At 72.2% G+C, this 57,671-nt stretch carries 41 protein-coding genes and 1 pseudogene (2 of these 42 cut by a window edge); 11 read left to right on the top strand and 31 right to left on the bottom strand.

Annotated elements, in window-relative coordinates; all coding sequences use genetic code 11:
* Positions 1-536 carry the 5' portion of an acyl-CoA dehydrogenase family protein gene (locus AB0950_RS20770; RefSeq protein ID WP_360572631.1) on the bottom strand. The gene continues 1,402 nt to the left of window position 1, outside the view, so only the first 536 of its 1,938 coding nucleotides appear in the window; it begins with the start codon at positions 534-536; its stop codon lies off the left edge, out of view.
* A gap of 318 nt (positions 537-854) precedes the next feature.
* Between AB0950_RS20770 and AB0950_RS20765 the strand changes: the two genes are divergently transcribed.
* Both AB0950_RS20765 and AB0950_RS20760 read left to right on the top strand, forming a co-directional pair.
* Positions 855-1,901, top strand: coding sequence for a LacI family DNA-binding transcriptional regulator (locus tag AB0950_RS20765; RefSeq protein WP_360152768.1), 1,047 nt, complete (start codon positions 855-857; stop codon positions 1,899-1,901).
* 114 nt (positions 1,902-2,015) lie between these two features.
* Positions 2,016-4,055 (top strand): glycoside hydrolase family 31 protein, encoded by a 2,040-nt coding sequence (locus AB0950_RS20760; RefSeq protein WP_360572633.1) that lies wholly within the window; start codon positions 2,016-2,018, stop codon positions 4,053-4,055.
* A gap of 59 nt (positions 4,056-4,114) precedes the next feature.
* Here AB0950_RS20760 and AB0950_RS20755 read toward each other — a convergent pair whose 3' ends face one another.
* The 7 genes from AB0950_RS20755 to AB0950_RS20725 all read right to left on the bottom strand — a co-directional run bounded on the left by AB0950_RS20755 (position 4,115) and on the right by AB0950_RS20725 (position 15,081).
* Positions 4,115-4,828: a hypothetical protein gene (locus AB0950_RS20755; protein ID WP_360152759.1), complete on the bottom strand. Its 714-nt coding sequence runs from the start codon at positions 4,826-4,828 to the stop codon at positions 4,115-4,117.
* Between the two features lie 37 nt (positions 4,829-4,865).
* Positions 4,866-7,070 (bottom strand): glycoside hydrolase N-terminal domain-containing protein, encoded by a 2,205-nt coding sequence (locus tag AB0950_RS20750; protein WP_366779149.1) that lies wholly within the window; start codon positions 7,068-7,070, stop codon positions 4,866-4,868.
* Complete coding sequence (locus AB0950_RS20745; protein WP_360152753.1) at positions 7,067-9,037, bottom strand: beta-galactosidase; 1,971 nt, start codon at positions 9,035-9,037, stop codon at positions 7,067-7,069. The genes AB0950_RS20750 and AB0950_RS20745 overlap by 4 nt, the downstream gene beginning before the upstream one ends.
* On the bottom strand, positions 9,034-11,211 hold the full coding sequence (locus AB0950_RS20740) for a 1,4-beta-glucanase (protein WP_366779148.1): 2,178 nt from the start codon (positions 11,209-11,211) through the stop codon (positions 9,034-9,036). Before AB0950_RS20740 ends, AB0950_RS20745 begins: the two co-directional genes overlap by 4 nt.
* 153 nt (positions 11,212-11,364) lie before the next feature.
* Positions 11,365-12,300 carry a carbohydrate ABC transporter permease gene (locus AB0950_RS20735; RefSeq protein ID WP_360152747.1) on the bottom strand — a complete coding sequence of 312 codons (936 nt, stop codon included), beginning with the start codon at positions 12,298-12,300 and terminating at the stop codon, positions 11,365-11,367.
* Positions 12,297-13,343 (bottom strand): ABC transporter permease subunit, encoded by a 1,047-nt coding sequence (locus AB0950_RS20730; RefSeq protein ID WP_360572640.1) that lies wholly within the window; start codon positions 13,341-13,343, stop codon positions 12,297-12,299. The genes AB0950_RS20735 and AB0950_RS20730 overlap by 4 nt, the downstream gene beginning before the upstream one ends.
* A gap of 28 nt (positions 13,344-13,371) precedes the next feature.
* Positions 13,372-15,081, bottom strand: coding sequence for an extracellular solute-binding protein (locus tag AB0950_RS20725; RefSeq protein WP_366779147.1), 1,710 nt, complete (start codon positions 15,079-15,081; stop codon positions 13,372-13,374).
* A gap of 356 nt (positions 15,082-15,437) precedes the next feature.
* Here AB0950_RS20725 and AB0950_RS20720 point away from each other — a divergent pair, with 356 nt between their 5' ends.
* Entirely contained in the window at positions 15,438-18,281 is a 2,844-nt protein-coding gene (locus tag AB0950_RS20720) for a glycoside hydrolase family 3 C-terminal domain-containing protein (protein WP_366779146.1), read from the top strand.
* Between the two features lie 104 nt (positions 18,282-18,385).
* Here the strand turns inward: AB0950_RS20720 and AB0950_RS20715 are convergent, their stop codons facing one another.
* From AB0950_RS20715 to AB0950_RS20700, 4 genes are all read right to left on the bottom strand, one after another.
* Complete coding sequence (locus AB0950_RS20715; protein ID WP_366779145.1) at positions 18,386-19,753, bottom strand: S53 family peptidase; 1,368 nt, start codon at positions 19,751-19,753, stop codon at positions 18,386-18,388.
* A gap of 222 nt (positions 19,754-19,975) precedes the next feature.
* Positions 19,976-21,421 (bottom strand): aldehyde dehydrogenase family protein, encoded by a 1,446-nt coding sequence (locus AB0950_RS20710; protein ID WP_366779144.1) that lies wholly within the window; start codon positions 21,419-21,421, stop codon positions 19,976-19,978.
* A gap of 141 nt (positions 21,422-21,562) precedes the next feature.
* Positions 21,563-23,215: a PucR family transcriptional regulator gene (locus AB0950_RS20705; RefSeq protein ID WP_360152729.1), complete on the bottom strand. Its 1,653-nt coding sequence runs from the start codon at positions 23,213-23,215 to the stop codon at positions 21,563-21,565.
* 131 nt (positions 23,216-23,346) lie between these two features.
* Positions 23,347-25,473: an ATP-binding protein gene (locus tag AB0950_RS20700; RefSeq protein WP_360572648.1), complete on the bottom strand. Its 2,127-nt coding sequence runs from the start codon at positions 25,471-25,473 to the stop codon at positions 23,347-23,349.
* 288 nt (positions 25,474-25,761) lie between these two features.
* On the opposite strand from AB0950_RS20700, the gene gabT reads away from it, so the two are divergent.
* Positions 25,762-27,096 carry a 4-aminobutyrate--2-oxoglutarate transaminase gene (gene gabT, locus AB0950_RS20695; RefSeq protein ID WP_366779143.1) on the top strand — a complete coding sequence of 445 codons (1,335 nt, stop codon included), beginning with the start codon at positions 25,762-25,764 and terminating at the stop codon, positions 27,094-27,096.
* 428 nt (positions 27,097-27,524) lie between these two features.
* Positions 27,525-28,103: pseudogene (locus tag AB0950_RS20690) on the top strand (phosphatase PAP2 family protein); the annotation flags it as partial.
* A 70-nt stretch (positions 28,104-28,173) separates the two neighbouring features.
* Here the strand turns inward: AB0950_RS20690 and AB0950_RS20685 are convergent.
* From AB0950_RS20685 to AB0950_RS20650, 8 genes are all read right to left on the bottom strand, one after another.
* On the bottom strand, positions 28,174-30,006 hold the full coding sequence (locus AB0950_RS20685; RefSeq protein ID WP_360572650.1) for a glycosyl hydrolase family 18 protein: 1,833 nt from the start codon (positions 30,004-30,006) through the stop codon (positions 28,174-28,176).
* A gap of 84 nt (positions 30,007-30,090) precedes the next feature.
* A complete protein-coding gene (locus tag AB0950_RS20680) occupies positions 30,091-30,543 on the bottom strand; it encodes a hypothetical protein (protein WP_360152717.1) in 453 nt (150 codons plus the stop codon).
* A 127-nt stretch (positions 30,544-30,670) separates the two neighbouring features.
* Positions 30,671-32,101 carry an FAD-dependent oxidoreductase gene (locus tag AB0950_RS20675; protein ID WP_360152714.1) on the bottom strand — a complete coding sequence of 477 codons (1,431 nt, stop codon included), beginning with the start codon at positions 32,099-32,101 and terminating at the stop codon, positions 30,671-30,673.
* Positions 32,102-32,136: 35 nt separating this feature from the next.
* On the bottom strand, positions 32,137-32,937 hold the full coding sequence (locus AB0950_RS20670; protein ID WP_360152711.1) for an ABC transporter permease: 801 nt from the start codon (positions 32,935-32,937) through the stop codon (positions 32,137-32,139).
* Positions 32,938-33,873 carry an ABC transporter permease gene (locus AB0950_RS20665; RefSeq protein WP_360152708.1) on the bottom strand — a complete coding sequence of 312 codons (936 nt, stop codon included), beginning with the start codon at positions 33,871-33,873 and terminating at the stop codon, positions 32,938-32,940. It abuts the gene before it with no gap.
* The gene (locus AB0950_RS20660; RefSeq protein ID WP_360152704.1) at positions 33,873-35,033 is read right to left on the bottom strand and encodes an ABC transporter ATP-binding protein; all 1,161 of its coding nucleotides are present in this window, start codon (positions 35,031-35,033) and stop codon (positions 33,873-33,875) included. The genes AB0950_RS20665 and AB0950_RS20660 overlap by 1 nt, the downstream gene beginning before the upstream one ends.
* On the bottom strand, positions 35,030-36,277 hold the full coding sequence (locus tag AB0950_RS20655; protein WP_366779142.1) for a spermidine/putrescine ABC transporter substrate-binding protein: 1,248 nt from the start codon (positions 36,275-36,277) through the stop codon (positions 35,030-35,032). Before AB0950_RS20655 ends, AB0950_RS20660 begins: the two co-directional genes overlap by 4 nt.
* Before the next feature lie 98 nt (positions 36,278-36,375).
* A complete protein-coding gene (locus AB0950_RS20650) occupies positions 36,376-37,911 on the bottom strand; it encodes a gamma-aminobutyraldehyde dehydrogenase (RefSeq protein ID WP_360152698.1) in 1,536 nt (511 codons plus the stop codon).
* A gap of 209 nt (positions 37,912-38,120) precedes the next feature.
* On the opposite strand from AB0950_RS20650, the gene AB0950_RS20645 reads away from it, so the two are divergent.
* Positions 38,121-38,684 (top strand): NADAR family protein, encoded by a 564-nt coding sequence (locus AB0950_RS20645; protein WP_366779141.1) that lies wholly within the window; start codon positions 38,121-38,123, stop codon positions 38,682-38,684.
* Positions 38,685-38,928: 244 nt separating this feature from the next.
* Here AB0950_RS20645 and AB0950_RS20640 read toward each other — a convergent pair whose 3' ends face one another.
* Complete coding sequence (locus AB0950_RS20640; protein ID WP_366779140.1) at positions 38,929-39,831, bottom strand: DUF4190 domain-containing protein; 903 nt, start codon at positions 39,829-39,831, stop codon at positions 38,929-38,931.
* Positions 39,832-39,960: 129 nt separating this feature from the next.
* Here AB0950_RS20640 and AB0950_RS20635 point away from each other — a divergent pair, with 129 nt between their 5' ends.
* Both AB0950_RS20635 and AB0950_RS20630 read left to right on the top strand, forming a co-directional pair.
* Positions 39,961-41,061: an adenosine deaminase gene (locus tag AB0950_RS20635; RefSeq protein WP_360152689.1), complete on the top strand. Its 1,101-nt coding sequence runs from the start codon at positions 39,961-39,963 to the stop codon at positions 41,059-41,061.
* Between the two features lie 20 nt (positions 41,062-41,081).
* Entirely contained in the window at positions 41,082-41,795 is a 714-nt protein-coding gene (locus AB0950_RS20630; RefSeq protein WP_360572658.1) for a glycerophosphodiester phosphodiesterase, read from the top strand.
* Between the two features lie 3 nt (positions 41,796-41,798).
* Here AB0950_RS20630 and AB0950_RS20625 read toward each other — a convergent pair whose 3' ends face one another.
* Entirely contained in the window at positions 41,799-42,398 is a 600-nt protein-coding gene (locus AB0950_RS20625) for an NAD(P)-binding domain-containing protein (RefSeq protein WP_360572660.1), read from the bottom strand.
* A gap of 71 nt (positions 42,399-42,469) precedes the next feature.
* Here AB0950_RS20625 and AB0950_RS20620 point away from each other — a divergent pair, with 71 nt between their 5' ends.
* A complete protein-coding gene (locus AB0950_RS20620; RefSeq protein WP_360572662.1) occupies positions 42,470-42,823 on the top strand; it encodes a helix-turn-helix domain-containing protein in 354 nt (117 codons plus the stop codon).
* Here AB0950_RS20620 and AB0950_RS20615 read toward each other — a convergent pair.
* A complete protein-coding gene (locus tag AB0950_RS20615; RefSeq protein WP_366779139.1) occupies positions 42,808-43,332 on the bottom strand; it encodes a hypothetical protein in 525 nt (174 codons plus the stop codon). The genes AB0950_RS20620 and AB0950_RS20615 overlap by 16 nt on opposite strands.
* A 49-nt stretch (positions 43,333-43,381) precedes the next feature.
* Positions 43,382-49,210: a TIR domain-containing protein gene (locus AB0950_RS20610; protein ID WP_366779138.1), complete on the bottom strand. Its 5,829-nt coding sequence runs from the start codon at positions 49,208-49,210 to the stop codon at positions 43,382-43,384.
* A 131-nt stretch (positions 49,211-49,341) separates the two neighbouring features.
* On the opposite strand from AB0950_RS20610, the gene AB0950_RS20605 reads away from it, so the two are divergent.
* Positions 49,342-50,595 carry an SLC13 family permease gene (locus AB0950_RS20605; RefSeq protein WP_366779171.1) on the top strand — a complete coding sequence of 418 codons (1,254 nt, stop codon included), beginning with the start codon at positions 49,342-49,344 and terminating at the stop codon, positions 50,593-50,595.
* On the opposite strand, the gene AB0950_RS20600 is transcribed toward AB0950_RS20605, so the two are convergent.
* The 7 genes from AB0950_RS20600 to AB0950_RS20570 all read right to left on the bottom strand — a co-directional run bounded on the left by AB0950_RS20600 (position 50,592) and on the right by AB0950_RS20570 (position 57,356).
* On the bottom strand, positions 50,592-50,867 hold the full coding sequence (locus AB0950_RS20600) for a DUF397 domain-containing protein (protein WP_366779137.1): 276 nt from the start codon (positions 50,865-50,867) through the stop codon (positions 50,592-50,594). The genes AB0950_RS20605 and AB0950_RS20600 overlap by 4 nt on opposite strands.
* A complete protein-coding gene (locus AB0950_RS20595; protein ID WP_366779136.1) occupies positions 50,839-51,678 on the bottom strand; it encodes a helix-turn-helix transcriptional regulator in 840 nt (279 codons plus the stop codon). Before AB0950_RS20595 ends, AB0950_RS20600 begins: the two co-directional genes overlap by 29 nt.
* A gap of 150 nt (positions 51,679-51,828) precedes the next feature.
* Positions 51,829-52,794, bottom strand: coding sequence for an inositol monophosphatase (locus AB0950_RS20590; protein WP_360152662.1), 966 nt, complete (start codon positions 52,792-52,794; stop codon positions 51,829-51,831).
* Positions 52,778-53,434, bottom strand: coding sequence for a hypothetical protein (locus AB0950_RS20585; protein ID WP_360152659.1), 657 nt, complete (start codon positions 53,432-53,434; stop codon positions 52,778-52,780). The genes AB0950_RS20590 and AB0950_RS20585 overlap by 17 nt, the downstream gene beginning before the upstream one ends.
* Positions 53,435-53,464: 30 nt before the next feature.
* Positions 53,465-54,421 carry a hypothetical protein gene (locus tag AB0950_RS20580; protein ID WP_366779135.1) on the bottom strand — a complete coding sequence of 319 codons (957 nt, stop codon included), beginning with the start codon at positions 54,419-54,421 and terminating at the stop codon, positions 53,465-53,467.
* Between the two features lie 85 nt (positions 54,422-54,506).
* Complete coding sequence (locus AB0950_RS20575) at positions 54,507-55,700, bottom strand: spermidine/putrescine ABC transporter substrate-binding protein (RefSeq protein ID WP_366779134.1); 1,194 nt, start codon at positions 55,698-55,700, stop codon at positions 54,507-54,509.
* A gap of 216 nt (positions 55,701-55,916) precedes the next feature.
* Positions 55,917-57,356 carry a gamma-aminobutyraldehyde dehydrogenase gene (locus AB0950_RS20570; protein WP_360152650.1) on the bottom strand — a complete coding sequence of 480 codons (1,440 nt, stop codon included), beginning with the start codon at positions 57,354-57,356 and terminating at the stop codon, positions 55,917-55,919.
* A 170-nt stretch (positions 57,357-57,526) separates the two neighbouring features.
* On the opposite strand from AB0950_RS20570, the gene AB0950_RS20565 reads away from it, so the two are divergent.
* Positions 57,527-57,671: the 5' portion of an Lrp/AsnC family transcriptional regulator gene (locus tag AB0950_RS20565; RefSeq protein WP_071375713.1), read on the top strand. 377 nt of this gene lie beyond the right edge of the window; only the first 145 of its 522 coding nucleotides appear in the window; the start codon lies at positions 57,527-57,529; the stop codon falls past the right edge of the window.

The raw sequence follows: 57,671 nt of genomic DNA, 5'->3' as shown, positions 1-57,671 counted from the left end.
TCCGGCTCGGTGAGCAGGAAGGCGGAGATGTCGGTGCGGGCGCAGCGGGGCAGGAAGGCGTCCTTCTGCTCCTGGGTGCCGAACATCTTCAGCGGCTGGGGGACGCCGATCGACTGGTGCGCGGAGAGCAGCGCGCCGACGGCGGGGCTCGCGGAGCCGACCAGGGCGAGCGCCTTGTTGTAGTACAGCTGGGTGAGGCCGAGGCCGCCGTACTTGGGGTCGATCTTCATGCCGAGGGCGCCGAGTTCCTTCAGGCCGGCGATGACCTCGTCGGGGATGCGGGCCTCGCGCTCGATGCGGGCGCCGTCGATGGTGGACTCGCAGAAGGCGCGCAGTTTGGCGAGGAACTCCTCGCCGCGGCTGACGCTGTCGGGGTCCGGGAGCGGGTGGGGATGGATGAGGTCGAGCCGGAAGCGCCCGAGGAACAGCTCCTTGGCGAAGCTGGGCTTGTGCCAGTCCTGCTGCCGGGCGGCCTCCGCCACCTGACGGGCCTCGCGCTCGGTGACGGTGGTGCGTGGGGTGGAGGGGGCGGACATGAGGCTCACCTCGCCGCGAAGAGGGATGATTACGGATCGTTCGCTACCGACCAGTGCTACTGGATCGTTGGTACCCGAAACCGGCCGGCCTCACCACCCCTCGCGCGTCCATCCGGCCGAAAGCCCTGCCGCGGGGGCGGCCGGCGGGTGTGGTACTGCTGCTGCCTGCGGGTCGCGGACCCGCAGGGAAAAGCTGTCGAAGCGCTTCGACAGCCTCTGGACACCCCGCCCGGCCGAGGGCTAGTGTCGATCTCACCCTCACTCCACCCCGTCGGTTACGCGCGTTAGTCGAAGCGCTTCACAAAGCTTGGAGCCCGGATGGTCACCCTCGCCGAGGTAGCCCAGCACGCCGGAGTCTCGGCGAGCACGGTGAGCTATGTCCTCAGCGGCAAGCGGTCCATCTCCGCGACCACCCGGCAGCGGGTAGAGCAGAGCATCCGGGAACTGGGCTACCACCCGAACGCGGGCGCCCGCGCCCTGGCCGGGAAACGGTCGAACATCATCGCGCTGATGATCCCGCTGCGGACCGACATGTACGTGCCGGTGATGATGGAGATCGCCATCGCGGTGGCCACCACGGCCCGCACGCACGGCTACGACGTCCTGCTGCTCACGGGCGAGGAGGGGCCGGACGCGGTGCGCCGGGTGACCGGCAGCGGTCTGGCCGACGCGATGATCCTCATGGACGTCGAGCTGGAGGACGAGCGGCTGCCGCTGCTGCGCCGCGGCGCCGCCGCCCGGGCGAGGCCGGGGGCGGGCGACGACCAGCCCTCGGTGCTCATCGGCCTGCCCGCCGACACCACCGGTCTGACCTGCGTCGACCTGGACTGGAGTGCCACCGGCGCCCTGTGCGTGGAGCATCTGGCGGGGCTCGGTCACCGTGACATCGCTGTCATCGGCGAGGCCCCGGCCGTCTACGAGCGGCACACCGGTTTCGCCGAGCGCACCCTGGACGGGCTGCGCTCCGGGGCCCGGGAAACCGGCGTACGGCTGCTGCACCGCCCGTGCGAGGGCGGCTACGACGCGATGGCCCTGACCCTGGCCCGGATCCTCGACGAGCGCCCGGGCACGACCGGGTTCGTGGTGCAGAACGAGTCGGCGGTGGAGCCGCTGCTCGCGCTGCTGCGCCAACAGGGCCGGGCGGTGCCGGAGGACGTCTCCGTGGTGGCGATCTGCCCGGACCAGGTCGCCGTGCAGGCCTCGGTGCGGCTGACCTCGGTCGGCATCCCGGCGCAGGAGATGGGCCGGTACGCGGTCGAGCATCTGGTGGCCAAGCTGGACGGGCGCGGCAGCGACGAGGTCGTGCTGATCGCGCCCGAGCTGACGGTGCGGGCGAGTTCGGGGCCGGCCCCGACCGCCTCCTGAGACACCCCGGCCGGGCCCTCGCGGCGCCGACCGGTCACGCCCCTTCCCTCCTCGCCCGGGGCACACCTCTGCCTGCTTTCCCTGTCCATGCACTCCGCACGTCAGGAGCACGCCGTGAACGAGCCCGCCGCAGCGCAGCCCGAGGTCAGCCTCGCCCAGTCCTCCCCCACCGTCGGCACCTTCCGCGAGCGGGACGGGGCGCTGGAGTGGAGCGGCCGTCAGGAGACGGTGCGGATCGAGCCGTGGGGCCCGGACGCGGTCCGGGTGCGCGCCCGGCTCGGCGGCCCGGTGCTCGAGGGACTCCCCGGGGCGCTCCTCGACTCCCCGCCGGCCCAGGACTGCACGGTCAAGGCCGGCGACGGCGAGGCGCTCCTGACGGTGGGCGCGCTGACCGTCGAGGTGAGCGCCGAGGGCGTGCTCCGCTTCCTGCGCACCGACGACGGCGGCGAACTGCTCGCCGAGGAGCGGGCCCACTTCTGGTGGCCGGGGCCGCGCCTGTACACGGCGGTCGGGGGCGGTCACCACCGCCTGGAGCAGCGTTTCGCCGCCTACGAGGGCGAGAGGCTGTACGGCCTCGGGCAGCACCAGCACGGGCGGCTCGACCAGAAGGGCCTGGTGGTGGACCTGGTGCAGCGCAACGCCGAGGTGAGCGTGCCGGTGCTGGTGTCCAGCCGGGGCTACACCCTGCTGTGGAACAACCCGGCGATCGGCCGGGTGGAGCTGGCCGGCAACGGCACCCGCTGGGTCGCCGACTCGGCCCGGCAGATCGACTACTGGATCACGGCGGGCGCCCCGGCCGACGGGCAGCGCGCCTACAGCGCGGTGACCGGGCGTGCGCCGATGCTGCCGGAGTGGGCGGCCGGCTTCTGGCAGTGCAAGCTGCGCTACCGCACCCAGGACGAACTCCTCGCCGTGGCACGGGAGTACAGGCGCCAGGGCCTGCCGCTGGCCGCGATCGTGTGCGACTTCTTCCACTGGACCCACCTCGGCGAGTGGAAGTTCGACCCGGCGGAGTGGCCCGACCCGGCGGCGATGGTTCGTGAGCTGGACGAACTGGGCGTCAAGCTGGTGGTGTCCGTGTGGCCGTCGGTGTCGCCGCTGTCGGAGAACCACGCGGTGATGGAGCAGCGCGGCTACTTCATCGGCACCCAGTACGGCCCGATGGCGCACGCCGACTGGCCGGACAAAGGCGTCGCCTCGACCGTCCAGGTGGCGTTCTACGACGCCACGAACCCGGAGGCCCGTGCCTTCGTCTGGTCGAAGGTCCGCGACAACTACCTTCTCCCGTACGGCATCACGGCGTTCTGGCTGGACGCCTGCGAGCCGGAGCTGAAGCCCGGCTTCGCGGAGAACCTGCGGTACTGGGCGGGCCCGGGCCCGCAGGTCGGCAACCTCTACCCGGCGGAGAACGCCCGCACCTTCCATGACGGGCTGCGCGCCGAGGGCGAGGAGGTCATCACCCTCAACCGCTCGGCCTGGGCGGGCAGTCAGCGCTACGGCGCGGCCCTGTGGTCCGGTGACATCGGCACCGACTTCGCGACGCTGCGCCGCCAGATCGCGGCCGGGCTGAACACCGCCCTGTCCGGCATCCCGTGGTGGAACACGGACATCGGCGGCTTCCACGGCGGAGACCCGCATGACGAGGCGTACCGCGAGGTCATGGTCCGCTGGTTCCAGTTCGGCGCGCTGTCCCCGCTGATGCGCCTGCACGGCTTCCGCGCCCCGGGCATGCCGCTGGGCCCGGAGATGACGGGCGGCCCGAACGAGGTGTGGTCGTACGGCGAGGAGGCCGGCGCGATCCTGGAGAAGTACCTGCGGCTGCGCGAGCGCCTGAAGCCGTACGTCCTTCACGTCATGCGCCAGGCCCACGAGGAGGGCCTGCCGGTGATGCGCCCGCTGTTCCTGGAGTTCCCCGACGACCAGGCCGCCTGGTCGGTGGACGACGCCTACCTCTTCGGCCGGGACCTGCTGGTCGCCCCGGTGCTGACGGCGGGGGCCACGGCCCGCACGGCGTACCTCCCGGCGGGCGCCCGCTGGACGGACGCGTGGACGGGTGAGACGTACGAGGGCGGTACGGCGGTCACCGTGGACGCGCCGCTGGACCGCATCCCGCTGTTCCTGCGGGACGGGGCGCAGCTGCCGATCGCGGAATGAGGACAAAAGGGGCCGGTCCCGTGCGGGACCGGCCCCCTATGCCTCGCCTTTCTGTCCGCTCAACTGCTGCTGACGCTCTCGCTGTTGACGGTGAAGTCCAGGCCGCCGGCGGAGGAGGTGATCTCGAAGCCGAACTGGAGGTCACCGATGGTCACGTCGCCGAACCAGCCCTTGGTGTCCTTGATCCACTTCAGGATCGGCAGGATGTTCACCGTGCCGGAGCCGGAGTTGGAGCTGCGGACGAAGGAGAAGACGTCGTTGGAGCCGTTGTTGCCCTTGTAGACGGTCCAGGTGGAGCCGCCGAGGGTGACCGTGCCCTGGGAGGTGCCGAGCGGGCCGACGGCGCCGGTCTTGTTGACCCAGAGCATGATCTCGTACTTGTAGTTCGTGTCCCAGATGTCGTACGCCGTCTCGTAGGCGCCGGACGACGGGACGGTGACGTTGTAGCTGCTGCTGAGCGACGACAGTGAGGTGACCGACTTGTTGATCACCTTCTTGGCGTTGGGGTAGGACTTGATGCCGCCGGTGTTGGGATGGTTGGCGTTGACGCCCCAGTTGGTGCCGGAGTTGGCCCAGATGCACTGGGTGCCGGCGCCGGAGCCCCAGATGTCGTTGTACAGGGTGTAGCCGTTCAGCGTGGTGCTGGCCCACTGGTCGCAGGAGGACCAGACGGCGGCGGAGGCGGGCGCCGAGGCGAGGCCGGCGGTGGCGCCGAGGGCGAGCGCCGGGGCGATCAGGGCCTTGGCGACCCTGCGGAGTGTGCTTGTTGCCATGGTGTCCCTTCCATGGGTGGGGGGATGGTGCGAGGGGTCACCGCGTCTCCAGGGTGAGGACGCGGTCTTCTCCGGCGACCAGGTCGAGCGGTCGGGTGCCGGAGGAAGTCCGCAGGTCGATGCGGTGGGTGCGGGTCGGCCTGAGGACGGCCCGGGCGCCGTTCGGGGTCCAGCTCAGGTCGAGCTCCGCGCCGAACCGGGTGCGCACGCCGTGCAGTTCGCCGTGCGGGCAGCCGTCCGGCACCGCGGGCAGCAGGACCAGCCGGTCCGGGGCGGACTGGACGAGCATCTCGATCAGGACGCCGGGCAGGGTGTGCGCGGCGTCCGCGTTGTAGACGTCCCGGTGGGGGTAGTGGGCGCTCATCAGGGAGGCGTGGAAGTAGTCGCCGTCGAGGACGTGGCGCAGGGCGCGTGCGGCCCGGTGGCGCGCGCCGAGGCGGGCGGCGACGAGGGCGTGGTGCAGATGGCCGTGGGCCGAGTGGTTCTCGGCGCCGCGCAGGTCGAGGGCGCGCCGGGCGGCCCTGGCGAGGCCGGGGGTGTCGTAGGGGGTGATCTCGTCCAGGGGCCAGACGCCGTAGAGGTGGCTGAGGTGGCGGTGGTCGTAGGTGTCCTCCAGGCCGGGCCAGGCCCATTCGGCCAGCGCGCCGTCCTGGTTGATCCGGTGCGGCGGCAGCCGGTCCGCCAACGCCCGCCATCGGTCGGCGTGTTCGGGGTGGTACTGGGCGGCGGTGAGCAGGGTGTGGCGGGCGGCGGAGAGGTCCATGGCGGCGTTGAGTGCGCCCCAGCCGCCGTTCGCGGGGCGGTTCTCGGGCGAGTAGGAGGGGACGGCCACGAGGTGGCCCGTGTCGTCGGTGCGGGTGAGGAAGTCCTCGTAGAACAGGGCCGTCTCGGCGAGCGCGGCGGCGGTGCGCGGATCGCGGGCGCCGCGGATCTCGTCGTGGTCGACCAGCGGCTTGAGCAGCCAGTCGGCGCCCGCCGTCCACAGGTGCAGCGGGTACTCGCGGCTGAAGTGGTACGTCAGCCCCGACTCGCCGTCGGTGTGCGAGGGCGCGACGGCGCCGCGGGCGCCGAAGATCGCGCGGGCGTTGGTCCGCCAGTCCGGCAGCTGCCGGGTCACGAAGGCGGCCAGCGCCTCGGTGACCTCGGGCAGGGCGGCGGCCGGTGCGGAGGCGGTCTGCAGGTTGAGGTTGGCGTTGGTGGTGAACGCGCCGGACCAGGCGGTGTCCCAGTCGCCGGTCCACAGCCCGGTGAGCCGGGGCGGGTTGAGGCCGCTGCTGCTCAGCAGGTGGTAGCGGCCGGCGGCGAAGAGCCGTTCCAGCAGGGCCGGGCTGTGCGGGCGCTTCAGCAGTTCGGAGCCGGGCAGGGCGCGCTCGGCCGGATCGGCGCCGAGGTCCAGCGTCACGCGCCGGTACGCGCTGCCGTGCCGCTCCAGGTGGCGGGCGAGGAGCGTGTCGTACGGCCGCCCGGTGGCGTGTCCGGTGCCGGTCAGGAGGTCCTGGAGCCGTCGGGCCTCGGCGGCCACGTCCACCTCGCCGGTGTGCCGGTGCACCCGGGTCAGGAGCAGGACCGTGCGGGCGCCGGTGACGCGGACGCCCGGCGGGAGGAGTTCGGTGCGGCCGCCGTCGGCGGCGACGAGGGTCACGCCGGTGTAGGCGCGGTCGCTGTCCGGGTAGCGGGCGCGCAGGCTGAGCAGGGCGCCCTCGGGGGTGAGCAGCGCGCCGTGGCCGACCCGGAGCCCGGCGGGCGCACCGGGCAGCCTGTGGTCCAGGCCGATGTCGAGGCCGGCGGCGGTGACCTCGTGCACGATCACGTCGTCGGCGCGGGAGACGAAGACCCGGCTGTGCCACTCGGCGCAGGCGGCCGTGACCTCACCGGTGGCGAAGTCGACGGCCCGGCGGTATCCGGGGCCGCAGCCGCCGGGCCTGCGCAGCCGTACCTGGAAGGCCGGATGGAAGGGCTGCACCCACTGCAGGGGGCGGCCGTCGGTGAAGTCCTCGGCGGCGGTGAGGTCCCCGGCGAGCAACCGGTCCTGAACCTGGGGCAGTTGGGCGGCCAGGCGGGGCGGCTCGGCGTACTCGCCGCCGTTGGGACGGACCAGGGTGTGGTGCGTGACGATGACCCGGTCGTCGTTCGGATCACCGGACACAAGGGCGCCGTGGTGGCCGTTCCCGGTCAGGAAGGCGTCCTCCCAGCGGCCGGCCGGGGCCGGTTCCCAGGTGCCGTGGCGCGGTCCGCCGCTCATGGCCGCAGCACCGCCACGCCGTAGCGGTCCAGGGTGACCGAACCGGTGACCCTTCCGCCGCCGAGCAGGTCCCTCGGGCTGCCCGGGACCTCCACGGTGACCGGCTCCCGCCCGTGGTTCAGCAGGAACAGCAGCTCGCCCCGGCGCACCGCCTCCACCCCGGCCGGCAGTCCCTCCAGCAGCGGTCGCACCCCGGCCTCGGCGGCGATGGAGGCGAGCAGCGCGCGCAGCGCCTCCGGCTCGGGCAGGGTGGAGACGTACCAGGCGCGGCCCCGGCGCAGCACGGCGGGCAGCCCGTCCAGCTCACCGCCCCGGTACGGCACGGTCTCGGCCGCGCCGGGCTCCGGCTCGATCTCCTCCGACCACAGGGTGCCGCGGAACCCCTCGCACTCCACGGTCTGCCCCGCCTCGAGCGGCCACCATTCGTGCAGCACGCGGATGCCGAACAGCTCGCGCAGCCGGGCGTCCATGCCGCCGGGCCTGACCCGGTCGTCCTCGTCGGCGACGCCGGTGAGGAAGCCGCAGACCAGGGCGCCGCCGCCGCGGACGTACGCCACGAGGTTGTCCAGGGCGGTGTCGGTGAGGAGGTACAGCTGCGGGACGACGACGAGCCGGTACCCGGACAGGTCGTCCTCCGGGTGGGCGAAGTCGCAGGCCAGCTGCGACTCCCAGAGCGCCCGGTGCCAGGCGGTGAGCACCTCGGGGTAATCCACCTCGGTGGACAGCCGCCCCTCGTGCGCACCGGCCCACCAGGAGTGCCAGTCGTGCAGGACGGCGATGTCGCTCACACTGTGCCGTCCGGCCACCTCCTCGCCCAAAGCGGCGAGTTCGGCGCCGAGCCGCCGTACCTCCTGATAGGTACGGCCCTGTTCCCCCGCGTGGCTGAGCATCCCCGAGTGGAACTTCTCGGCGCCCTGCCGGGACTGGCGCCACTGGAAGTAGCAGACGGCGTCGGCGCCGCGGGCGACGGCCTGGAAGGACCACAGCCGGTTCAGGCCGCGCGGCTTGGGATGGTTCACCCCGCGCCAGTTGACCGGTCCGGCCGCCTGCTCCATCAGCATCCACGGGCCGCGGGCCTGCGAGCGGGTGAGGTCCTGCACCAGGGCGGCGCGCTGCGCGGCCAGCGGATCGCGCGGATCGGGATACAGGTCGACGGAGACGACGTCCTCCTCCCGCGCCCAGCGCCAACCGTCCTGGCCGATCCACAGCGGCATGAAGTTGCTGGTCACCGGTGTGTGCGGGGTGTGCCGGCGGACGATGTCCCGTTCTGCGGTGAAGCACTCCAGGAGCATGTCGGAGGTGAAGCGGCGGAAGTCCAGCACCTGGGCGGGGTTCTTCAGGTAGTGCGCGTGGCGCGGCGGCAGGATGCCGTCCCAGGTGTCGTATCCCTGGCTCCAGAAGGCGGTGCCCCAGGCGGAGTTGAGGGCGTCGAGCGTGCCGTACCTCTCGCGGAGCCAGCGGCGGAAGGCGGCGGCGGCCTCGTCGCCGTAGTCGGCGGTGCAGTACTCGTTGTTGATGTGCCACATGGTGAGGGCGGGATGGCTGCCGTAGCGGGCGGCCAGGTCCTCGGTGATGGCGGCGGCGTAGCGCCGGTAGGTGGCGCTGGAGTGGGAGAAGTGCTGCCGGCCGCCCCACCCCTCGGTCCGCCCGTCGGCGTCGCGGGGCAGCGTGTCCGGGTGCAGCCGGCCCATCCACGGCGGCGGCGAGGCCGTCGGAGTGGCGAGGACGACCCCGATGCCGTGGGCGTGCAGGAGGTCCATCAGCCGGTCGAGCCAGCCGAACTCCCGTGCTCCCGGCTCCGGTTCGAGCTTCGCCCAGGAGAAGACGCCGACCGTGACGGAGGTGACCGACGCCTCCTTCATCAGCCGTACGTCGTCCTGCCAGGTCTCCTCCGGCCACTGCTCGGGGTTGTAGTCGCCGCCGAAGAGGATGCGGCCCCGGGTGGCGTCGGCGAGGGCCGGGGTCATGCCGGGTCCCCGTACTGAATGCCGCGTCCGTTGGTGGCGAGGTACACCCGGCCGTGGAGGCGCGGATCGCCGGTGACGGCCTGCCCGGTCCAGCCCCATTGGTGGGCGTCGTCGTTGATGCGGCTCCAGGTCCTCGCCTGGTCGTCGGAGCGGTACACGGCGGTGACGGTGCCGGTGGCGCCGACGAGGTAGACCGCCGGGTAGTCGGCGCCCGGGGCGGCCTTGCCGAAGCCGACGGTGTGGGCGGCCCAGGCGCTGCCCACCTTGCCGAACGTGGCGCCGCCGTCGGTGGACCGGTACAGCCCGTTCCCCTTGGCGCTCAGCCACAGGTCCCCGCTGCGTCCGGGCGCGGCGGCGAGCTGGTACTGGCTGTCCCCGGCGGGCAACCCGGTCGCGCGGGCGGCGAAGGTACGGCCGCCGTCGGTGCTGGCGTGCAGGGTGCCGCCGGCGGTGTCGTAGGCGTAGAAGGTCCCCGGATCGACCGGGTCGGCGACCGGAGTGGCGCCCTTCGGGTACGAGGCCACCTCGGCCCAGCTCGCCCCGCCGTCCGCCGAGCGGTGGGCCGGGTGGGCGGTGCCGTCCCCGGCCACGAAGGTCCACAGCAGGACACCGGCGTCGGCGCTGACGGCGATGGGCCCCGGGGCGTCCTTGGCGAGCTCGGGCTGGCCGGCGAAGGGCGCCCAGGTCCGCCCGCCGTCGGTGGAGAAGGCGCCGTTGCCGTGATCGCCCCATCCGGTGCGCACGACGTACGACGGCCGCGCCGCGGCCTGCGCGAGTCCGGTCGCCGTGCCGAAGACGGGGTCGGTGGCCATGCCGCGCGCCGGGGAGGCGGTGAGCCGGTCGTGGTACAGCACGCCGATGTCCCCGTTCGCGCTGAGCAGATGGGCCTCACCGACCGGCGGAGAGAGGAGCAGACGGACCGAGGTCTCCTCCAGGCCGCGGATCACCGGGGTCCAGGTGCGCAGGTCCCGGGTGCCGTAGACGGTGGCGCCGGTGCCGTGGAGGATGTGCTCCGGGTCGTACGGGTCGACGGCGACGGCCTGGATCCACCAGCCGAACTTGGGCTCGGCCTCCCCCCACTTCAGGTAGGGCGTCTCGGAGACGTCCAGGACGGCGGTGTCCTTCAGCGAGACCCAGCTGCGGCCGCCGTCGGTGCTCCGGTACAGGGTGTCCACCGCGGACCAGCGGTTGTTGGTGGAGACGACGACGGTGCCGGGGCGGTGGGCGGCCACGGCGACGCCGCCGTACCCGAAGGTGTCGGCGTCCTGCGGGGCGGCCGGGGTGACGTCGGTCCAGGCGCCGGTGGTGACGTCCAGCTTGTGCACGCTGCCGTCGGTCTGGCCGTTGGGTCCGGGCGCGTTCGCGTACGTCACGTACAGCTCACGGGCGTGCCGGTCGTAGGCGGCGCGGATCGGCACCTTGGCCGAGACACCGCCGGGCTGTCCGGGTACGGGCTCCCAGGCGGTGCCGTCGGTCGTGCGGTACAGGTGGGGGGCGGTGCCGTCCGCGTCGCCCCAGCCCGCGTAGACGGCGCGCCCCGCGGCGACGAGGAGGGTGACGCCCTGGCCGGTGGCGGTGGGAGCGGGCGGAAAACCGGTGTCCGTCTCCCAAGTTTCCCCTCTGTCGCCGGACTTGAGGAGCCCGTCATGCCGGGTGCCGAGCCAGAGGGTGTCGCTGTCGCGGGGGTCGACGAGGAGGCGTTCGCCGGTGCCGCGGCCGTCCTCGTTCGCGCCCAGTTTCACCGCCAGGTCGGTACGGGCCCAGGTGGCGCCGCGGTCCTCCGAGCGCAGGACGGCTCCGTTGCCGGCCCAGGGCTGGGCGTAGGTGCCGAGGGCGAGATACAGGCGGTCGGGGTGCGCCGGGTCGACGGCCATCGCCTCCACGCCGAGCAGGTTCCAGTCGTCCCAGCCGAGGTGGTCGGTGAGGGGGATCCAGCGGGCGGCGCGGGCGTCCCAGCGGTAGGCGCCGCCGATGTCCGTGCGGGCGTAGGCGAGGCCGGGGATGGTGGGGTGGAAGAGGATGCCGGTGACGAAGCCGGTGCCGCCGATGACTGCGTTGCGCCAACGGTACGTTTCTTGTGCCGGGGCGGCCGCGTAGGCGCCGGTGGGGAGGGTGAGCAGGGCGGCGGTGGCGGCAGTGGCCGTCAGGACGGTTCTGCGGGTGGGTCTGGGCATGGGGTACCTCGGTGGGGGTGGGTGTGGTGGGTGGTCCGGGGTTGGTGACGCAGGGCAGCTGCAACCCCCTAGGGGCGCGGGGAACTGCGCGAACGGCCACGACGCACCCGCAGCCGCCCGATCACAGCGCGCCCCGAGCTATCAGGCGCCCCGTCAGCCCTTCACCGCTCCGGTCAGCATCCCCTTCTTGAAATGTTTCTGGACGAACGGGGACAGGACGGCCACCGGCAGCAGGGCCATCACCATGACCGCCATCTGGACGGCGAGGCCGGACAGTTCGCCCGTCTTGATGGCCTGGCCCAGCCCCACCGGCGCCTGCTGTTTCTGGACGAGCTGGATCATGACGTTCTGCAGCGGCATCTTGTCCTGGTCGTTGAGGTACAGGGAGGCGTTGAACCAGGCGCTCCAGTACCCGACGGCGTAGAACAGCGTGATGACGGCCAGCACCGCACGGGACAGCGGCATCACGATCTGCCAGAGGATCCGGAAGTCCCCGGCGCCGTCGATGCGCGCGCTGTCGACGAGTTCCTGCGAGATGCCCATGAAGAACCCGCGCAGGACGAGGATGTTGAAGACGCTGACCGCGCTCGGCAGGATCAGCGCGAGGTAGCTGTCCATCAGGCCCAGGGACTGGACCAGCAGGTACGTCGGTATGAGGCCCGCGCTGAAGAACATCGTGGCCAGCAGCAGCATCAGGAACCAGCGGTGGCCGAGCGAGCCGATGCGCGAGAGGCCGTAGGCGCACAGCACCGACACGGTCATCGAGAACAGCGTGCCGACGAGGGTGACGAGGACGCTGATGACCGCGGCCCGGGTGACCTGCCCGCCGCTGAGCAGTTCCCGGTACGCGACGAACGTGACGCCCCTGGGGATCATGACCAGGCCGCCCGCCCGGTCGATGGTCTGCCGGGAGGACAGGCTGGTGACGACCACGATCCACAGCGGGAAGAGGATGCCGAGGCAGGCCAGGGTGAGGACCAGGCCCTTGCCGGCGAGGCCGGCTCGGCTCGGCGGCTCCTCCCACACCGGGCGGGGCGGCGCGGCCCACCGGGACTGCCGTACGGGCGGCTCGTCGATGACGGCGGTCATTTCTTGTACACCCCCTGCTCGCCCATGAGATGGGCCACCTTGTTCGCGGCGAGGACCAGTGCGAGGCTGACCACGCCCTTGATCAGACCGGCGGCGGCCGCGTAGCCGAAGTCCTGGTTGCGTACGCCGTTCCACCACACGAAGGTGTCGAGGACCTCGGCGGCGCCGGGTCCGACGGCGTCGCGCTGGAGCAGGATCTGCTCGAAGCCGACGGTCAGGGCGTCGCCGACGCGCAGCACCAGCAGCAGTGCGATCACCGGGCGCAGCGCGGGCAGCGTGACGTGCCACATGCGGCGCCGGCGGCCGGCGCCGTCCATCGCGGCGGCCTCGTACAGGTCGGGGCTCACCGAGGCCAGCGCGGCCAGGAAGATGATGATCCCCCAGCCCGCGTCCTTCCAGACGCCCTCGGCGGTGACGAGGAACTTGAAGGTGGACGGGTCGGTCATGATGTCCAGCCCGTCGTACCCGTGCCTGCGCAGCAGCTGGGACAGGACGCCCGCGCCGCCGAAGAGCTGCTGGAAGACGGCGATGACCAGCACCCAGGAGAAGAAGTGCGGGAGGTACAGCACTGCCTGGGCGACCGCCCGCACCCGGGGCCGTACGACGCTGTTGATGAGCAGCGCGAGCAGGATCGGGACCGGGAAGAACAGCACGAGCTGGAGGAAGAACAGCACGAGGGTGTTCTGGACGGCGTTCCAGAAGGCCGAGTCGGCGAAGATCTGCTGGAAGTTCTCCAGGCCGACCCAGGGGCTGTGCAGCATCGAGACGATGCCGTTGTCGCTGACGTACGGGTCGTAGTCCTGGAAGGCGACGATGTTGCCGAGGACCGGCAGGTAGGTGAAGACCAGGATCAGCAGGATCGCCGGCAGGGTCATCAGGATCAGGGCGCGGTCGCGTCTGAGTCTCAGGCGCAGGCTCAGCTTCCCGGTCGTCGCCTTCTTGCGGCTCCTGCGGGCTGCGCCGGCGCCGTCCGGTGCCGGCGGGGTCCCGCTCGCCCTGTCGTCCGCCTCGGCCCTGCTCCGAGGCACCGTGCTGTGGGACACGGTCGTCTCCTTGCCTCAGTGCCTCGCCTCAGCCTGCCGCCGTGCCGTTCTCGTCGAGGAGCTTCTTGTACCAGTCGCGCAGTTGGTCGCCGCCCTTGCTCTTCCAGTCGGAGACGGCCTGCTGCATGTCGCTGATCTTCTTGCGGCCGCGGGTGATGTCGTCCTCGAGCTGCTCGAAGTCGTTGCCGAGGTTGGTGAAGCGGGACGGCTCGGTGATCATCTGGCCGTAGAAGCTGGACTTCCTGGTGAAGGCGCCCATCCGCTGCTGCCATTGGACCTGGGCCCTGGCCACGTCGGGGAAGTCGGGGTGGGCGATGGTGGCGGCGGGGCTCGCGATCATGACGTAGGCGTTCAGGACCTCGTTGTTGCCCTGCGTGGTCTTGACGGGCACGCCGTCCTTGACGGTGTAGTCCGCGCCCTCGACGCCGTAGTTGGTGGCCATGTACTCCTTGGTGCCGTACGGCGCGGCGGTGACGTCGGCGACGGCGAGCGCGTCGCGGATCACGGACTCCGGGGCCTTTTTGTTGATGAAGGCGAAGATGCCGGCGGGCTGTTCGGCCCACAGCCGGGGGTCGCCGCCGTCGTGGCCGAAGACGTCCATGCCCCAGATCTTGAACCGCGGGTTCTGGGCGGCCTGTTCGGCGGTGCGGCTCCACCACTGGGTGATGTTGTTGGGGTAGATGAGGAACTCGCCCGCCGCGAACTTGGGGCCGGGGTCGGGGGCGTTCTTGCCCATCTTCGCGTCGGGGTGGACGACACCGGCGGCGAACAGCTTGCGCGTCCACTCCAGTGCCTCGAGGTATTCCTCGGTCTCGATGCGGTTGACCAGCTTGCCGTCGACGAGGTTCCAGCCGAGCGGCTTCTCGCTGCCGGAGAGCACGCCGAAGGCCTGGAAGGCGGTCCACTTCATGTCCAGGCAGGCCCAGCGCTTGGCCTTGGCGTTGGTGATCTCCTTGGCGAGGGCCATGAACTCGTCCGCGGAGCGCGGGATCTGGTAGCCCTCCTTGTCGAAGACGTCCTTGCGGTAGAGGGGCACGATGCCGGTGACGTACGGCGAGGGCTGCGGCAGGCCGCGCAGCTTGCCGCCGATGATGCAGCGCCGCCAGGCGTCGGTGGGGATGGCGGCGAGGTTCGGGTAGTCCTTGACGCGGTCGCCCGACAGGTACGGCCCGAGGTCGGCGAACTTGCTGATGATGGCGGTGGGGATCTTGCCGCCCATGTTCCAGCTGGGGACGACCACGACGTCGGGGACGTCGCTGGAGGCGAGGACGGCGCCGAGTTTCTGGTCGTAGGTGTTGCCGTCCTGGTTCTGCCAGACCACGTCGGCGCCGATGAGGTCGTTCATCGCCCGGTAGTAGGCGTTGTCCTGCTGGGGCGGGGTGCCCCAGAACGGCGACATGACGGTGACCTTGCCGCCCTTGCCGAGCTTCTTGGGCACCGACGTCTTCAGGGTGGCCAGGTCGAGCTTGCCGGTGAAGCCGATCGCCGAGCCGTTCTTCGCGGGGATGTCCGGGGTCACCACGTCGCGGGGCACGTACGACGGCAGCAGCTTGCCCGCGTTCTTGCCCGACGAGGAGCCCCCGCCCGACCCGCTGTCCGACGCACCGCAGGCGGTGAGCAGCGGCGTCCCCCCGGCGACCGCCGCGGCGGCGACCGCGGTGGAGGCGAGGAAGCTCCTCCGGCTGGGCGAGCTTCTCCGGCTGGGCGCGGAGGCGGGGAAGGCGGCGTTCGGCGTCATTGCGTCAACCCTTCATGGCGCACCAGGACACCCGGCGGTGGCCGTCGGCTGCGGTGTCTTCAGTGGATCTGGCTGAGCGGAAAACGCGCTTCGACGAAGGCGGAAGCGGATCACAGCGGGCGTCGAAGCGCTTCGATGTTGCTGCGAGGTTAAGTGAACGGTTGGGGGCGCACAAGGGTCGCTTCCAAGATTCCCCGAATGTTCGGCGGGCCGTCCCAGTGGTCCATACCCCTTGGCAAGTCGGCGGCTTCCGCGCCGACTTCCGGTCTGGCACCTTGACACCCCACCTTCTTCCCGCTGAGCATCGAAGCGCTTCGAAAGCGTCCTCGCCGCTCGCTCCGCTGGGGGAACCACTCGTGACCGTTGACCCACCGTCCACGCCGCCTTTCCGTGACTCGCGGCTGCCGTTCGCGAAGCGCGTCGACGACCTTCTGTCGCGGCTCACCCTCGACGAGAAGATCTCCTTCCTGCACCAGTTCGCCCCCGCCGTTCAGCGCCTGGGCATCGCCGCCTTCCGCACCGGCCAGGAGGCCCTGCACGGCGTCGCGTGGATGGGTCCGGCGACGGTGTTCCCGCAGGCCGTGGGCCTCGGCGCGACCTGGAATCCGGAGCTGGTGCGCCGGGTCGGCGAGGCGGTGTCGAAGGAGGCGCGCGCGATGCGGGCCCGGGACGAGCGGGTCGGCCTCAACGTCTGGGCGCCGACGGTCAATCTGCTGCGGCATCCGCTGTGGGGCCGCAACGAGGAGGGCTACTCCGAGGACCCCCGGCTGACCTCGGCGATCGCCACCGCGTACACCCGGGGCCTGCGCGGCGACCACCCGGTGTACTGGCGCACGGCCCCGGTCCTCAAGCACTGGCTGGCCCACAACAACGAGACGGACCGGGCCACCTGCTCCGTCTCCGTCCGCCCGCGCGTGCTGCACGAGTACGATCTGCTCGCCTTCAAGGGGGCGGTGCAGGCAGGGGCGGTGGCCGGGGTGATGCCAGCCTACAACCTGGTCAACGGCCGCCCCAACCACCTCTCCCCCTACCTGCGCGAGCACCTGCGCACCTGGACGGACGAGGAGCTGCTGGTCTGCTCGGACGCGGGCGCGCCCTCCAACCTGGTGGACGCCGAGCACTACTTCGCCACCCACGAGGAGGCCACCGCGGCCGCCCTGCTCGCCGGCGTGGACAGCTTCACCGACCACGGCACGGACTCCTCGCCGATCGTCGGACGGCTGAAAAACGCTTACGCGCAAGGCCTGTTGACGGAGGCCGACATCGACGCGGCCGTACGCCGTCAGCTCTCCGTCCGGTTCCGGCTCGGCGAGTTCGACCCGCACGAGGACCCGCACGCCGGCACGGGCGCGTTCGACACCCCGGCGCACCGGGCGCTCGCCCAGGAGGCCGCCGAGCAGGCGGTCGTGCTGCTGAAGAACGACGAGGGCCTGCTGCCCCTGGCCGCCGGCGCCCGGATCGCGGTGGTCGGCCTGCTCGCCGACGAGTGCAAGCTCGACTGGTACAGCGGCAGTCTCCTGCATCGCTCCACTCCCCTGGAGGGCCTGTACGAGCGGTTCGGCGCGGACCGCGTGGAGTTCGCGGAGGGCGTGGACCGGGTGCGGCTGCGCACCGCCGCCGGTGCCTTCCTGCATGTCCCGGTCTCGGACGCGCCGGACGAGGTGCGCGGCGCGGAGGGCGCCCTGGACCCGGCGCTGCTGTCCGGCCGCACCGATCTGCCGCCGCTCGCCGTGGATCCCGTGGGCACCGAGTTCGCGTTGGTGGACTGGGGCGAGGGCGTGCTGACGCTGCGCGCGCCCGACGGCCGTTATCTCTCGGTCGCCGAGGACGGCCGGGTGCGTGCCGCCGCCGACCAGCCCGGCGGCTGGGTGGTCCAGGAGACGTTCCGCCTCGCACCGCACGGCACCGGCCACCTCCTCACCCACCTGGGCACGGGCCGCCCTCTCCGGGTCGCCGCCGACGGGGTGCGGGTTGCCGGGGACGGCGAGACCGGTGACGTCTTCGAGGTGATCACCGTCGAGCGGGGCGAGGAGGCGGTGACCCGGGCGGCACAGCGGGCGGACGTCGTCGTGGTCGTCGCGGGCAACGACCCGCACATCAACGGGCGGGAGACCGAGGACCGTACGACCCTTCAGCTGCCCGCGCACCAGCAGCGGCTGCTGCACGCGGCCTGCGCCGCCAACCCGCACACGGTGCTGGTCCTGACGTCGTCCTATCCGTACGCGCTGGACGTGACCCGGCTGCCGGCGGTGCTGTGGACCGCGCACGGCGGCCAGGCGGCGGGCACGGCGCTGGCCCGGGTCCTCGCCGGGGACGTCTCACCGGCCGGCCGCCTCCCGCAGACCTGGTACGCCTCCGACGCCGACCTGCCCGACCTGCTCGACTACGACGTGATCGGCAGCCGCCAGACGTACCTGTACTTCGAGGGCGCCCCGCTCTTCCCCTTCGGCCACGGGCTGTCGTACACCTCCTTCTCGTACGACGGCCTCACGGCCGGTGTCGAGGAGGGCTCACTGCTCGTGTCCTGCGCGGTGACGAACACCGGGGACCGGGCGGCGGACGAGGTGGTGCAGGTCTACGGGCGGGCCGCCGAGCCGTCGGTGGTCCGCCCGCGCCGCCAGCTGCTCGCCGGCCGCCGGCTCACGCTCGCCCCCGGCGAGACGGCCACCGTCGCGTTCGAAGTCCCGCTGTCCGAGCTGGAGTTCTGGGACGTGGCCCAGGGCGGCCCGCGACTGGAGGGCGGCCCCTACGACCTGCTGGTGGGCGCGTCCAGCGAGGACATCCGGCTGCGGACGACCGTGCGCCTCGACGGCACTGCCCCGGCACGGCGCCCGGTGGTCCGGCGGGGCCTCGCGGCGGCCGACTTCGACGAGCAGTCCGGAGCCGCGATCGTGGACCGGACGAAGACGGCGGGCGACGCGGTGACGCCGGAGCACGGCACGACGGCCGAACTGGTCTACCGCGCCTGCGACTTCGGCACGGGGGTCAGCGAGGTGACGGCGCAGGTGGCCGGCGAGGGCGTCCTGGAGGTGTCCCTGGACGGCGGCCCGGTGCAGGCCGCGCTCACCCTGGACGCCCCCACCGCCGGCGTCTACGCCTACACCGCCCTCGGCGCCCGCCTCGTCGCCGACGGCGTCCACGACGTCCGCCTCAGGCTGCGCGGCCCGCTGCGGCTCGCGCACGTCGGCTTCTCCGGTTGAGGGTCCGGGGACGACCGACGACACGAGGGGCCCGGCACCGTCAGGCAGCGGTGCCGGGCCCCTCTGTGGCGGGCGGCCTCGCGCCCCGCCTACTTGGTGTCGTCCTAGTGGACGGGCTGCTTGGCCAGGGCCGGGACGAAGCGCAGGGCGTCCAGCGTGCCCACACCCGTCGCCATGTCGTAGCCGTTCACGGCCTTGTAGCCCTTGACGCCCTCGTAGCTGTTGTCGGTGCCGTCGTTGACGTCGACGACGCCCGGGTTCTTCTGCTTCAGCAGCGTGTACAGGGCCGTGTTGATGGTGCCCAGACGGTGCCCTGCCGCCTGGTCGGCGAGGGCGACGACGCCCGAGAAGAGCGGGCTGGCCTCGCTGGTGCCGCCGGAGACGTCCCAGCCGGTGGCGGTCGGGTCGAAGCTGGAGTAGACCCAGGCGCCGCCGTCGACCGCGGCGGCCATCGAGATGTCCGGGGTGCCGCGCCGGGTGCCGACGGTCTTCTTCACGCCGTCCTGGAAGCCGGGGCGGGCGAACACGTGGGACTGGCCGCCGCCGCCCGCGCCGTAGTCGTTGTAGACGCTGTCCGGCTTGACCCGCTGCCCCTTGTCGTTCAGGTGCAGCTGGGTGCCGCCGATGGAGGTGACCAACGGGTCGGACGACGGCCAGGAGTTGACGCGCTTGTCGTAGTACGTCTTGCCGTCCAGCTTCATGTCGGTGGCGCCGCCGTCACCGGAGGAGGCGAGCACCGTCACGTGCTTGCGGTGCGCGTCCTCGAAGGCGTAGCGCAGCTTCTTGATGCTGGAGAAGTCGCCCTTGCCGAAGCCGGGGAAGGTGTTCTCGGTGGCGCCGAAGCTCTGGCTGATGACGTCGCCGACGCCGTGGTCGATCAGGTACTTCTCGGCGGACATCATCTCCGGCAGACCGGTGGTGCCCTCGGTCTCGGAGACCGCGGTCTCCACCAGGACGATCTTCGCGCCGGGTGCGACGGCGTGGGCCATCTCGACGTCCAGCGTGGTCTCGCCGGCCCAGCCGGTCATGTCGGAGTTCTTGGGGTCGAACTTCGGGACGTGCCCCCACTTGACGACGTCGACCTTGGTGCCGGGCAGTCCGAACTGCTTGCTGTAGACGTCCAGGTCGTGCTGGACGGTCGGGGACCCGAAGGAGTCGACGATGACGATCGTGCGGCCCTTGCCCGTGATGCCCTTCTTGTACAGCGGGTTCAGGTTGTACGCGGTGCGGTACTGCAGCGGGTTGTAGCAGTTGATGTGCCACTTCGCCTGGCACTGCGCGATGGGCAGCGGGCTGGCCACGCCGTGGACGAGGGTGTGCCCCGCGATGGCCGGCTGCGCGAAGGTGTGCGGCACGCCGGCGGGCGCGGCGGTGGTGGCGCCGGCCTGGGAGGTGGCCGCCAGAGCGGCGGCGACGAGCGCGGCGGTGGCTGCGGACGCCGCGACGCCGCGCCCGGTACGGGCTATGAGCATGTGTTCCCCTGACAGATCCGTTACGTCCTGAGCCGGACGAAGTGGTCAGGCGCATCCCATCGGGTGAGTCATGGACAGAACAAGACGCAGGGGCACACTCTTGAACAGCCGATATCAAATCCTTTACCGGGCAGCAGAAATGAGGGAAACGAGGGAAACAGAAACGGCCGCAGCCCCCGCACAGTGGGCTGCGGCCGTTCCGTCCGACCTGTCCGTGGCAGGTCAGAGCGCGAGACCGGTGAGTACCAGCACGCGCTCGTAGGTGTAGTCCTCCATCGCGAACCGCACGCCTTCGCGGCCCACGCCGGACTGCTTGGCGCCGCCGTACGGCATCTGGTCGGCGCGGTAGGACGGGACGTCGCCGATCACCACGCCGCCGACCTCGAGGGCGCGGTGGGCGCGGAAGGCGGCCTGCAGGTCGTGGGTGAACACGCCCGCCTGGAGGCCGTACTTGGAGTCGTTGACCGCGGCGAACGCCTCGGCCTCGCCGTCCACCTTCTGCACGGTGAGGACCGGCCCGAAGACCTCCTCGCAGGCCAGCGTCACGTGCGCCGGTACGTCGGTGAGGACGGTCGGCGCGTAGGAGGCGCCGTCGCGGTCGCCACCGGTGAGCAGCGTGGCGCCGGCCTCGACGGCCTCCTTCACCCAGGACTCGACGCGCTGGGCGGCGTCCTCGCTGACCAGCGGGCCGACATCGGTCTTGGGGTCGGACGGGTCGCCGGTGACCTGTGCCTCGACGGCGGCGACGACGCGCGGCAGCAGGCGGTCGTACACCGAGGCGTCGGCGATCACACGCTGCACGGAGATGCAGGACTGCCCGCCCTGGTAGTTGGAGAAGGTCGCGATGCGGGTCGCGGCCCAGTCCAGGTCCTCGTCGCTGGCGTAGTCGGCGAGGACGACCGCGGCGCCGTTGCCGCCCAGCTCCAGGGTGCAGTGCTTGCGCGGCACCGAGTCCATGATCGCGTAGCCGACCTTGTCGGAGCCGGTGAAGGAGATGACCGGCAGCCGCTCGTCCTGGACGAGTGCGGGCATGCGGTCGTTCGGCACCGGCAGGATGCTCCAGGAGCCGGCCGGCAGCTCGGTCTCGGCCAGCAGCTCGCCGAGGATCAGGCCGGACAGCGGGGTGGCGGGGGCCGGCTTCAGGATGATCGGGGCGCCGACGGCGATCGCCGGGGCGACCTTGTGGGCGCACAGGTTCAGCGGGAAGTTGAACGGCGCGATGCCGAGCACGACGCCCTTCGGGAAGCGCCGGGTGAGGGCCAGCCGGCCCTGGCCGCCGGCGTCGGTGTCGAGGCGCTGGGCCTCGCCGCCGTTGAACCGCCGGGCCTCCTCGGCGGCGAACCGGAACACCGAGACGGCGCGGCCGACCTCACCGCGGGCCCACTTGACGGGCTTGCCGTTCTCGGCGGAGATCAGCTGGGCGATCTCCTCGGCGCGCTCGGCCAGCCGCTTGCTGACGTGGTCCAGGGCGGCGGCGCGCACGTGCGCCGGGGTGGCGGCGAACTCGTCCCGCACGGCGTACGCGGCGGCCACGGCCTCCTCGACCTGGGCGTCGGACGGCACGCTGACGGCGCCGACGAGCCGGCCGTCCCACGGGGAGGTGACGTCGAAGGTGTCCTCGCCGGAGACCTGGCGGCCGGCGAGCCAGAAGGCGTGGGTGGAAGTCATAGGTGAGTCCCGGCCCTTCCGCGTTGGAGGTGTGCTTGGCTTGCGAGGTCCACGGTAGGGCGGGGACGGCCGGGGGTCGTTTGTCCGAGTCGTAGCAGTGGGCGGACCGCCCACTACTGTTTGGACTACTGGACGCCTGCGCTACTCCGTGCCGGTCGCCTTCAGCGCGAGCCACAGCTCCATCCGCACGTCCGGGTCGTCCAGGGACCGGCCGAGGATCTCCTCGACCCGCCGCATCCGGTAGCGCAGCGTGTGCCGGTGCACGCCCAGGTCCGCGGCGGCCGCGTCCCACTGCCCGTGCCGGGACAGCCACGCCCGCAGCGAGGCGACGAGATCCCCGCGCCCGGTCGCGTCGTGCTCGTGCAACGCCCGCAGCAGCCCGTCCGCGAACGCCTTCACCGCGTCGTCGGCCAGCAGCGGCAGCACGGACCCCGCGGCCAGCTGCTCGTGCTCCACCAGGACCCGCCCCCGGCGCCGCGCCACCGACAGCGCCTGCTCGGCCTGCTTGTAGGCCGCGGCGGCGGCGATCGGCCCGGCCGGCGCGGACAGGCCGACGACCAGCTCGTCCTCGTCTCCCCCGGCCTGCTCCGGTACGGCCCTGGCCGCCTCCAGTGCCGCCGCGTGCCGCGTGCAGGCGGCCACCGCCGCGCCCCCGTCGGCGGCGAGCACCACCAGCCGTTCGCCCTCGGGCACGACCAGGACGGCCTCGCCGGAGCGCGCGGCGGCGGACTCCACGCTCTCCGTCAGCGCGCCGAGCGGATCCCCGCCCGCGTCGGCGCCGGTGTGCCCGGCGCCGCCCGGGGTGCGCGCGTGTGCGTGGGCCTCGGCGTGCGCCCGGGCGGCCGGGCCGGACACCGCCTCGGCGACGATCATCCGGAACGGCGCGTCGAGCAGTCCGCCGTACAGGTCGCCGGCGACGGCGCGGGCGTGGTCGGGCTCCCCGGCGAGGAGCATGCGCAGCACCGCGGTGCCGATGCGCTGTTCGGCCGCGTGCAGGGAGCGGGAGCGTTCGGTGGTGAGGGTGAGCAGGGCGATGGCAGAGTGCACGGCGTAGCGCTCGGCGGTGCCGAGGGACGCGGCGGTGCCGACGGCGAGCGCGGCGCGCGGCCGGCGCCCCGTGCCCAGGGAGTGCAGCTCGATCCGGTCCTCGTGGTCGGGTCCGCCGACGACGGAGGAGGCGGGCGCCGGCCGCTCCCGGAGCCGCTCGACGTCCGCCGTCAGCCGGGCGGCACGCCGGCCGGCCCACTCGGGCGCGGCGGCGACGACGGCGCCGGACGCGTCGTACAGCGCGGCCCACCCGTCGACCTGGGCCGCGAGCGCCCCGAGCAGGCCCTCGGGACCGGCGCCCAGGGCCTGCTTGGTCAGCTCGCGCTGGGCGGCGAAGCCCGCGGTGACGGCACGGTACTGGTCGGCGGCGATCGCGGCGGAGACGGCCTTGCTGATGGCGAGGAAGGGGGTGCGGCGGGGCACCTCCAGCAGCGGCAGCCCTTCCTCCGCGCAGGCCTCGACGAGCGCGGCGGGGGTCTGCTCGTAGTTGACCCCCACGGCGAACCCGAGCCCGACGACGCCCGCGCCGGCCAGCCGCTTCACGTACCGCCGCATGGCCTCGCGATCCTCCGCGTCCAGCTTCAGCGCGGTGATCAGCAGCAGCTCGCCGCCCTCCATGTACGGCACGGGGTCGGCCAGCTCGCTGACGTGCGCCCAGCGGACGGGCACGTCGAGACGGTCCTCGCCCGCGCGCACGGTCAGCTTCAGCGCGGAGTGGTGGACGAGCGAGGCGAGGGTCAGGGGCATGGGGCCTTCACGGTGAGGGAGATCGAGGCGGCCGGGGCCGGGGCATCCGGCCGACCGAACCGATTCTTTGGCCGCCGCGTATGAACGGCCTCCCTCGATTCTGCCTCACCGTACGATCCCGCGCCGCCTTCTCACCCCCGCAGATCCACCAGCAACGGCGGCGCGTGCTCCCCGCGCACACTCGTCAACGACACCACCGCATGCCCCGCCGGCACCCCATGAGCCAACTCGGACGCCGACCACCGCTCCCGCTCTACCTGGCGGACGGTGACGGCGCGGGCGGTGGGCGCCTTCCCGGTGATGATCCGGCGCAGCATGTGCACGGCCTTGCCGGCGGGGGTCTCGGCGATGATCTGCCGGTCGGTGACGTCCCGGATCTCGGTCCACTCCTTGCCCCACACCTCGGCGAAGTCCTGCCCGTCCCAGGGGGTGAGGCCGGACAGCGCCATCCGGCAGCCGGTGGCGCCGAGCAGCGGGGTGCGCAGCGGCCTCGGCACGTCGTCCAGGGTGCGCAGGGTGAGCACCACGCCGGCGCCCGCCGAGCGGAGCCGCTGGATGCCGCGGACCGCCTCGGGAGTGACGGCGCCGGAGGCGTCGTCCAGGATCAGGCAGGCGAAGAGCGAGCGGTCCTCGCGTACCGTCACGGCCGCCGTGAACTGCGCCAGCACCAGCCGGGCCAGGATCCGGGAGGCGTCCGCGTGTCCGCGCTGGGGCAGGTCGATGCGGACGCGCACCGGGTGGTCGAGGGCCTTGAGCGAGAACGGCCGGGTCTGCCCGGAGGTGTCGAAGAAGGAGGCGAAGGCGGGCCGGTCGAGCAGCGCGATCCGGTCGGCGAGCACGGTGCCGACATCGCCCGGATGCGCCATCTGCCGCTCCCGGGCGTCGAGTTCCCTCAGCAGCCCGTCCTGTCCGGCGTCCGTGACGGCCTTGCGCAGTGCGGCGAGCGGGCCGGGCGCGCCGTCGAGGAGCCCGCGCAGCTCGGGCACGGACGGAAAACGGCCGTGGACGGCGTGGAAGGGGCCGAGCAGCTGAGCGAGGACGGTGGTGGCACGGCGCCCGTCGCTGCCCGGGTGCGGGTCGACGAGGTCGCCGACGAGAGCCTCGGCCAGTATGGCGGCGGCCTCGTCGGGGTCGGTGGTGCCGCCGTAGAGGTCGAGGTCGTAGACGGAGTCCGGGTTGCCGATGGCCACGACGACGTCGTACGCCTCGGCCGGGCCGAGTCCGGCGCCCGCCGCGCCGACGACCACGACGGAGGCCCGCCCGGCCAGCGCGTGCAGGCACAGGGATTCGGCGAGCGGCCGTACCACGGTACCGGTCTTCCCGGAGCCGGAGGGGCCGACCGCGAGCAGTGAGGTGCCGAGCAGCCCGGGGTCGAGGCCGAGGCCCGCACCCCGGTACTGGTACGGGTTGCGGGGATCGTCGGCGGCGGTGCCGAGCCGGACCTGGCCGGTGAGCAGGTCGTGAGGGGCCTGCCGGGCGGGCAGGTCGCGTGCGCCGGAGGGGTGCAGGCAGGCGGCGGAGCCGTCCTTGAGCACGGTGCCGGTGAAGGTGGCCAGGGTGTGCCGGCCCGCGCGCACCCCCTGCCAGGCCCGGCTGATCCGGGCGTGGTCGACGTCCCTCATGAGGCCGGCCTTCGCCTCGGCGGCCAGCCGGTCGGCTGCCTCGTGGGCGCCGGCGTGGCGCAGCTGGGGCCACTCGGCCGGGTCCTGCTCGGGCGCCGGCGGGCGCTCGGCCACCGGCGGGGTCTGGCGCCAGGCCGGCGGGCCGTAGCGGCGCCAGACCTCTCCCCAGCGGCCGATGCGCCCGACGACGAACAGGATGACCAGGGCGATGACGGTGTAGTAGCCGTACCAGAGGAAGGCGCGCGAGACGCTGCTGTCGCTGTTGCGCCAGGAGTCGGGGACGAGCAGTTCCAGGGGCAGCACCCACCAGCTGCCGAGGTAGCCGTTCCACAGCAGGGACCAGACCAGCCAGCCGACGAGGAAGGCGATGAGCGCGCCGCTGATGAGCTGCCGGCCCGGGGTCTGCTCGGGTTCCTGCTGCGGCCGGGGCCGGTGCCCGAGGCGCCATACCCCGGGTGCCGCCTCCGGGCGGGGGGCGCGCAGCCAGGTGAGGAAAGCGGAGCCGTCCGGTTTCGGCGGCGCGCCGGGCGGCGCCTGGGGCATCGGGGGCACCGCAGGGCCCTCCTGTGGTGCGGTTGGGCGCGGTACAGGATGCGCATGCGTGCCGCGCGCGTCCCGCGTGCCGTCGCTGTCCATCGCCCTTGCCCCCTGACCAGCCGTTCCGTCCACCGTCAGCGAGCCAATCTAACGCCCCGGCAAGGGGAGTTCACCGCTTACGCGGCCGAGAGCGCCCGCCGACCGGGCGTACCTTTCCCACCCTGCTATGTCCACTCCGGACAACCCCCACCCCCGAAGACGCCCACATGGAGCATGCCCACCCCCCGCGCCCGGCCCTAGCCTGCGAAGAAAGACAGGTATGCGGCCGAAAAATCACCGCCCGGAATCCCGGGACCGCCCGGTACGCAAGATCTTCAGGGAGCCCTCATGAGCGCACTTCCGCAGGAGCGCCGCGTCGTCACCGCCATCCCCGGCCCGAAGTCGCAGGAGCTGCAGGCCCGCCGTACCGCCGCGGTCGCGCAGGGCGTGGGCTCGGTGCTGCCGGTGTTCACCACGCGCGCGGGCGGCGGGATCATCGAGGACGTCGACGGCAACCGGCTCATCGACTTCGGGTCCGGTATCGCCGTGACCTCCGTCGGCGCCTCCGCCGAGGCCGTCGTACGCCGTGCCTCCGCCCAGCTCGCCGACTTCACCCACACCTGTTTCATGGTCACCCCGTACGAGGGGTACGTCGCGGTCGCCGAGGCGCTGGCCGAGCTGACCCCGGGTGACCACGCCAAGAAGTCCGCGCTGTTCAACTCCGGCGCCGAGGCCGTCGAGAACGCCGTGAAGATCGCGCGTGCCTACACCAAGCGGCAGGCCGTGGTGGTGTTCGACCACGGGTACCACGGGCGGACCAACCTCACGATGGCGCTGACGGCGAAGAACATGCCGTACAAGCACGGGTTCGGGCCGTTCGCGCCCGAGGTGTACCGGGTGCCGGTGGCGTACGGCTACCGGTGGCCGACCGGCGCGGAGAACGCCGGTCCGGAGGCCGCCGCGCAGGCCATCGACCAGATCACCAAGCAGGTCGGCCCGGACAACGTGGCCGCGATCATCATCGAGCCGGTCCTCGGTGAGGGCGGCTTCATCGAGCCCGCGAAGGGCTTCCTGCCGGCCATCCGGCAGTTCGCCGCCGACAACGGGATCGTGTTCGTCGCGGACGAGATCCAGTCCGGCTTCTGCCGGACCGGGCAGTGGTTCGCCTGCGAGGACGAGGGCATCGTCCCGGACCTGATCACCACCGCCAAGGGCATCGCCGGCGGTCTTCCGCTCGCCGCCGTCACGGGGCGCGCCGAGATCATGGACGCCGCGCACGCCGGTGGGCTGGGCGGCACCTACGGCGGCAACCCGGTCGCGTGCGCCGGTGCGCTCGGCGCCATCGAGACGATGAAGGAGCTGGACCTCAACGGCAAGGCCCAGCGCATCGAGGAGATCATGAAGGGTCGCCTCACCGCCATGGCCGAGAAGTTCGACGTCATCGGCGACGTGCGCGGCCGCGGTGCCATGATCGCCATCGAGCTGGTCAAGGACCGTACGACCAAGGAGCCGAACCCCGAGGCCACCGCCGCGCTCGCCAAGGCCTGCCACGCCGAGGGCCTGCTGGTCCTCACCTGCGGCACCTACGGCAACGTGCTGCGCTTCCTGCCCCCGCTGGTGATCGGCGAGGACCTGCTGAACGAGGGCCTCGACATCATCGAGCAGGCCTTCGCCGGCATCTGAGCCCCGCCGAGCGGGCGTTCGACGCCCATCTGAGCGAGCGCTCTCCCCTGTGAAGGGCGCCTGCGGCAGGCCGTGTGAAGAAGGTGTGCGAGGTGGATGACGGGACCCGATTCCGTCTGCCCAAGCGGCCCGGCCTGCCGTAGGTTCTACCCAGATGAGAGATACACCCCGCCCACAGGGGACTGTGGGCGATTTCGGGCCGAGGCCTCCCCAGCTTCGACCTGGTCGTGCCCTCGCGCACACAACCGGCGCCTGACGGCTCCGGGATCTCCTCACCGATCGGACGGTCGCCGCCCCAAACCCCCCGGGGCGAGCGACGTTCCGGTCCGGTCGGCCGCCCCGGAACCACCCCCCCTGTTCCGGGGCGGCCGACCTCCTTCTCCCCGCTGCCGTTCTTCGGCGCCCTTCTCGGGTGCCCGGCCCACCGTATGTCGTACGGTCGCCCGGGCCGAATGTCTGACAAGCTGGACGCCGTGTCCCGCGCAGTCCGCCATGTCCCGCTCCTCGGCGTCCCGGCCGTCCTCTTCGCCCTGATCACCTGGCAGGTCGTCGCGCACGGCCCGCTGCTGCGCCTGGACGCCCGGCTCAGCCGGTCCCTCGTCCATCCGGACCGGTTCGGCGCGGTCCTCTCCGACCTGGGCAACATCGAGGTCGCCGTCCCGGTCCTGATCGCGGCCGTGGGCTACGTCCTGTGGCGGGGGCGAGCCGCCCGCACGTACCGGTGGTGGCTGCCGCCGCTGGCCGCGGCCGTGCTGATGGCCCTGGTCCCGGCGACCGTCGTGCCGCTGAAGGACTGGACCGCACGGCCGGGGACCCCCGTGGTGCCCCCGGCCGTCGGCTACTTCCCCTCCGGGCACACGGCCACGGCGGCCGTCGCCTACGGCTCGGCGACCCTGATCCTGCTGCCCTGGCTCCGGTCGGTCCTCGCCCGCCGCCTGCTGGTGGCCGGCTGCGCGCTGCTGGTGCTCGGGGTGTCGTACGGCCTGGTCCGGCGCGGCTGGCACTGGCCGCTGGACGTGGTGGCCGGCTGGTGCCTGTCCATCGTGCTGCTGGCCGCCCTGTCCCTGGTGACGGGGCTCAGCCGAAGTACGCGTCGAACGTCTTCTGGAACTCCCAGTCCGAGTAACGGTCCCAGTTCACCGACCATGTCATCAGACCGCGCAGTGCGGGCCAGGTCCCGTGGGTCGCGTACGAGCCGCAGTTCGTCTTCTTCGTCAGGCAGTCCAGGGTCCTGGTGACCTCGGCGGGCGCCACATAGCCGTTGCCCGCGTTCGTGGACGCCGGCATGCCGATGGCGACCTGGTCGGGGCGCAGCGGCGGGAAGACGTCGTCCGGGTCGCCGGCGACCGGGAAGCCGGTGAGCAGCATGTCGGTCATGGCGATGTGGAAGTCGGCGCCGCCCATGGAGTGGTACTGGTTGTCCAGGCCCATGATCGGCCCGGAGTTGTAGTCCTGGACGTGCAGGAGCGTGAGGTCGTCGCGCAGGGCGTAGATGACCGGGAGGTACGCCCCGCAGCGCGGGTCCTGGCCGCCCCACTTGCCGGTGCCGTAGTACTGGTAGCCCATCTGCACGAAGAAGGTCTCCGGCGCCATCGAGAGCACGAAGCCGGGGCCGTACTTCGCCTTCAGGGTCTTCAGCGCCGAGATGAGGTTGACGATCGCCGGCGTGGTGGGGTTCCTGAAGTCCGTGTCGCTCGTGTCGAGGGACAGGGAGTGGCCCTCGAAGTCGACGTCGAGGCCGTCGAGGCCGTAGGTGTCGATGATGTCCGAGACCGAGGAGACGAAGGCGTCCCGGGCGGCGGTGGTGGTGAGCTGGACCTGGCCGTTCTGGCCGCCGATCGAGATCAGCACCTTCTTGCCGGCCGCCTGCTTGGCCTTGATCGCGGCCTTGAAGTCGGCGTCGCTCTCCACGGTCGGGCACTCGGTGACCGGGCAGCGGTCGAAGTGGATGTCCCCGGAGGTCGGCGAGGTGGGCTCGCCGAAGGCGAGGTCGATGACGTCCCAGCTGTCGGGTACGTCGGCGAGGCGGGTGTAGCCGGAGCCGTTGGCGAAGCTCGCGTGCAGGTAGCCGACGAGGGCGTGGGCGGGCAGGCCGGCGGAGCCGCCGCCGGTTCCGGTGCCGGCGCCGGTGGTGGCGGTCAGCACCGCGGACTTCGCGGACTCGCCGGCGGCGTTGCTCGCGGTGACCTGGAAGCCGTAGGCCGTCGAGGCGGACAGCCCGGTCACGGTGGCCGAGGTGCCGGTCACCGTCTGGGACCTGGTGCCGTCGCGGTAGACGGTGTAGCCGGTGGCGCCGGTGACCGGCGACCAGGCGAGGGTCACGGCGGACGAGGTGACGGCGGTGGCCTTCAGGCCGGTGGGCGCGGCGGGCGGCTGGTCGGTGCCGCTGCCGCCGGGACCGGTGAGGGAGATGTCGTCGGCGTAGTAGGCGCCCGTCCCGTACCAGCCGTGGGTGTAGAGGGTGACCTCGGTGGTGGTGGCGCCGGTGGTGAAGGTGGTGGTCAGCCGCTGCCAGTCGGAGGCGGACGGGGTCCAGGCGGAGACGTCGGTGGTGCCGGTGCCGTTCACGCCGAGGTAGACGTAGGCGCCGCGGACGTAGCCGGACAGGGTGTACTGCGCGCCGGGCCGGACGGTCACCGTCTGCGCGCACTGGGCGTCGTCGCTGCCGGCCGGGGTCGCCTGGAGTGCGGAACTCCCGCTGTGCACCGGTGAGTTCACGGTCGTACCGGCCGTGCAGGTCCAGCCGGTCAGGCCGGACTCGAAGCCGCCGTTGGTCGCGAGGTCCGCGTCGGCCGCACGGGCGGCCGACGACAGTGCGGTGATGCCGGGCACGGCCAGCAGGGCGGCCGTGAGCAGGGCGAGGACGGATCTGGGACGCCGTGCGCGGGGGGCGCGGGGGGTGCGGTCCACAAGGGCCTCCGGTGGTGGGGGAGTTGGAGGGTGGAGCGCACTCAACTTGGTCCAGACCAATCCTGTTGTCAAGGCTTTCGGGCGCTAGCCGTCCCCGCCCCCGGCCAGCCACGCCGCCGCCTCGTGCATCGCCAGTTCCAGCAGCGCGGGGTCGGTCAGCGTGCCCGAGCCGTCCGGCGGCACCAGCCAGCGCACGTCCCGGGTCGCCCGGCCCGGGTGCGGTACGACGATCCAGGTGCCGGAGCCCGCGGTGCGCACGCCGGTGCCGACCCAGCGGGCCGCGGTGCCGGGCGGCACGAAGAACCCGACCCGGTGGTCGCCGAAGTCGACGAGCACCGGGCCGGGCCGGTCGAGGACGCGCGTGAGCACGTCCAGGGTGGGATAGCCGAGGTCACCCGGCAGGATCAGCACGTCCCAGGCCCGGCCGGCGGGCAGCAGCGCGACCCCGAGGGGGTTGCGCTCCCATTCCCAGCGGCACGCCTCGGGGTCCGGCGCCACGGACGCCAGCCACTCGACGGCCGTCTTCGCCCCAGTCATCCGAAAGGCCTCCCTGTTCTCGTCCCGACCGTCCGGTGCGGTCGCCTCAGAGGGAGAGAGGGAGGCCTTCCGTGGGCATTACGCGGGTTCCGCGCCCGCTAGGGCGTGACCTGGGTCACATCCGGGCTCAGCTGTCGAAGCCGAGGCCCAGCCGGTCCAGCGTCCGCAGCCACAGGTTTCTGCGGCCGCCGTGCGCGTCCGCGCGGGCCAGGGACCACTTGGTGAGCGCGATGCCGGTCCAGGCGAACGGCTCGGGCGGGAACGGCAGCGGCTTCGTGCGGACCATCTCCAGCTCCGTCCGCTCGGTGCGCTCCCCGCTCAGCAGGTCCAGCATCACGTCCGCGCCGAAGCGGGTCGCGCCCACACCGAGCCCGGTGTACCCGGCCGCGTACGCGACCCTGCCCTGGTGGGCGGTGCCGAAGAACGCCGAGAAACGCGAGCAGGTGTCGATGGCGCCGCCCCAGGCGTGGGTGAAGCGGACGCCCTCCAGCTGCGGGAAGCAGGTGAAGAAGTGGCCCGCGAGCTTGGCGTACGTCTCGGGCCGGTCGTCGTACTCGGCGCGCACCCGGCCGCCGTAGTGGTGGATCGCGTCGTAGCCCCCCCACAGGACGCGGTTGTCGGCGGACAGCCGGAAGTAGTGGAACTGGTTGGCGCTGTCGCCGAGTCCCTGTCTGTTCTTCCAGCCGAGCGAGGCGAGTCGGTCCGCGCTGAGCGGCTCGGTCATCAGCGCGTAGTCGTAGACCGGCACGGTGTAGGAGCGCACGCGGCGCAGCAGGTTCGGGAAGACGTTGGTGGCCAGGGCCACCTGGCGGGCGCGGACCGCGCCGTACGGGGTGCGTACGGCCATTCCGGCGCCGTACTGCTTCAGGGTGAGCGCGGGCGTGTGCTCGTACACCCGCACGCCGAGCTTCAGGCACGCCTTCTTCAGGCCCCAGGCCAGCTTGGCCGGGTGCAGCATGGCCACGCCCTCGCGGTCCCACAGACCGGCCTGGAACGTCGGCGAGTTCACCTGCTCGCGCACCGCGTCGGCGTCCAGGAACTCGATGCCGTCCGCGAGGCCCTCGTCCTGAAGCTCCGTGTGCCAGTCGCGCAGTTCGCGGGCCTGGTAGGCCTCGGTGGCGACGTCGATCTCGCCGGTGCGCTCGAAGTCGCAGTCGATGCCGTGCCGGGCGAGGGCGGCCTCGATCTCGTCGAGGTTGCGCCGGCCCAGCTCCTGGAGCTTGTGGATCTCGCCCGGCCAGCGGGTGAGGCCGTTGGCCAGGCCGTGGGTGAGGGAGGCGGCGCAGAAGCCGCCGTTGCGGCCGGAGGCGGCCCAGCCCGCCTCACGGCCTTCCAGCAGGACCACGTCCCGCCGCGGATCGCGCTCTTTCGCGTTCAGCGCGGTCCACAGCCCGCTGTAGCCGCCGCCGACGACCAGCAGGTCGCAGGTGTCGGCGCCGGTGAGGGCGGGCTCGGCCTGGGGCTTGCCGGGGTCTTCCAGCCAGTACGGGACCGGCTGGGCTTCGGACAGAGAGGCGATCCAGGTGTCTGTGCCACGGCTCATGGCGCTTGGGGCCATGATTTCAACTCCCTACAGAGGACTGCTGAACAGGCCTATGCCTTCTGGCTGTTGCGGCGGTTGGTGACGAGCATCGAGAACAGCGTGATGAGGACGGCGACGAGGAACATGGCCGTACCGATCACGTTGATCTGCACGGGCGTGCCGCGCTGCGCCGAACCCCACACGAACATCGGGAACGTGACGGTCGAACCGGCGTTGAAGTTCGTGATGATGAAGTCGTCGAAGGAGAGCGCGAACGACAGCAGCGCGCCCGCGGCGATGCCCGGCGCCGCGATGGGCAGGGTGACCCGCAGGAAGGTCTGCGCCGGGCCGGCGTACAGATCCCGGGCGGCCTCCTCCAGGCGCGGGTCCATCGACATCACGCGCGCCTTGACCGCGGTGACGACGAAGCTGAGGCAGAACATGATGTGGGCGATGAGGATCGTCCAGAAGCCGAGCTGCGCGCCCATGTTGAGGAACAGGGTGAGCAGCGAGGCGGCCATGACGACCTCGGGCATCGCCATCGGCAGGAAGATCAGCGAGTTGACGGCGCCCCGGGCGCGGAAGCGGTAGCGGACCAGCGCGAAGGCGATCATCGTGCCGAGGACCGTGGCGCCGATCGTCGCCCAGACGGCGATCTGCAGGCTGATGGACAGCGAGCCGCACATGTCGGCGACGCCGCACGGCTTCTTCCAGGCGTCCACGGAGAACTGCTGCCACTCGTAGTTGAAGCGCCCCTTCGGCTTGTTGAAGGAGAACACGGTGACGACGACGTTGGGCAGCAGCAGATAGGCGAGCGTCAGCATGCCCGCGATGACGACGAGATGGCGCTTGAGCCAGGTGACGAAGGGCATTTAGACCAGATCCTCCGTCCCGGACCGGCGGATGTAGATCGTGACCATGGCCAGGATGGCGGCCATGAGGATGAAGGACAGGGCCGCGGCCGTCGGGTAGTCCAGGATCCGCAGGAACTGCGTCTGGATGACGTTGCCGATCATGCGGGTGTCGGTGGAGCCGAGGAGTTCGGCGTTGACGTAGTCGCCGGCCGCCGGGATGAAGGTCAGCAGCGTGCCGGAGACCACGCCCGGCATCGACAGCGGGAAGGTGACCTTGCGGAAGGTGGTCCAGGGCTTGGCGTACAGGTCGCCGGACGCCTCGTGCAGCCGCGGGTCGATCCGTTCCAGCGAGGTGTACAGCGGAAGGATCATGAACGGCAGGAAGTTGTACGTCAGTCCGCACACCACCGCCAGCGGTGTGGCGAGGACGCGGTCGCCGGCCGTCCAGCCGAGCCAGCCGGTGAGGTCCAGGACGTGCAGCGAGTTCAGCACGTGCACGACCGGGCCGTTGTCGGCGAGGATCGTCTTCCAGGCCAGGGTGCGGATCAGGAAGCTGGTGAAGAACGGCGCGATCACCAGGATCATGATCAGGTTCCGCCAGCGGCCCGCGCGGAACGCGATCAGATACGCCAGCGGGTAGCCGAGCAGCAGGCACAGGACCGTCGCGGCGGCCGCGTAGAACACGGACCGCAGGAACTGCGGCCAGTACTCGCTCAGCGCGTCCCAGTACGTCGCGACGTGCCAGGTGACCTTGTAGCCCTCCTCCAGCGAGCCCGTCTGCACGGACGTGGAGGCCTGGTAGACCATCGGCAGCGCGAAGAAGACGAGCAGCCACAGGATGCCGGGCAGCAGCAGCCAGTACGGCGTGAACCGGCCGCGTCTGCGCGGGGGCCTGGTCTCGGGCGCGGTGGGCGCGAGGGGCGGGGGCGCCTCGGCTTCGGTGAGCGTCGACATCAGGCGGCCGCCTCTTCCTCGGTGCCCGCGTCGATGTCCTGGGCCGCGTCCAGGCCGAAGGTGTGCGCCGGGCTCCAGTGCAGGACGACGTCGGCGCCGGGCACGAGCCGGCCGTCGCGCTCGACGTTCTGCACGTACACCGACAGCTCGTCGCAGACCGGGCTGTCGATGACGTACTGGGTGGAGACGCCGATGAAACTGGCGTCGGCGATCTTTCCGGTGAGCCGGTTGCGGCCCTCGGGTATCCCGCCCGCGTCGTCGGCGTGCGTGAGCGAGATCTTCTCCGGGCGGATGCCGACCAGCACCTTGCCGCCGGTGGCCGTCGGGGCCGAACAGCGCGACTCGGGCAGCACCAGCTTGCCGCCGCCCGCCTTGAGCACGATGTCGTCGCCGCTCCTGGTGTCGACCTCGGCCTCGATGAGGTTGGAGGTGCCGAGGAAGTTCGCGACGAAGGTCGTGTTCGGGTTCTCGTACAGGTCGGTGGGCGAGCCGAGTTGCTCGACGCGGCCCGCGTTCATCACGGCGACCGTGTCGGCCATGGTCATGGCCTCCTCCTGGTCGTGCGTGACGTGGATGAAGGTGATGCCGACCTCGGTCTGGATCCGCTTGAGCTCCAGCTGCATCTGGCGGCGCAGCTTCAGGTCGAGGGCGCCGAGCGGCTCGTCGAGGAGGAGCACCTTCGGGTGGTTGATCAGCGCGCGGGCGACGGCCACGCGCTGCTGCTGGCCGCCGGAGAGCTGGTGCGGCTTCTTGCGCGCCTGCTCGCCGAGCTGGACCAGCTCCAGCATGTCCTCGACCTGCTTCTTCACGCTCTTGATACCGCGCCGGCGCAGGCCGAAGGCGACGTTCTCGAAGACGTCGAGGTGCGGGAAGAGGGCGTAGGACTGGAAGACCGTGTTCACCGGCCGTTTGTACGGCGGCAGATGCGTGACGTCCTGGTCGCCGAGGCGCACGGTGCCGCTGGTGGGCTCCTCCAGGCCGGCGATCATGCGCAGGGTGGTGGTCTTGCCGCAGCCGGAGGCGCCGAGGAGGGCGAAGAAGGAGCCCTGCGGCACGGTCAGGTCCAGCGGGTGCACGGCGGTGAAGCCGTTGTCGTAGGTCTTGGAGATACCGGAGAGGCGGACGTCGCCGCTGTTGTCTGGTGTCGTCATCGTCGTCACGCCCCTGTGAGCTTCGAGAACTTCTGCTGGTAGGCGGTCTCTTCCGCTTGCGTGAGCGCGCGGAACGCGTGGGACTTCGCCTGCATGGCCTTGTCGGGAAGGATCAGCGGGTTGTTGGCCGCCGATTTGTCGATCTTGGCGAGGTAGGGCTGCACTCCCGCGACGGGGCTCACGTAGTTGACGTACGCGGCGAGCTCGGCGGCCGGCTCGGGCTGGTAGTAGAAGTCGATGAGCCGCTCGGCGTTCGTCTTGTGGCGCGCCTTGTTGGGGATCAGCATGTTGTCGGTCGACGTCATGTAGCCGCTGTCGGGGATGACATAGCCGACGTGCGGGTTGTCCGCCTGGAGCTGGACGATGTCGCCGCCCCAGGCGACACAGGCGGCGAAGTCGCCCTTGGTGAGGTCCGAGGTGTAGTCGTTGCCGGTGAAGCGGCGGATCTGGCCCTTGTCGACGGCCTTCTGGAGGCGGGCGATCACCGCGTCGAAGTCGTCGTCGGTGAACTTCGCCGGGTCCTTGCCCATGTCGAGCATGGTCATGCCGATGCTGTCGCGCATCTCCGTCAGGAAGCCGACACGGCCCTTGAGCTTGGGGTTGTCGAGCAGGTCGGAGACCGACTTGACCTCGATGCCGTCGAGCGCCTTCTTGTTGTAGGCGATGACGGTGGAGATGCCCTGCCAGGGGTAGGAGTAGGCGCGGCCGGGGTCCCAGTCGGGGGCGCGGAACTGGTCCGACAGGTTGGCGAAGGCGTGCGGCAGGTTGGACGGGTCGAGCTTCTGCACATACCCGAGGCGGATCATCCGGGCGGCCAGCCAGTCGGTGAGGACGATCAGGTCGCGGCCGGTGTCGTGGCCCGCGGCGAGCTCCGGCTGGATCTTGCCGAAGAACTCGTCGTTGTCGTTGATGTCCTCGGTGTACTTGACCTGGATGCCGGTCTGCCTGGCGAACGCGTCGAGCGTGGGGTGCCGTTTGGTCTTGTCGTCCACGTCGACGTACTCGGGCCAGTTGGAGAAGTTGACGACCTTCTCCTTGGCCGAGTGGTCGTCGGCGGACACGCCGCCCAGCGTCTTGTTCGCCGCGGGGATGCCGCAGGCGCTCAGCGCCCCGAGTGCGCCGACCGTGAGCGCGCCGCCCGCGGAGGCGCGCAGCAGCGACCGGCGGGTGAGCGCGGCCCGGCCGGTGCGCAGGCTGCGCCGTACGGCGGCGACTTCGACCGGGTTCAGGCGGTCGGGCTCGTAACTCTCCATGCGCGTGGTGCCCTTTCGGGAGGGTTGGGTGGTCGGCCTGGTCGAGGGCCGGAACGTCACGCCCGGCGGCAGCCGGTTCCTGGTGGTGTGTCCGGCTGTCACCGGTCCCCGAAGACGGTGCGGTGCCAGTCCTTCCGGGCCACCGCCGTGTTGTCGAACATGACGTGTTTGACCTGCGTGTACTCCTCGAAGGAGTACGCCGACATGTCCTTGCCGAAGCCGGAGGCCTTGTAGCCGCCGTGCGGCATCTCGCTGATGATCGGGATGTGGTCGTTGATCCACACGCAGCCCGCCTTGATCTCGCGGGTGGCGCGGTTCGCCCGGTACACGTCGCGGCTCCACGCGGAGGCGGCCAGGCCGTACGGCGTGTCGTTGGCCAGCCGGATGCCCTCCTCGTCGCCGTCGAACGGCAGGACGACCAGCACCGGACCGAAGATCTCGGACTGGACGACCTCGCTGTCCTGGGCCGCGCCGGCGATCAGGGTCGGCCGGTAGTAGGCGCCCTTCTCCAGGTCGCCGCCCGGCGCCTCGCCGCCGGTCACCACGCGCGCGTAGGCACGCGCACGGTCCACGAAGCCGGCGACCCGGTCGCGCTGGGCGTGCGAGACGAGCGGCCCGAGGTCGGTGCCCGGGGCGAACGGATCGCCCAGCCGTACGGTCTGCATCAGCGCGGCGGTCCGCTCCACGAACGCGTCGTACAGCGGCCGTTGCACGTACGCGCGCGTGGCGGCCGTGCAGTCCTGCCCGGTGTTGATGAGCGCGCCCGCGACCGCGCCGTGGACGGCGGCCTCCAGGTCGGCGTCGTCGAAGACGACGAACGGCGCCTTGCCGCCCAGCTCCAGATGCAGCCGCTTGACGGTGGCGGTGGCGACCTCGGCGACGCGCCTGCCGACGGCGGTGGACCCGGTGAAGGAGGTCATCGCGACGTCCGGGTGGCCGACCAGGTGCTCCCCCGCCTCCCTGCCGGTGCCGGTGACGATGTTCACGACGCCGTCGGGGATGCCGGCGTCCGTGGCGGCCTGGGCGAACAGCAGCGAGGTGAGCGGCGTGAGTTCGGCGGGCTTCAGCACGATGGTGTTGCCCGCGGCGATCGCCGGGAGGATCTTCCAGGCGGCCATCTGCAGGGGGTAGTTCCAGGGCGCGATCGACCCGACGACACCGATCGGTTCGCGCCGGACGTACGACGTGTGGTCGCCGGAGTACTCACCGGCGGACTGCCCCGTCAGGTGCCGGGCGGCGCCCGCGAAGAAAGCGGTGTTGTCGATGGTGCCCGGCACGTCGAACTCGCGGGTGAGCTTGAGCGGCTTGCCGCACTGCAGGGACTCCGCTCGGGCGAGGTCCTCGGCGCGGTCGGCGAGCACGGCGGCGAACCGGTGCAGGGCGTCCGAGCGCTCGCCCGGGGTGAGCGAGGCCCAGCCCGGGAAGGCCGCGCGCGCGGCGGCGACGGCCGCGTCGACGTCGTCGGGGCCGGCCAGCTCGTAGGTGTACACCTCCTCGCCGGTGGCGGGGTCGACCACGGCGTGGGTACGGCCCGAGGTGCCCTTGGTCAGCCGGCCCGCGATGAACTGCGCACCGTCGGCGAACCGGTCCTCGGCGGGAAATCGTTCCGGGGTGGCGGTGCCCGGGTTGTGCATGTCGCTCTCCTCCGCCGTTCGCCCCGTCCCAGGGGGTGGGTGGCGTAGCTCCAGCTCGATTTGAGTGCCGATCCTGACAGAGCACAAGGACTCCAACAAGTGATTCCGTTGTTGCCTTTTGGTTACGCGACGGAATCTGTCGACCAGATGTCGAGTCGGGGGGTAAAAGGAGGGACGGAGTGTCAGTGGTGCGTGCCAGACTCGCCTGCATGGGGAAGATCGACGGGGTGGAAGCGCTGATCAGGGCGGTCCGGGAGGGCGACCGGATCAGATACCTGCACTTCTGGGGGCACCGGCCGAGACCGGACGGCACGATCGGCGCGAGCTGTCTGAGCCAGTGGTGGCCGTCACCGTTCGTCGTCGACGGCGTCGAGTACGCGACGGCGGAGCACTGGATGATGGCGGGCAAGGCGCGGCTCTTCGGCGACGCCGAGGCGGAGCGGCGGATCCTGGCCGCGGGGCATCCGGCTCAGGCCAAGAAGGCGGGGCGGCTGGTCCGCGGTTTCGACGAGGCGGTCTGGGAGCGGGAGCGGTTCCGGATCGTGGTGGAGGGCAGCGTCCACAAGTTCGCGTCCGACGACGCGCTGCGCGACTTCCTGCTGGGCACCGGCGACCGCGTCCTGGTGGAGGCGAGCCCCGTGGACCGCGTGTGGGGCATCGGCCTCGCGGCGAACGACGAGGCGGCATCGGACCCGGAGCGGTGGAAGGGGCTGAACCTTCTGGGGTTCGCGCTGATGGAGGCGCGGGATCGGTTGAAGGAGGGGGTCGGGTGACGGCGGGCTGATGGCGCCGGGGCGTGTCGGAGCGCGGGGGGACTGGCGCGGCGGGGTGCCGGGATGTGTCCGGCGCCGGCTTGCCGGGGCGCGTCCGGGCGCGGTTGGCCGGGGCGTATCCGGGCGCCCGGTGGGGAGTGATGTGCCCTCGCCACCCACAGCGCTCAGGTCGCCGGCCTTGGCCGAGACCGGGTTGGCGGTGGCTTGCCGCGCCCACGCGAAGCGCCGCGCACCGGCCCCGGTTTCAGGAGCCGGCCGCGAGCAGCGCCGCGACGAAGACCAGCGCCAGGACGATGCCCGCCGCGCCGCAGATCAGGCCGGCCAGGGCCACGCCGGGGTTCGTCGCCTCGCCGCGGTTGGCCTTCGCGCGGCCCACGGCGCCGAAGATGATGCCCAGGATGCCCAGCACCAGGGCGATGGGCCACAGCAGGAAGCAGATCGCACCCAGGATGCCGAGCACCAGCGAGGCCGTGCCCAGGCCGTTGCTCGGCACGGGCTGCATACCGGGCCAGCCGTACGGACCGGCGTACGGCGGCTGGGGCCGGCCGGGGTAGCCGTAGGCCGCCGGGCCCGGATAGCCGTACGGCACCTGGCCGGGGCCGTCGGGGGCGATGGGCGGCGGGGGAACCGGCTCCGGCCCCGCGTGCCGTGCGGCGGGCGGTGCGTAGGAGACCGGCGGCGCGTAAGGGTTCGCGGGCGCGGAGGGCGGGGCGTACGCGTGCGCCGCGGCGGCGGGCGGGGCGTACGGGTTCGCGGGGGCGGCCGGCGGGGCGTACGGGTTCGCCGGGGGCGGTGTGGCCGCGGGGGGCGCGAACGGGTTCGCGGCCGGGGGCGCGGAATCCGCGGCCGGCGGGGCCCAGGCCGACGGCACGGCGTCGGAGGGCTCGTCCGGCGAGGAGGGCAGCGAGGTCACCGTCTGCTGGTAGTGGACGGACCCGTATCCGTCCCTGGGACCGGCGTCCGGACGGGCCTCGGGTATCGACTCCCGCCCCGGACCCGAAGCACTCCCCTCCCCCGAAGCCGCCCACGGAGCGCGTCCCTGGGGGCCTTCGTCCTGGGGCTTGTCCAGGGACACCCGGGGTGACGCCTGGTCCTCGCCGGTGGGCCGATGCTCCTGCGGCGTGGACTGCGGCACGTCGTCGGACATGGTGAAGGCCCCCCTCTGCTGGCTGTGCCGCCATGCTACGGGCAGGTCGGGAGGGCTCGGGGCCGGGGCCTACGATGATGCCGCGCAACCGATCAGCCGATCACCGCGCCCGCACCACCACGGACCACGATGCGCGGGCGCCCTTTTTTCGGGGAGGACCCCATGACCGACAGTTCCGTACCCGCCGTCGGCACCGCCGACCGTGATCTGCGGACCTTCATCGCCGGACTGCCCAAGGCCGAACTGCACGTCCACCACGTCGGCTCCGCCTCCCCCCGCATCGTCTCCGAGCTGGCCGCCCGCCACCCCGACTCCAAGGTGCCGAGCGATCCCGAGGCCCTGGCCGACTTCTTCACCTTCACGGACTTCGCGCACTTCATCGACGTGTACCTGTCGGTCGTGGACCTGATCCGCACCCCGGAGGACGTCCGGCTGCTCACCTACGAGGTGGCCCGTGACCTGGCCCGGCAGCAGGTGCGGTACGCCGAGCTGACCGTCACCCCCTTCTCCTCCACCCGGCGCGGCATCGACGAGCCGGCCTTCATGGCGGCTATCGAGGACGCCCGCAAGGCGGCCGAGGCCGAGTTCGGGACCGTACTGCGCTGGTGCTTCGACATTCCGGGCGAGGCGGGGCTGGAGTCCGCCGAGGAGACGGCTCGGCTGGCCACGGACGACCGGATCCGGCCGGAGGGGCTGGTGTCGTTCGGGCTCGGCGGGCCGGAGATCGGCGTGCCCCGGCCGCAGTTCAAGCCCTACTTCGACCGCGCGATCGCCGCCGGTCTGCACTCGGTGCCGCACGCCGGTGAGACGACCGGCCCAAAGACGGTGTGGGACGCGCTGACCGAGCTGCGCGCCGAGCGCATCGGGCACGGCACCAGCTCCGCGCAGGACCCGAAGCTGCTCGCGCACCTCGCCGAGCACCGCATACCGCTGGAGGTCTGCCCGACCTCGAACATCGCCACCCGCGCGGTCCGCACCCTGGACGAGCACCCGATAAAGGAGTTCGTGCGGGCCGGGGTGCTGGTGACGATCAACTCCGACGACCCGCCGATGTTCGGCACCGACCTCAACAACGAGTACGCGGTCGCGGCCCGGCTGCTGGACCTGGACGAGCGGGGCCTCGCCGGCCTCGCCAAGAACGCGGTGGAGGCCTCCTTCCTGGACCCGGCCGGCAAGGCCCGGCTCGCGGCGGAGATCGACGCGTACACCGCGACCTGGCTCGCCTCCTGACGCACCCCACAATGGGGGGCATGCAGACCGTGACCGCCGTGGCCCACCGCGGCGACCCCTATCGCCTCCGTGAGAACACGCTCGCCTCGCTCCGCTCCGCGCTCGGCCGGGGCGCGGACGTGGTGGAGGTCGACGTACGGCTCACCCGCGACGGCGTGCCCGTGCTGCTGCACGACGACACGCTCGAGCGGCTGTGGGGCGTCGGCCGGCCGCTGGCCGCGCTGTCCGCCGAGGAGGTGCGCGGGCTCACGGCGGGCGGGGTGCCGACGCTGGCGGAGGCGCTGGCCGCGACCGGCGACTGCCGGGTGATGGCGGACCTGTGCGGGCCGGTCGAGCGGCGGACGGTGGACCGGGTCATGGACGTGGTCCGGCAGAGCGGGGCCGGGGAGCGCGTCTACTACTGCGCGGGCGCCGAGGCGATGCTGGCCGTCCGCGCCGCCGATCCGGCCGCCGAGATCGCCCTGACCCGCACGACGCTGGCCCCGCCCCGGCCCGTGCTGCTGGACGCGATCCGCCCGCGCTGGCTCAACTACCGCTTCTCCCTGGTGAGCCGGGACCTGGCGGCCCGCGTCCACCGCGACGGCTACCTCCTGTCCGTGTGGACCCCGGACACCCGCCGCTCGATGGCCCGCCTGCTGGACCTGGGCGTCGACTCGATCACCACCAACCGGATCGACACCCTGCACGCCCTGCGCGACGGCGCCGGCGGCGGGCGCCGCCGGGAGCAGGCGTAGGCGTCAGGAACCGGCGAACTCCCGCGGGGGCGCGATCGCCTGGGCGTCCGCCCCCTGTCCCACCCACAGTCCGATCAGGAGCGCGGCCGTCGCCTCCAGCAGCCCGGCCCGGTGCAGTCCGCCGGCGTCCAGCGGCTCGCAGCCCAGATCCCGCACCAGCGCCCGGACGACCGCGAGCGCGTCCTCATGGTCCCCGCACACCGGTACGGCGAGGGGACGGCCGTCGAACACCGGCGGCGTCAGACGCCAGACGCTCTCGTGGCAGAGGTTGAACGCCTTGACCACCCGGGCGCCGGGCGCGGCGCGGGCGATGCGCTCGGCCGCCGCCGGGCCGCCGGCCGTCAGCAGTGCGAAGTCCGGGCCGCCCACGGGATTGGTGCAGTCGATCAAGGTCCGTCCCCGCAGGGCGGGTTCGAGTCCGGCGACCGCGTCCACGGCCGCCGCGTAGGGCACGGCCAGCAGCACCGCGTCGGCGCCGTGCTCCACCGCCGCCCGCACATCGCCTCGCGACCGGCTGCCCGCGACCACGTGGTGGCCGGCCCGCTTCCATCGACCGCCCAGCGCCTGAGCCATGGCGCCGGTACCGATGATTCCTATGCGCACGAGTGCCTCCTTCTTCGGGCCTGTTGGACACGGGCACGACAGTAGGAAGCCGCTCGGGCACCATTCGGTATGTGACCGATGACGCCTTCCTCGCCGACTGCCGGGCCCGGCTCGCCTTCGACCTGCTCTCCAACACCTGGAACGCGGTGGTGCTGTGGGCCCTGCGGGACGGCCCCAGCCGGCCGGGCGCCCTGCGCGGGCGCATCGGCGGGATCAGCCAGAAGGTGCTGACCGAGACACTGCGCCGGCTGGAGTTCAACGGCCTGGTGGCGCGGCGGGCCTACGGCGGCTCACCGCCCCGGGTGGAGTACGGACTGACCCCGCTGGGGCGGACGTTGCTCGGGCCGATCGACGCCTTCGGCGCCTGGGCGTTCGAGCACGGTGACGAGGTGATGGCCGCCCAGGAGCACTACACCGGCGACTGAGCCACGCCGGCCGCAGCCGTGAGCGCCTCCAGCCGCTTGATCTTCTTGCGTACGACGTACAGCGGGAGCACCCCGAACACCCCGAAGGACATGTCGATCAGGCTCCACCAGAAGGGAATTCCGCGGATCGGCCCGCAGACCAGGGCGAGCGGGACGATGCCGGCGCAGGCGATCATGCCGAACTCGACGACCCAGACGTTGCGGACGGGGTCGCGGTACGGCCCGTAGAAGGCGACGGCGATGACGAGGTGGGCGAAGGCCAGCCAGTCGGTGCCGTAGAGCAGGAACGGGTAGTCGGCGTCGGCGGTGTCGAGCCCCTCCCGCACCCGGGAGATCCAGGCCATCAGGCCGGGCAGGTGGTCCGGCACGGAGAACCACCTCAGCGCGCTCTCGGTCCAGCGCAGTTCGTGCACCAGGGGAAAGGCGGTGGCCCCGCTGAGGGCGAGGCACACCACGAAGGAGACCAGCCAGACGCGAATGCCCTTGAGCAGGGCGGCTCTGTCGCTCATGGCAGGAGCGTACGCCTGCGTTTGAACACGTTCAAAACCGCCCCCTCCCCTACCCCAGCGGCTCGTCCGGCGGCACCTGCCAGACCCCCGGCAGACGGCCGTCCAACTCGCCCGGTTCGAAGCGGCACATGCCCACCGCGTGCCAGAACTCGCCGGTGACGTCGCCCTCGTACTTGTAGCCGCCGGACGGGGACAGGGCGGCCCAGCCGCCGGGCATGCCGACCAGGGTGACCCTCAGGGTGGCCGGGGCGTCCGCGGGCACGTTCCACAGCCGTACCGTGCCGTCCTCGCCGCCACCGGCCAGCAGGGAGCCGTCGGGGCTGAAGGCCACCGCCAGGATCCGGCCGGTGTGGCCCGTCAGCACGGCCGTCTGCTCACCGGTGACGGCGTTCCAGAGGCGGACGGTGCGGTCGTCGCCCGCGGTTGCCAGCAGGGGCCGCGAGGGATGCACCGCCGCCGTCCAGAGCTTGCCGGTGTGCCCCGTGAGCCGGTGGACCCTCTCGCCGTCCTTCCAGATCACCGCGGTGCCGTCCCAGGCGGCGCTGGCCAGCCAGGAGCCGTCGGGGGCGAAGCCCACGGCGTACACCCGGTCGGTGTGGCCGTCGAGGACACCGGTGATCCGCCCTTCGGCCACGTCCCAGATCCGCACCTTGCGGTCGTCGCAGCCGGTGGCCAGGACCGCGCCGTCGGATCGGAAGGCGATCGCGCGGACCCGCCCGAAGTGCTCGGTGATGGTGGCCACATGGGCGCCGGTGGCCCGGTACCACAGCCGTACGGTGTCGTCGTCGTTGGCGGTGGCGAGGAGTTCGCCGTCGGCGCTGAACGCCTCCGCCCACACATGGTCGGTCTCGACGTCGAGGGCGCGCTGGTACTCGCCGGTGGCCGCGTTCCACAGGTAGATGTCGCCGTCGCTGCTCGCGGTGGCCAGCAGGTGGCCGGTGGGGCCGAACGCGGCCGACACCAGGCGGTCGCTGTGGCCGGTCAGTTCGCGCAGCCGGCGGCCGGAGGCGGCGTGCCACACCCGGACGACGCCGTCGTTGCCGCCGGCCGCGAGCATCGAGCCGTCGGCGCTGAAGGACAGGGTGCCGATGCGCCGCCCGTGGCCGCGCAGGATGCGCCGGCCCTGCCCGGTGGCGGGGTCCCACAGCCGTACGACACCGTCGTTGCCGCCGGTCACCAGCAGGGCGCCGGGTCCCTGGGCGGGCGTGTCGCCGTGCGGGCGGAACTTGCACACCCACACCGAGCCGCGGTGCTCGGCGGGCTGCCGGTTCAGCGGCGCGGCCACCGGGTCGGCCGCGGGGTCGATCCGCCACAGCCGGACCACACCGGCGCTGTCCCCGGCGGCGAGCAGGGTCCCGTCGGGATCGAACAGCACCTGGTAGACGGCCCCGCGGCAGCCGCCGAGCAGCCCGGCGCTGTGCCCGCCGGCCAGGTCCCACAGCCGTACCTCCCCCTCGGTGTCGCCGCTGACCAGCAGGGCGCCACCGGGGTGGAAGTCCAGGGTGTAGACGCGGCCGGAGTGCCCGGTGAACTCATGCCGCGGGCTTCCGGTCGCGAGGTCCCACAGCCGCACGGTGCCGCCCTGCCCGCCGTCGCCGCGGTCGGCGGTGGCCAGCAGGGCGCCGTCCGGGCTGAACCGCGCCCGGAACACCGCGCCCCGGTGGCCGGGGAGTTCACCGGTCGTCCGCCCGGTGCCGAGGTCCCACAGGCGTACGGCGGCGGAGGCGTCGCCGGTGACCAGGGTGGCGTTGCCCGGTGCGAACGCCACGGTGTAGACGGGCGCGGCGTGGCCGGGCAGCCGGTGCAGGGCGGTGCCCGAGGCGGTGTCCCAGACGGTGACCACGCCGTCGGCGTCGCCGGTGGCCATGAGGGAGCCCTCGGCGTCGAGGACGAGCGGCCAGACGCCGCTGCCGTGGATCTCCAGCCGGTGCAGACAGCGGCCGGAGACCGGGTCCCACAGGCGTACGGTGCCGTCGGCGCTGCCGGTGGCCAGGACACGGCCGCGGAACTTCACGGCGTAGACCCGGCCGGTGTGGCCCTGGAGGGTGCGCAGCGGGGTGCCGGTGGCGGCCTCGCAGACCAGGACGCCGCCGTCCTCGCTGCCCACGGCGAGGAGTTCGCCGTCGGGGCTGTAGGAGATGGGTTCGGGCAGCCGGCTGGTCCGCATGTCGAAGCCGTACGGCACACCGACCGCGGAGGGCCGGAAGCCGGCGTCGACGGCCATGCCGGGCGCGATCGCGGCGGTGGCCAGCTCGGGGCGGCCGGCCAGCGGCCCGGTGGTCGCCGAGATCAGCGCCGCCCGCCGCCACCGGCTGCCGTCCACCCGGGCGCCGGTCAGGTCGGTGCCGATCAGCCGGGCGCGCCGCAGGTCCGCGCCGCGCAGGTCGGCGCCGGTGAGATCGGCGCCGTCGAGCCGGGCGCCGGTCAGCCGGGCGCCGCGCAGGACGGCGCCGGAGAGGTTGGCGCCGACCAGCCGGGCGTCGGTGAGGTCGGCGCGGGTGAGGTCGACGCCGGAGAAGTCGCGGTGGGACAGGTCCTCCCCGGCGAGGGCCGCGCCGCGCAGATCGGTGTGAGCGGGCACGCGGAGCCGGCCGAGGATCTTCACGGCGTTGGCGTGGGCGGCGTCCGGCGCGGTGTCGCCGGACGTGCCGGACAGCTCGCGTTCGGCCCAGGCCTGGCAGATCCGGTGGTCGGCGAGGTCGCACAGGAACTCAACGGCCAGCTGGCTGAGTTGGCGGTGCTCCAGCAGGCCGCTGTCGCCGCCGGTGATCCGCCGGGCGCACTCCCGGGCGACCAGCCACTCCACCACCGAGCCGTGGATGAACCGGAACACCCCGTCGTCGCTGCGCACCAGCAGGCTGCCGGAGCCGATGGCGTGCGCGGTCTGCGGCACCGACAGCCGGGCGTCCGCGAGCCCGGTCAGGGTCTCGGCGACGTCGGTCAGCTCGTCCAGGCGCAGCGAGTCCTGTCCGCTCTCCCACAACCGCAGGGCGAGCGCGGTGACCGCGTCCCACAGCTGGTCCACGGAGAGTCCGGGCGCCCGGCCGGGGCTGCCGCCGCCCCGCTGCGCCTCGAAGCCCAGCCAGGCGCCGAGCACCTCCTCGTACAGCCCGGCGGGGCTGAGGGCGCGCCCGGCGCCGGCGACCGCGCGCAGCCGGTCGTCGTCGAGGTCGGCGACGAAGCCGAGCAGCCGGGGGTTGCGGCACAGGGCGAGCAGGTCGGGGATGGCGTCGAGCAGCCGCAGCCGGTGGTCGGCGGCGCGTTCGTCGCCGTCGTAGCGGTTGACCAGGTAGGCGCGGATCTGCTGCGGGGTGAACTCCCGCACGGCCAGCACCCGGCGGTGCGGGAGCAGGCCGACGCGTTCGCCGAGCGCGGTGAGCACCTGCCCCTGGGAGCGGAAGTGCTGGGTGCGGCTGGAGACCACGATCTTGGCGCGGTCCACGGCGGAGTCCAGCAGCACCTGGAGGCGTTCGGCGGCGCGGTCGTACGTCACCTGGTTGACGAGTTCGTCGAAGCCGTCGAAGAGCAGCACGATCCGGCCCTGCTGCAGCATGTACCGGAAGGCCCGCAGGTCGATGTTGTCGACGCCGTGCGCGGCGAGGTGCGCGGCGACCAGGCCCTCGAAGGAGTAGGCCCGGTCCAGGGCGTGCAGTTCGATCAACAGCGGGACGAGGTGCGGCAGTTCGGCGGGGATACGGCGAGCCAGCTCGCGCAGCGCGAACGTCTTGCCGTGCCCGAAGTCGCCGAGCAGCAGCAGGAAGCGCCCCTGGTCGGAGTCGAGCAGCCGCAGCATCTCGTCGACCAGCCCGTCGCGGTCCTCGGCGTCGAGGCGCTCCACCTCCCGGTACCGCTGCGGCAGGTACATGCCCGGGGGATAGCGGGGGTCGGTGCGCAGCCGCTCGGTCTGCCCGGCGACGTAGCCGCGCAGGTCGAGCAGTCCCTGGAACTCGGTGAAGCTGCGCACCCGCACGCCCCGGCGACGGGCCGCATCGCGCAGCTCGCGGGCGGGCGGGGGTCCGTCGTGGACGAGTTCGGCCTCCGCCTGGGCGTCGGCGGCGTGCACGAGGGCCGCGAACCGGTCGACGTCCTGCGCGTCCGGGGTGCCGATGTGGACCGCCACCCGCTGCTGCCGTACGAAGCCCGACTGGCTCCAGGTGACGAGGATTTGGGGCACCGGCCCGTCGACGCGACGGATCTGGGCGCCCTCGTGCCGGGTGCGGCAGACCTCGGCGACCCGGGCGAGCAGGATCTCGGCGGGGGTCTGTACGGCGCGCGGCTCGGGCTCGGGTGCGGGCGCGGGCGTGCCGGCGCGGTCGTCGGCGGGTGCGGCCTGCGGCCCGAAGGCCCGGTCGGTCCGCCGCCACTGGACCGGCCGCCGCTGCGGCTCCCCCGGCCCCTGCCAGACGGCCAGCCCGTCCCGGCCGATCCGCACCAGCTGGTGCCCGCCGGGCCGCCCGGCGCCGATCAGCGGCACCTCGCCGGAGCCGGTGGCCAGGACGGCGGGCGCGCCGGGGCCGGACGGGCCGTGCAGCAGCAGGTGCAGCCGGGGCGCGGTGAGCCGGGTGAGCACCTCGGTGTCGTGCAGCGGCCCGGCGCCGTCGGCAGCGGCCGTACCGGCGCGCCGCACGCCCGGGGCGGCCGCGCGGGCGGCGCCGGGCGAGTGCCGTACGACGCCGATCCTCAGCCACCCCTCCGTCTCGTGGGGCCGCAGCGCCTGCGCGAACCAGGCGGCCTGCTCGCGTCCGATCAGCCCGTACTGGTCGTCGGGCCGATGGCTGTACGCCATGGACGAGTTCAGGGCCGCCACCACGGTGTGCAGCTCGGGCACGGGGAACAGGCTCCACGGCTGGTCGCTGTCGAAGACGAGGTCGAGCCCCTGGTACAGCTCCCGGAACAGCCGGGCGAAGTGCCGCCACTTGGGCCAGTACGGCGGCCGGGGCGGCATCTCGTCGGCTTCGCAGGTGCTGAAGTAGGCCCGGCAGGCGGCCTGGTTGACGTCCTGGCCGCCGGGAACCAGGACGACCCGGTGCGGTTCGAGCCCGAGCAGCGCGCGCAGCCCGGTGAGGAAGGCGAGGGCCTGCTCGAACTCGCGCCGGCTGCCGGAGGCGGTGAGGTCCCCGGTGACGACGAGCAGATCGGGTGCGGGCGCCCCGGCGTCGGCCAGCTCGACCAGGTCGCCCCAGATCGCGGCCTGTAATTCGGCGGGGTCCTGGCCCCGGCCGAAGGCGGGCCCGGCGAGCTGGAGCACGGTGACCGCCTCCCGCTCCCGGTCCGCTCCGGGCACCCGGGGATACGCCGGCGCCGCCGCGGGTCTGCGCCGCCCGGCCCACCCGGTGCCGCCGAGCGGCCGCCCGGGGCTCGACGGGGGCGGGGCCGAGGTCAGCGGGTGCCCGTTCGCACCACCGGGGTAACCGGGCGGCAGACTCGGCCGGGCCCGCCCGTCGAGGGCCTGCCGGACCCGGGCGAGCAGCAGGTCCCGGGCCGCCACCGGATCGCTGACCGGCACCAGGTCCACGTACGTGATGGTGGCCAGCAGGCCCTCCACCGGGATGTCCTCGACCCGCACGGTGATCAGCCGCCGCTCCGGCGCGTCCGGATCGGCGCGCAGGGCGGCCTGCCACTCCATCCGCCCGTACCGGGACCGCTCGTAGTTCCTGGACAGTACGGCGATGACGGCGGCGGACTCGCTCACGCCCCGGTCCATGAAGTCCACGAAGTTCGTGCCCGGCACGAAGTCCCAGGCCTGCAGCACCGTCCGGTACCCGGCCTCCTCCAGCGTCCAGGCGATCCAGGACGCCCAGCGCTCGTCGGCGGGCGAGTAGCTGATGAAGAAGTCCAATGGCCCGGTGTCCCCCGGGGCGTTCTGACGAGCCACCATGTATTCATGATGCCGTGAGAAGACAGGCCGATACGGGTCGTTTCCAGGCGTTCGACGGCGCCCTGGTCACAGCGACGCACAAACGTGCGACCCTTCCCTCCGTGCGTGCCTTACTGCTGCGTCTGCATGTACTGGACCGGGTGGCGATCGGTCTGCTGGCGACCGGACTCCTGTGCGTGGCGACGGGGTTGCTGCCGAAGGGCTCCGCGTCCGACGCGATGACCCGCATCGCTCCCCTGCTGGCCTTCCTGGGCACAGTGATCGTGCTGGCCGAACTGACCAGCCGGGCCGAGGTGTTCGACGTGGTGGCGGCGCGGGTGGCACGGGCGGCGCGGGGCAGCTATCCGTTGCTGTTCCTTCTGTGCGTGGCCTTCGCCGCGGTCACCACCATCGCCCTCAACCTGGACACCACGGCGGTCCTGCTCACCCCGGTGATGCTGGCGCTCGCCTCCCGGGTGGGCATCGCGCCGGTGCCGCTGGCGATGACGACGGTATGGCTGGCCAACACCGCGAGCCTTCTCCTCCCGGTGTCCAACCTGACGAACCTGCTGGCCGCCAACCGGGTCGCGCTGTCCCCGCTGGGCCTCGCGGGACGGATGTGGGCCCCGCAACTCGCCGCGCTCGCCGTGACGATGGCTTGTTTGTGGCTGTTCTTCTGGCGCCGGGGGCGGCGTGGGGGCCCTGTTGTGGACGGTGAGGGCCTGATGGAGGCCGTACCGGTGTCGGGCCCGGGCGCGGCCCGCGCGGCGGACGTGCGGGTGGACGCGGCCGACCGCTACGTCCCGCCCACCGTCCACCGCCCCGCCGACGCCGTCCTGTTCCGCGCCTGCGCGCTCGCCTGCGGCGGCTTTCTGCTCGCCATCCTGGTGGCCGACGTACCACTGTGGATGGCGTCCGGCACGGCAGCGTTGATCGCCGTGGCTGCCTTCGGGATCCGCGACCGGTCCGCGCTCCGGCTGTCCCTCGTCCCCTGGCGGCTGCTGGTGATGGTGCCGGGCATGTTCCTGGTGGTCGAGACGTTCGACGCGCACGGGCTGCACCACCTGCTCGCCTCCGCCGTCGGCACCGACGGCGGCACGCTCGGCCAGTTCCGGGCGGCGGCGGTCGGCGGCGGCCTGTCCAACGCCCTCAACAACCTGCCGGTGTACCTGGCCGGCGAGGCGGCGGTCCCGGCCGGCAACCACGACCAGCTCCTCGCCCTGCTCGTCGGCACCAACGCCGGACCGGTGATCACACCGTGGGCGTCCCTGGCCACGCTGCTGTGGTACGAGCGCTGCCACGCCTACGGCGTCCGGGTGCCGGTCCCCCGCCTGATGGGCACCGGCGCGGTGCTGGCCGTGTGCGCGGTGGGAGCGGCGGTGGCTGCGCTGGCTCTGACGCGCTAGCTCGTTTTCAGCGCACCGACGAACGCCGCCCAGGCGGGCGCCGAGAAGACGACGGCGGGGCCGGCGGGGTGCTTGCTGTCGCGGACGGGGACGTGGGTGGGGGCGGGGGTGTCGTTGACTTCGAGGCAGTTGTCGCTGCTCCCGCCGCTGTAACTGGATTTGCGCCAGGCGGTGACTTCGAGGCAGTTGCCGCCGCTCTCACCGCTGTAGCTCGACTTGCGCCACCCGTTCAGCGCTGATGCGTCAGGAATGCTGTGCCCGATGTGCTTCATGCTCGTAATCCTCCGCAACCGACCCGATCAGCGCCAGGGACTCACGGTGCGACAAAGCGTCGCCCAGCGCATGATCGTAGACGTCCTCCAACTCGCGCACGGTGCCCTGGACTTCCCAGATCCTGCCCGACTTCAGCCCCTCCACGTACGCGACCGGCGGCAACTCCTCGAACCACATGAGCTTGACAGGACCCTCCAGGAGGGCATGGGCGCCCACCGTGAAGGGGAGCACGTGCACGCGGATGCGTCGGCTCTCGCCCAGCTCCAGAATGTGCCGCAACTGGTCGCACATCACCTGCGGGCCGCCGATCACCTGGCGCAGGGCAGCCTCTCCCAGCAAGAGCGTCACCTTGGGAGAGTCGAAGTTCTCCAGGATCCGGGCTCGTTCCAGACGCGTGCTGAGGAGGCTGTCACGCCGTTCGTCACTCTTGGCCGGGTGGCCGGAGCCGAGCACCTCGCGTGCGTACCCCGGCGTCTGCATGAAGCCCGGAACCAGAATGGTCGCGTACTCCTTGATGGCGACGGCCTGCTGCTCAAGCTCCGCAGCCTCCGCGAAGTGCTCGGCGACCTTCTTGCCGTCCAGCGTCGGCAAGAACCGCTCGAAGAACCCACCCGTCCCCAGCTCCCGATCCAGCCGCCGCGCGTCCTCCACATCCGGCCTCCGCCGCCCCGCCTCGATATGGGCGATGTGTGTGCGGGACATCACGACACGTTGGCTCAGCTCCTCCTGCGTAAGCCCCGCCGCCTCCCTCCGCCGCTTCAGCTCCTGCCCGTACTGCTCCCGTGACCGTGGATTGTCCTCGATGGCCACCTGCTCAACTCCCCCTCGTGCCGTCCCCGTTGTCACTCTCGGTCATCTTCCGAAGCTACCCGCCCCCACATCACTCTGTGCTTGATTCGCCACAGATAGTGAAAGGCGCTGGAATGCAAGACGAGGACGACGGCTACGTCAGGGTGTTTCTCACGTTGAGGGTGTCCCGGGACGGTGGCCGGACGTGGGGGCCCAGGGTGACGTACCGCCCGCCGAAGAACGCCGCGCCGCTGGATCTGTCGGGGCGGTTCCCGCCGTGTGAGTGCCCCCGGTGCCGGGGGAGAAAGGGCTGACGAGGTCCAGCAGATGCGGGAGGAGTTCGGGGCGCCCGGCGACAAACGAGCGCCCCGTGTCGGGGCCGCCGAAGCCGCCGCCGAACTCCGCGCCGTCGAGGTGCCGCAGGGCGATGCCGGCCTCGCGGGCGAGGAGCGCGCCGGCGGGCAGGTCGATCGCTTCGGCGCGGTAGCCGACGAAGCCGTCGATGTCCCCCCGGGCCAGCATCGCCCAGGCGACCAGCGGCGCCCAGAGCTGGAGCAGGCGCCGGGACCGCAGTTCGAGGGTGTGCCGGAGGGAGCAGGCCACGGGGTCGTCGCGCAAGACGGCGTGGCCCTGGGTCCAGGCGAGCAGGGGCCCGGCGGCGGGAAGCGGGCCGGAAGCCGCAGGGGCGGTGAGCCGTCCGGCCGGGCCGTGCGCCCCGCCGCCTTGCCGCGCGGACCACGTACGGCCGGTCATCGGATCGTGGACGACGCCCACCACGGGCGTGTCGTCGACGCAGAGGGCGATGCCGACGACGTACACGGCGAGCCCGATGACCACGTTGTTGCTGCCGTCGAGGGGGTCGATCAGCCAGGTCCGGCCGGTGCGGCCGTCACCGTCGCCGGCGATTTCGCCGGACTCCTCGGCGAGGATCCGGTCGTGCGGGAAGCGTTCCCGGATCCGCCCGACCACCAGTTGCTCGGCGGCGACGTCCAGGTCGGTGACGACGTCGCCGAGTTCGCCCTTGGGGCGGGCGGCGAAGCCGTCGGGGAAGCGGGACCGCAGCAGCGCTCCGGCCTCCTCGGCGGCGGCCACGGCCGCGGCGTGCTCGGAGGACCAGGCGTCAGGGTTCGGGCTCATGGATCCTCCTGAGGGCGGCCCGGGCGATGCGGGCGGTCTGGGTCGCGTCGCACGTCCGGCGGACCATGCGGTGCCCGGGTGCGGACGGCGGGCCCAGCGAGAGGTCCACCCGGCCGGGCAGGGTCCGCCCGAGGACCAGCGTGGCGGCGGGGCGGCCGTCCGGCACCACGCTGGTGTGGAACTCACCCGCCGGAAGGGCGTAGCTCTGGCCGCGCACGCTGGTCTCCCGCGCGCCGGGCCGGCAGCGCACGAGCCGTTCGGTGGGCCGCAGTTCGTCCACGCCGGTCGGGTCGCTGAGCACCTCGAAGACGCGGTGGGTGGGGTCGCCGGGGTCGTCGTCGACGTGCACGCGCCGGTTGTCGAGCCGGCCGTACAGCACGGTGCTCGTCAGGTCCCAGCTGTGGCAGTGCACTTGGGGCGCGGAGGCGTCGGGCTCGGACTCGGGTGTGCCGAAGACGTGGACGCAGACGCCGTCGGGGCCGTCGCGCAGCACGGGCAGGCAGACGAACCCGAGCGGGTGGCGTACGGCGTGCAGGGCGCGGCGGCCCGAGACGATCCGGTCGAGTTCCGCCACGGCGTGCCGGATCAGCTCGGCGGTGGCGTGCCGCCGGGCGGCCCGTTCCAGGGCCGGGTAGTCCATGTTCCTTCCCCCTTGGCCGGAACACGGCGCTCACCTGCGGTACGGGTTCTCCGCGCGCAGCGCCTTGTCGATGATGTCGCCGACGTCACGGTCGGTGAAGCTCGGCGGAAGCGGCAGTCCGAGCCGGTCGAGCAGGCGTCTGACCTCGTCCACGGTGGGTTCGTCGGCGAGCGGGACGGCCTCGCGCAGATCGAGCTTGACCGCCTGTTCCCGGCTCTGGTGCAGCTCGGTGACGTAGTAGTCGTACAGCGGCCGGTCCCGCTCCACGTACAGGCCGACCCGGCTGGGGTCGTCCTGGGTGATGATCAGGCCGGTGTCCGACAGGTCGAACCGCAGGGCCGGTGCGACGGAGGACAGATGGACGTCGATCTCCAGGGTGTCCAGCCGCTGCCGGTGCCAGCTCGCGGCGACGACGGTGGCGTACGCCTCCTTGCGGGTGCGCTCCACGGTCCACGCGGCGAGGTCGCCGCCGGGGCCGAAGGTGCTGCGGAAGCGGGCGTAGGCGGCGCACACGGCGTCGTCGGCCGGGTTGATGATGTCGATCTTCATGCTGAGCGAGCGCCGCTGCCGCTGCGCCTCCAGCACGCACTCGGGCAGCGTGACGGCGCGCAGGTAGGTGCCGGTGCCGCCCTTGAACACCCAGCGGCTGGTGGCGCGCCGGGCCCGCTCGTGCGCGAGGGCGACCTCGGCGCCGGACAGGGTGCGCACCATCGCCAGGTCCTCGACGGCCCGGCTGGTCGCGGTGGTGGCGGCGCGGATGTCGGCCATCCGCCGGCGGCGCTCGGTGAGCGAGCCGTACACCAGCGCGGCGAGCACGAGCAGCGTGGCGCCGGAGACGACGTTGTCGTCCATGTTCTGGTTGAGGACGTCCATGATCCCGACGACGACGGCGACGACGAGCGCGACGATCCCGTCCGCGTTCCGGACCGCCCAGGCGATCGCGTCCTCCAGCCGGCGCCCGGCCCCCTGCGGTGCACTGTCGGCCACAACCACCCTCCCCCGACGGCGGCTTCCATCGTAGGAGCAGGAACACCCGCTCAGCCATGCCGCAATCGGCCGTCGGGCAACGCGACTAGAGGCCCACGATCCTGTTCCACCGCTGTGCGAACTCCACGCGCTCCGTGGACGTGATGTCGCGGGCGATGGCCAGGCGCGCCCGCATGCCGGAGTCCGGGAAGACGAGGGGGTTGTCGGCGAGGGACGCGGTGTCCTTGTCGGTGGAGGAGGCGAGGACGTCCCGGGCGGCCGGGACGGGGCAGACGTAGGTGACCCAGGTCGCGAGCTTCGCGGCGACGGCGGGGTCGTAGTAGGAGTCGATCAGGCGCTCGGCGTTGGCCTTGTGGCGGGCCCGGTTGGGGATCATCAGGGAGTCCGACCACAGTTCGGCGCCCTCCTCGGGCACGACGAAGCGGATGTCGGGGTTGTCGGCCTGGAGCTGGATGACGTCGCCGGAGTAGGCCTGGCAGGCCAGGACGTCCCCGCTGACCAGGTCCTTGGTGTAGTCGTTGCCGGTGAAGCGGCGGATCTGGCCGCGGTGGATCTCGCGTTCGACCCCGTCGCAGACGTTGTGGAAGTCGTCCGCCGTCCACCTGGTGATGTCCACGCCGTTGCCCTGCATGAGGAGGGCGAAGGACTCGTCGAGGCCGGACAGGAGGGTCACGCGGCCCTTGAGGTCGCTCGCCCAGAGATCCTTGACGTGGCGTATCTCGCGGCCGAGCTTCCCGCGGTTGTAGGCGATGCCGGTGATGCCCGACTGCCACGGCACGGTGAACCGGCGGCCCTTGTCGAAGGCGGGCGAACGCAGCAGCGGGTCAAGGTACTTGGCCACGTTCGGCTGGCGGGCGCGGTCCATCTCCTGGACCCAGCCCAGCCGCACGAACCGGGCGCACATCCAGTCGCTGACGACGATCAGGTCGCGGCCGGTGGACTGATGGTTCATCAGCGCCGGGCTGATCTTGCCGAAGAACTCGTCGTTGTCGTTGATCTCCTCGACGTAGTCCACGGAGATTCCGGTGCGCCGCTCGAACGCCTCAAGCGTGGGCCGCCGGTTGGGGTTGTGCTCGTCGGTGTCGATGTAGAGCGGCCAGTTCGCCCAGGTCAGCTTCTTGTCGGCGGCGGAGTCGTCGGTGACGGCCCGGTCGCCGGGCGCCACATAGGCGGCGGGCACCCCGCAGCCGGCCGCCGCACCGAGCGCGGCGGCGCCGGAGAGGGCACGCAGAAGGGAACGGCGGGACACCGAGGACGTACGCGAGGAAGTCTGGGGCACCTCGGAAGGATGCCGCTCGCCGCTTCAGGGCCACAATCGACGCTGCGTCGAGCATGCCCGCGGCTGCCCGACACCCTGTCGATCAGTGCAGGTCATGCCCAGGTCATCCGCCGGGGCCGGACGGAAGGCCGAGGGGAAGCCCCATGACACGGCGCGGCCCCCGGACGGGGAGGTGATCCCGTCAGGGGGCCGCTCACTGCCTGCTGGTGCCGGTGCCTACTCGCCGAGCGACGTCATCACGTGCTTGATGCGCGTGTAGTCCTCGAAGCCGTACGCCGACAGGTCCTTGCCGTAGCCGGACTTCTTGAAGCCGCCGTGCGGCATCTCGGCGACCAGCGGGATGTGGGTGTTGATCCACACGCAGCCGAAGTCGAGCTTCTTCGACATGCGCATCGCCCGCGCGTGGTCCTTGGTCCACACCGAGGAGGCGAGGGCGTACTCGACGCCGTTGGCGTACTGGACGGCCTGGTCCTCGTCGGAGAAGGACTGGACGGTGATGACCGGGCCGAAGACCTCCTTCTGGATGATCTCGTCGTCCTGCTTGACGCCGGAGACGACGGTCGGCGCGAAGAAGTAGCCCTTGTCGCCGACGCGCTTGCCGCCGGCCTCCACGCGCGCGTGGGCGGGCAGCCGCTCGATGAAGCCCTCGACCTGCTTGAGCTGGTTGGGGTTGTTGAGCGGGCCGAACAGGACGTCCTCGTCGTCCGGCTGACCGGTCTTGGTGTCCTCCGCGGCCTTCGCGAGCGCGGCCACGAACTCGTCGTGGATGGCCTCGTGGACCAGGACGCGGCAGGCCGCCGTACAGTCCTGGCCGGCGTTGAAGAAGCCCGCCACGGAGATGTCCTCGACGGCCTTGGGGATGTCGGTGTCCTCGAAGACGACGACCGGGGCCTTGCCGCCCAGCTCCAGGTGGACCCGCTTGAGGTCCTTCGACGCCGACTCGGCGACCGACATGCCTGCGCGGACCGAGCCGGTGATGGAGGCCATCGCCGGGGTGTCGTGCTCGACCATCAGGCGGCCGGTGTCGCGGTCGCCGCAGATGACGTTGAAGACGCCCTTGGGCAGGATCGAGCCGATGATGTCGGCGATCAGGACCGTGGAGGCGGGGGTCGTGTCCGACGGCTTCAGGACGACCGTGTTGCCCGCGGCGATGGCCGGGGCGAACTTCCACACCGCCATCATCATCGGGTAGTTCCAGGGCGCGACCTGCGCGCAGACGCCGACCGGCTCACGGCGGATGATCGAGGTCATCCCCTCCATGTACTCGCCGGCCGAGCGGCCCTCCAGCATCCGCGCCGCGCCCGCGAAGAAGCGGATCTGGTCGACCATCGGCGGGATCTCCTCGGAGCGGGTCAGCCCGACCGGCTTGCCCGTGTTCTCCACCTCGGCCGCGATCAGCTCCTCGGCGCGCTCCTCGAACGCGTCGGCGATCTTGAGGAGGGCCTTCTGGCGCTCGGCCGGGGTGGTGTCGCGCCAGGCCGGGAAGGCGCGGGCGGCGGCCTCCATCGCGGCGTCGACGTCCGCCTTGCCGGACAGCGGCGCGGTCGCGTACGCCTCGCCCGTCGCGGGGTTGACCACCTCGGTGGTCCGTCCGTCGGCGGCGTCCCGGAACTCACCGTCGATGTAGTTGCGCAGACGACGCAGCTCGGTGCTCACTGCCGGCCTCCTGATCTGGTTCTTTGCGTCCACTAGCTGAGACACCCACCCTAGCCGCCAGCCCGACGTTTTCAACACCCCTGCGCCACTGACTTCTGCGAAATCCGCAAGACTGCGAGTCTCAGACAACGAATTTCATCGATCGGGGCTTGCGAAACTGACGAGACCTCGTGCACAGTGAGGTCGTGGCCAGTCGAAGCGCAGACCAGAGGGACTCCACCCGCGAGTCCAGGAACGGCAACAGCCCCCAGCTGGACGCCGTCTCCCTCGCCATCATCCAGCAGCTCCAGGAGGACGGCCGCAGGCCGTACGCCG

Source organism: Streptomyces sp. NPDC007189, assembly GCF_040703635.1.
Classification (GTDB): Bacteria; Actinomycetota; Actinomycetes; order Streptomycetales; family Streptomycetaceae; genus Streptomyces.
The sequence above is the reverse complement of the archived record's forward strand: the minus strand, read 5'-3'. Positions and strand labels throughout refer to the sequence as shown.

Excerpts from the sequence above, each read along its gene's own strand:
- AB0950_RS20765 (WP_360152768.1), top strand. The coding sequence starts at position 855 with ATGGTCACCCTCGCCGAGGTAGCCCAGCACGCCGGAGTCTCGGCGAGC.
- AB0950_RS20755 (WP_360152759.1), bottom strand. The coding sequence starts at position 4,828 with ATGGCAACAAGCACACTCCGCAGGGTCGCCAAGGCCCTGATCGCCCCG.
- AB0950_RS20750 (WP_366779149.1), bottom strand. The coding sequence starts at position 7,070 with ATGAGCGGCGGACCGCGCCACGGCACCTGGGAACCGGCCCCGGCCGGC.
- AB0950_RS20745 (WP_360152753.1), bottom strand. The coding sequence starts at position 9,037 with ATGACCCCGGCCCTCGCCGACGCCACCCGGGGCCGCATCCTCTTCGGC.
- AB0950_RS20740 (WP_366779148.1), bottom strand. The coding sequence starts at position 11,211 with ATGCCCAGACCCACCCGCAGAACCGTCCTGACGGCCACTGCCGCCACC.
- AB0950_RS20735 (WP_360152747.1), bottom strand. The coding sequence starts at position 12,300 with ATGACCGCCGTCATCGACGAGCCGCCCGTACGGCAGTCCCGGTGGGCC.
- AB0950_RS20725 (WP_366779147.1), bottom strand. The coding sequence starts at position 15,081 with ATGACGCCGAACGCCGCCTTCCCCGCCTCCGCGCCCAGCCGGAGAAGC.
- AB0950_RS20715 (WP_366779145.1), bottom strand. The coding sequence starts at position 19,753 with ATGCTCATAGCCCGTACCGGGCGCGGCGTCGCGGCGTCCGCAGCCACC.
- AB0950_RS20710 (WP_366779144.1), bottom strand. The coding sequence starts at position 21,421 with ATGACTTCCACCCACGCCTTCTGGCTCGCCGGCCGCCAGGTCTCCGGC.
- AB0950_RS20705 (WP_360152729.1), bottom strand. The coding sequence starts at position 23,215 with ATGCCCCTGACCCTCGCCTCGCTCGTCCACCACTCCGCGCTGAAGCTG.
- AB0950_RS20700 (WP_360572648.1), bottom strand. The coding sequence starts at position 25,473 with ATGGACAGCGACGGCACGCGGGACGCGCGCGGCACGCATGCGCATCCT.
- gabT (WP_366779143.1), top strand. The coding sequence starts at position 25,762 with ATGAGCGCACTTCCGCAGGAGCGCCGCGTCGTCACCGCCATCCCCGGC.
- AB0950_RS20680 (WP_360152717.1), bottom strand. The coding sequence starts at position 30,543 with ATGACTGGGGCGAAGACGGCCGTCGAGTGGCTGGCGTCCGTGGCGCCG.
- AB0950_RS20675 (WP_360152714.1), bottom strand. The coding sequence starts at position 32,101 with ATGGCCCCAAGCGCCATGAGCCGTGGCACAGACACCTGGATCGCCTCT.
- AB0950_RS20670 (WP_360152711.1), bottom strand. The coding sequence starts at position 32,937 with ATGCCCTTCGTCACCTGGCTCAAGCGCCATCTCGTCGTCATCGCGGGC.
- AB0950_RS20665 (WP_360152708.1), bottom strand. The coding sequence starts at position 33,873 with ATGTCGACGCTCACCGAAGCCGAGGCGCCCCCGCCCCTCGCGCCCACC.
- AB0950_RS20655 (WP_366779142.1), bottom strand. The coding sequence starts at position 36,277 with ATGGAGAGTTACGAGCCCGACCGCCTGAACCCGGTCGAAGTCGCCGCC.
- AB0950_RS20650 (WP_360152698.1), bottom strand. The coding sequence starts at position 37,911 with ATGCACAACCCGGGCACCGCCACCCCGGAACGATTTCCCGCCGAGGAC.
- AB0950_RS20645 (WP_366779141.1), top strand. The coding sequence starts at position 38,121 with ATGGGGAAGATCGACGGGGTGGAAGCGCTGATCAGGGCGGTCCGGGAG.
- AB0950_RS20640 (WP_366779140.1), bottom strand. The coding sequence starts at position 39,831 with ATGTCCGACGACGTGCCGCAGTCCACGCCGCAGGAGCATCGGCCCACC.
- AB0950_RS20635 (WP_360152689.1), top strand. The coding sequence starts at position 39,961 with ATGCGCGGGCGCCCTTTTTTCGGGGAGGACCCCATGACCGACAGTTCC.
- AB0950_RS20630 (WP_360572658.1), top strand. The coding sequence starts at position 41,082 with ATGCAGACCGTGACCGCCGTGGCCCACCGCGGCGACCCCTATCGCCTC.
- AB0950_RS20615 (WP_366779139.1), bottom strand. The coding sequence starts at position 43,332 with ATGAGCGACAGAGCCGCCCTGCTCAAGGGCATTCGCGTCTGGCTGGTC.
- AB0950_RS20610 (WP_366779138.1), bottom strand. The coding sequence starts at position 49,210 with ATGGTGGCTCGTCAGAACGCCCCGGGGGACACCGGGCCATTGGACTTC.
- AB0950_RS20600 (WP_366779137.1), bottom strand. The coding sequence starts at position 50,867 with ATGAAGCACATCGGGCACAGCATTCCTGACGCATCAGCGCTGAACGGG.
- AB0950_RS20590 (WP_360152662.1), bottom strand. The coding sequence starts at position 52,794 with ATGAGCCCGAACCCTGACGCCTGGTCCTCCGAGCACGCCGCGGCCGTG.
- AB0950_RS20585 (WP_360152659.1), bottom strand. The coding sequence starts at position 53,434 with ATGGACTACCCGGCCCTGGAACGGGCCGCCCGGCGGCACGCCACCGCC.